Genomic DNA, 57,671 nt, shown 5'->3' on the forward strand with positions numbered 1-57,671 from the left:
TCGAATGCGTCAGCTGGAAACTGATGGGCGAGAACCATCTGCGTCTGCAACTGCGCGACCCGCGCAGCGGGTCCGTGCATGAGGCAGTGATGTTCAACGCCTACCGTGGCGAGGCACCGCCCGCCCGCATGCATGCGGCCTACGAACTGACGATCAACGACTGGCAGGGGCGCGAGAGCGTGCGCCTGCTGCTGCGTCACATGGAACCTGCATCCGGTTGAATGGAGCGCTTGTAGCTGCCGTGGCTGTGCGCCGGATTGCCGGCAAGCGATGCCGTTCCGCGGGTAGGCCATGGATGAGCTGTAGCGAACCTTCGATGAGAGTAGCCGCACAACCATGTCTCGGCGACATGGCCGCGCGCTATGCTCTGCATCAGTCAATCGATGTCGGGAGAACATCATGATCGAGCAGATCGAAGGATTGCCGGCCGGCACACTGGGTTTCCGTGCACGCGGCCAGGTCACATCACAGGACTATGAGCGCGTGATCGTGCCCGATGTCGAGGCCGCATTCGCGCTCAACCGCAAGCTGCGTCTGCTGTATCACGTAGGTGACGATTTCACCGGCTTCGACCCCGGGGCGATGTGGGATGACGCCAAGCTCGGGTTCCGGCATTTCACCGGCTGGGACCGGGTGGCGCTGGTCACCGACCTGCCGTGGCTGCGCATGACCGCCACTGCCATGGGTTTCGCCGTTCCCGCCGAGTTCCGCCTGTTCGGCAATGCCGAGCTGGATGCGGCGAAGCGCTGGATTGCCGAGCCGAGGCCGGTCGATGGCGATTAGAACCAAAAGCCACTTGCACTGCGGCGCCGGCTCTGCTTAAGTCGACCCCCATGAAGACCTTTTCCGCCATGACTGCACCTGCCAGCGCGCCTGCCGCGCGGTGCGTCATGACGGCTGCCAATAATAATCGTGCGAACAATAACGCCCATCGTTGGCGGGCCCGCGCGTAGCTGCAAGAAACACCACCAGACACGCGACCGAGGCCCGCCCAGTGCGGGCCTCGGTCGTTTTGCGTTCCTGATTCGCGCACCTGATCCGTCCGCGTCCGGTTGCGCCAAAGCAAACCCGGCCTCGATGGCCGCATACAACTCAATACCGATACAACCGAGGAGCCTTGCCCATGTGTTCGATTTTCGGAATGTTCGATCTGCAGCCGGGAGACGACCTGACTGCCCTGCGCCGACAGGCGCTGGAATTGTCGCAGCGTCAGCGTCACCGTGGTCCCGACTGGAGCGGCGTTTTCGTCGATGCCGGCGTGATCCTGGTGCACGAACGGCTGGCCATCGTCGATCCGGCCAGTGGTGCGCAGCCACTGCGTTCGCGCGACGGCGCACTGGCGCTGGCGGTGAACGGCGAGATCTACAACCACCGCGAACTGCGTGCGGCCAGCGACTACGACTTCACCACCGGCTCGGACTGCGAAGTGATCAATGCGCTGTATCGTGATCTCGGCGGCGATGCCTTTGTGAAAGAAGGCGTGGGCAAGCTCAACGGCATCTTCGCCTTTGCGCTGTGGGACGGCGCCAGCCAGCGCTACGTGATCGCCCGCGACCCGATCGGTGTCTGTCCGCTGTACTGGGGCCACGACGGGGAAGGGCGCCTGTGCGTGGCGTCGGAAATGAAGGCACTGGTCGGCGTGTGCAACGACGTCACCACTTTTCCGCCCGGCCATGTCTACGACAGTGCCACCGGCGAGCTGGCACGCTATTACAGCAAGGCATGGCGCGACTACGGCGCGACCGTGGGCAAGGGGCCGGAGGGGTTGCGCGAGGCGTTCGAGCAGGCAGTCCACCGGCAGCTGATGACCGACGTGCCTTATGGCGTACTGCTTTCCGGCGGACTGGATTCCTCGCTGGTCGCGGCATGCGCCGCACGCTTCGCGCGTGAACGGGTCGAGGACGATGACCGTTCGGAAGCCTGGTGGCCGCGTCTGCATTCGTTCGCGATCGGCCTGGAAGGCTCGCCCGATCTGGCCGCAGCGCAGGTCGCCGCCGACGCCCTGGGCACGGTGCACCATGGTTTCGTCTACACCTTCTGGGAAGGCCTGGACGCGGTGCCCGAGGTGATCCGCCACCTGGAAACCTATGACGTCACCACCATCCGTGCAGCTACGCCGATGTACCTGCTGGCGCGCCGGATCAAGGCGATGGGCGTGAAGATGGTGCTGTCCGGCGAGGGCTCGGACGAACTGTTCGGCGGCTACCTTTACTTCCACAAGGCGCCGTCGGCCGAAGCCTTCCACGAGGAGACCGTGCGCAAGCTAGACGCCCTGCACAGCTACGACTGCCTGCGCGCCAACAAGGCGATGATGGCCTGGGGGGTGGAGGCGCGCGTGCCGTTCCTGGACCTGGAATTCATCGACGTGGCGATGGGCCTCGACGCCGCGCACAAGATGGCGGGCGGCGGCAAGATCGAGAAGCACGTGCTGCGCGCAGCATTCGACGGCGCACTGCCTAAGGAGATCCTGTGGCGGCAGAAGGAACAGTTCTCCGATGGCGTCGGCTACGGCTGGATCGACGGCCTGAAGGCGCATGCCGAGCAGGAGGTCAGCGACCGCGAGTTCGCCGCGGCGGCCTCGCGTTTCCCGCTCAACACGCCGGCGACCAAGGAAGCCTACTTCTACCGCCGCATCTTCGAGCAGTTCTACCCCGGCGAGGCCTGTGCGGCGACCGTGCCGGGTGGCAAGTCGATCGCCTGTTCCTCGCCCGCCGCGCTGGCCTGGGACCCGGCGTTCGCGACGATGGCCGACCCGTCCGGCCGGGCGGTGCGTGGGGTGCATGCGCAGGCACTGGACTGACGCCATCGCGCCGTCGGCAGTGTGCCGTCGGCGCAGTGGCCCCGAGCCTGCCTTGGCGGGCGCTGGGCCATGCTAAGCTAACCGGCTGCAATCGCATTCAACCTGACGAAGCCATTCCATGATCGAGACCAATCCGATCCTTGCGCAGATCGCGGACCTTACGGACCGCGTCGAGTCGCTTAGGGGGTATCTTTGACTACGCCACCAAGCGTGAGCGTCTGGAAGAAGTAAGCCGCGAGCTGGAAAGCCCGACGGTTTGGGACGACCCTGCGCGTGCGCAGGAACTGGGCCGCGAGCGTGCGCGCCTGGACGTTGTCGTGACCGGTATCGACGAGCTCAGTGCGGGCCTGTCCGATGCCAGGGAGCTGCTGGAGATGGCTGCAGCCGACGGCGACGAGGAAACCGTGCAGTCGATCGTCGGTGACGTCGAGGGCCTCGAGGCGCGTGTCGGCAAGCTGGAATTCCAGCGCATGTTCTCGGGCCAGATGGACGCGTCCAACGCCTTCGTCGACATCCAGGCCGGCGCCGGCGGCACCGAGGCCCAGGACTGGGCGGAAATGCTGCTGCGCATGTACCTGCGCTGGGCCGAATCGCGTGGCTGGAAGACCGAGCTGCTGGAAGTTTCCGGTGGCGAAGTGGCGGGCATCAAGTCGGCCACCTTCCGGGTCGAGGGCGACTACGCCTACGGCTGGCTGAAGACCGAGATCGGCGTGCACCGGCTGGTGCGCAAGAGCCCGTTCGACTCGGACAACCGCCGCCACACCAGCTTCACGTCGGTATTCGTGTCGCCGGAAGTGGACGACGACATCGACATCGACATCAATCCGGCCGACCTGAAGACCGACGTGTATCGCTCGTCCGGTGCCGGTGGTCAGCACGTCAACAAGACCGAGTCCGCGGTGCGTATCACCCATGTGCCTTCGGGCGTGGTGGTGGCGTGCCAGACCGAGCGATCGCAGCATGCCAACCGCGATCGCGCGATGAAGATGCTGAAGGCCAAGCTGTACGAGATCGAGGTGCAGAAGCGCAACGCCGAGAAGGATGCGCTGGAAGCGACCAAGTCCGATATCGGCTGGGGCAGCCAGATCCGCAACTATGTGCTGGACCAGAGCCGCATCAAGGACCTGCGCACCGGCATCGAGCGTTCGGATACGCAGAAAGTGCTGGACGGCGACCTGGACGAGTTCGTCGAGGGAAGCCTGAAGGCGGGCCTGGATGCGGGTGCCAAGCGTGTCGACGCCTGAGCCGGGCTGGTGCGACTGGTGTCATGCCGGTCGTCCGTCGGCGGGTGGGATCCGCTTCAGCCACGATGCGTAAGATCATCGCTCGAGTCTCACCAACCGAGGAGATAATCGCCGTGAACGCGAACAAACTTTTCAGGATGCTGCTTGCCTGCACGTTGCTGGCGGCCTTCGGCGCAAGTGCGCAGACCGCGGGTCAGGACATCAAGGACGGCGCCAAGGACGTCGGTCATGGCGTCGCCGCCGGCGCGCGCGACGTGGGGCACGCCACGCGCAAGGTGGCCAAGCACATCGGCCACGGCGCCAAGGAGGCTGGCACCGGCATCGGTCACGGCGCGAAGAAGGCCGGCATCGCCATTGGCCATGATGCCAAGGATGCGGGCAAGGCCATCGGCCATGGCGCGAAGGAAGGCTGGGACGCCACCAAGAACGCCACCAAGAAGCTGTTCGGTCACTGACCGGACCTGAAAAGCCATGCCTACGTCGTGCCCGCAGGTGCGGGCACGATGGGTATGCAACGATTATTCGACAGCACCAACACCGGACACCCGTAAACCCATGAGCGAAGCCAACGATATCCAGCCCATCGACGAGAACAAGCTGATCGCCGAGCGTCGCGAGAAACTCAAATCGCTGCGCGGGCAGGGCATCGCCTATCCCAACGACTTCCGGGTCGACAGTTTTGCCGGTGATCTGCAGGCGGCCTATGCCGACAGGGACGCGCACACCGCCGAGGCCATCGAGAGCGCTCAGCAGCGCGTGAAGGTTGCCGGTCGCATCGTGCTCAAGCGGGTGCAGGGCAAGGTCAGCTTCGTGCAGATGCAGGACATGACCGGCCGCATCCAGCTGTTCATCCATGCCGGCACCGTGGGTGACGTGTACGAGGCCTTCAAGGGCTGGGACATGGGCGACATCATCGGTGCCGAAGGCGTGCTGATGCGCACCAAGACCGGCGAGCTGTCGGTGAAGGTGGACGCGCTGCGCCTGCTCACCAAGAGCTTGCGTCCGTTGCCGGACAAGCACCACGGCATGGCTGACGTCGAACAGCGCTATCGCCAGCGCTACGTCGACCTGATTGTCACCGAGGAAGCGCGCCGCACCTTCCAGCAGCGTTCGCGCATCATCGGCCACATCCGCCAGTGGCTGGAAGCCGAGCCGCGCCGTTTCATGGAAGTGGAAACGCCGATGATGCACATCATCCCCGGCGGTGCCACGGCGCGTCCGTTCATCACCCACCACAACGCGCTGGACATCGACCTGTTCCTGCGCGTGGCGCCGGAGCTGTACCTGAAGCGCCTGGTGGTCGGCGGCTTCGATCGCGTCTACGAGATCAACCGCAACTTCCGCAACGAGGGCGTGTCCACCCGGCACAACCCCGAGTTCACCATGCTCGAGCTGTACCAGGCCTACGCCACGTACAACGAGATCATGGACCTCACCGAGAACCTGATCCGCGACACCGCGGAGAAGGTGATCGGAAGTACCGCGCTCAACTGGGACGGCGCGAGCATCGATGTGGGCCCGGCGTTCCGCCGTTGGACCATGGAAGACGCCGTGCTGGAGCACAATCCGGAGATCCGGCGCGAGGAACTGCGCGACCGCGCGGCGATGGCCGCGCATGCCAGGCGCCTTGGCGTGCAGGTAAAGGACGGCTACGGCTGGGGCAAGCTGCTGCTGGAGATCTTCGAGAAGACGGTGGAACACACGCTGATCCAGCCGACCTTCATTACCCAGCACCCGGTTGAGGTGTCGCCGCTGGCGCGCGAGAACGATACCGACAAGGGCATCACCGACCGCTTCGAACTATTCGTCAACGGCAAGGAGATCGCCAACGGCTTCTCCGAGCTCAACGATCCGGAAGACCAGGCCGCGCGTTTCCAGGCCCAGGTCGACGCCAAGGATGCTGGCGACGACGAGGCGATGCACTTCGACGCCGACTACATCCGTGCGCTGGAAGTGGGCCTGCCGCCGACCGGCGGTCTGGGCATCGGCATCGACCGGCTGGTGATGCTGCTGACCGATGCCTCGTCGATCCGCGACGTGCTGCTGTTCCCGTACATGCGGCCCGAGGCCTGAACGACGCGGCGCTCGAAAGCCCGCCACGTCGCCCGGATATTTTTTACCGGCGCGGAGCCCGGTTCGGCAGGGTGCGATGCCGGTGCACGCGCCGTCTGAGCATGGCTGCCTGCAACACGCTGACCGCGCTGGAGCCGGCCCAGTACAGGCCGAGACCCGCCGACAGGTGCCATACCACCAGAAACGTGACCAGCACCGGCAGCCATTGCAGCAACACATGCACCTGCTCGGGCAAGCCCGGGTTGAGCATGATGGCGGCCCAGCTCAGCGCGGCGACCGCAAGCGTCAGCCAGAGATCGGGACGGGCCAGTCGCATCCATATGAAGTGGTCATTGCCCAGCGCGCTGCGGCGTATCGCTGCGTAGATGCCCGCGCCGAGCGGCGCCTGCACCAGCGCCACCAGCAAGCCCTTGCCGAAGCCGCCGGAAACGCCGTGCTCGCGGTAAACCCTGCGGGTCTCGGCAAGGTAGCGGGAAGGGTCGTTCGCGTGGCGTTGCTTCAATTCCTCCAGCACGGGCTGCAGCGTGCGCATGCGCTGCTGGCGTCGCCATTGGTGTTCGGCGACGTTCAGTGTCATCGGTAACAGCAGCAGTCGCACCGCGGCGGCCAGCACAATCACCGCCAGGCCGTAGCTGCCACCAAGGCCGTGCGCGATCTCCCCCAGCAACGTGGACAGGCTGCCCACGAAAGCATTCCATACGTACATGGCTTCCCCCGCATCGGATGTCGGCTGATACATGGGTATCTGCGACCGTTGTTCAAGGATGCAGGCAGGTGAGGTGCTGGGGGGCGGTTCGACCTGCGACGCCCCGGCCGATACGCACCATCCGCTAGAATGGCGCGTTCATAACCCCTGAAGGAACGCATGCCATGTGGTACGCCGTCATCGCCACTGATCATCCCGGCTCGCTGGAAAAGCGCCTGGCCGCCCGGCCGGAACACCTGGCGCGGCTGCAGGCCCTGCAGGATGCGGGCCGCATGCTGCTGGCCGGCCCGTTTCCCGCGATCGACTCGGAGAACCCGGGGCCGGCGGGTTTCAGCGGCAGCCTGATCGTGGCCGAGTTCGCCAGCCTGGTGGATGCCCAGGCCTGGGCCAAGGACGATCCCTATGTCGCGGCGGGTGTCTATGCCCATGTCGAGGTCAAGCCGTTCCGCAAGACGCTTCCATGAGCGCAGCGATGGTCGAGGAGATCCGCCGGCGCCTGGCCGCAGCGCTGGCGCCGCTGGAGCTGGAGGTGCTGGACGAGGGCCACAAGCACGCCGGCCATGCCAACGCGGGCAAGGGGCATTTCCACGTGCACATCGTCAGCGCGGCGTTCGCCGGGGTGCTGCCGATCAAGCGGCATCGCATGATCTACGCGGCCCTCGATGGCCTGATGGATCAGGGCATCCACGCCCTGTCGATAGACGCTAAGGCTCCTGGCCCTTGAATTCAATGGGTTGAACGTCTCCGTTCAACCGCTTTCGCTGATCCGAACGCATTGCGGCCACGCCCTGCGTTTGGCACAGTGACCCGTCGCCCCTTGCGGGCCCTCGTCCAGACGACTATCGACGCCACATGCGCCTGACCACCATCAAACTCGCCGGATTCAAGTCCTTCGTGGACGCGACCACGCTGCACCTGCCGTCCAACATGATTGGCGTGGTGGGGCCGAACGGTTGCGGCAAGTCGAACATCATCGACGCGATCCGCTGGGTGATGGGCGAAAGCGCGGCCAGCCGCCTGCGCGGCGATTCGCTGACCGATGTGATCTTCTCCGGCTCGAACGCACGCAAGCCGGTGGGGCAGGCCACGGTCGAGCTGATCTTCGACAACGCCGACGGCGCGATCCAGGGCGAGTATGGCCAGTACGCCGAGATCTCGGTGAAGCGCCAGGTCACGCGCGACGGCCAGTCGTCGTATTACCTCAACGGTGCCCGCTGTCGCCGGCGCGACATCACCGACCTGTTCCTAGGCACCGGTCTGGGGCCGCGCAGCTACTCGATCATCGAGCAGGGCATGATCTCGCAGATCATCGAGGCCCACCCGGAAGAGCTGCGTACCCATCTGGAAGAAGCGGCCGGCATCTCCAAGTACAAGGAGCGCCGCAAGGAGACCGAGAGCCGCATCAAGGCCACCCGCGAGAACCTCGACCGCGTGAGGGACGTGCGCGACGAAGTCGACAAGCAGCTCGAACACCTCAATCGCCAGGCCCGTGCGGCCGAACGCTGGAAGGCGCTGAAGGAAGAGCAGACGCGCAAGGAGGCCGAACTCCGGGCACTGGAATACCGGGCGCTGAAAACCCAGCATGAAGGCGAGGGCGAGGGGCTTTCCGCCGCCGAAATCGAGATCGAGAAGCAGCTGGCCGGGCAGCGCCAGATCGAGGCCCAGCTGGAAAGCGTACGCGAACGCCACACCGGCGCCAGCGAGCACCTGAACGCCGTGCAGGCCGAGGTCTACAAGGTCGGCAGCGAGATCGCCCGCGTCGAGCAGCAGGTGCGCCACAACAAGGAAACCGCCGAGCGCCTGCAGCGCGCCCAGGGCGAGGTCGAGCGCGAGCACGAGGAACTGGCTGCGCACATCGGCACCGATCGCGAGCAGATCGAAACCCTGCGCATGGCGCTGGCCGAAGGCGAGCCCAGGCTCGAAGCCCTGCACCAGATGCAGGACGACACCGCCGAGGCACAGCGCAGCTCCGAGACGAAGCTGGCCGACTGGCAGCAGCGCTGGGACGCGCACACGCGCACGGCGGGCGAGTCCAACCGCGCGGCCGAAGTCGAACGCACCAAGCTCAACTACCTCGACCGCCAGGTGCTGGACCTGTCGCGGCGGCGCGAGGCGCTGGAAGCCGAGCAGAAGGCCACCGACGTCGAAGCACTCGACGCGGCCGCCGAACAGCTCGGCCAGGAACACGACACCCAGCGCGAACGGGTCGAGGCTCTGGGCAGCCTGCTCGACCAGCACAAGAGCGGTCACGAACGCGTGCTGGAGGAAGAGCGCCAGCTGCAGTCCGCGCTGAACGAGGCACGCCAGCAATTGCAGGCGGCGCGTGGCCGGCATGCCTCGCTGGAGGCGCTGCAGACTGCGGCGCTGGGTCAGGAGGAGAGTGCCGCCAGCAGCTGGCTGGCGGGCCTGGGCCTGGACAAGGCCCGTCGCCTGGGTGCTGCCCTGCAGGTGGATGCCGGCTGGGAAACCGCGGTGGAAACCGTGCTGGCCGGACTGCTCGATGGCGTGCTGGTGGACGATCCGGTGGCGCTGGCGACCGAGCTTGGCACGCTGGGCGACGCCGATATCGCCCTGCTGCATGGCGGTGCGGGCGAGCCCGGCGCGGAAGGCACCCTGGCCGCACGCGTGCGCGGTCCTGCCGCCGCGCTGCAATGGCTGGCGCAGGTGCATACCGCGGAAACGCTTGACGAGGCGCGCAACCGGGCCGCTGCGCTCGGACCGCAGGCGTCGATCATCACGCGCAATGGCGAGTGGCTGTCCCCGCACTGGGTACGCGTGCGCCGCGCGCAAGGCAACCAGGTGGGCGTGCTGGCGCGCGAACGCGAGCTGCGCACGCTGACCGACCAGATCGCCGCACTCGAAGCGCATCTGGAAGAAGCCGGCGAGCAACTGGAAGACCTGCGCACCCGCAAGTTCGAAACCGAGCGCGCGCGCGACGATGCGCAGCGCGAGCTTTACAACGCGCACCGCCGCCAGTCGGAGCTGGCCGGTCAGCTGCAGAGTCACCGCGGCAAGGTGGAAACCGCCCGCGCACGGGCCGAAAAGGTGGCCGGCGAGCTGTCGACCCTGATCGAGCAGGTCGACGAACTGCAGTCGCAGACGCGTGAGGCGCGGGCACGGCTGGACGAGTCGGTCAACCACATGGGTGACCTGGAAGACCTGCGCCGCGAGCTGGAAAACGAACGCCGCGCCTTGCTCGAAGCCCGCGAAGAGGCCCGCATGAACGCCCGCGAGGCTTCCGAGCAGGTCCATGCGCTGGCGTTGTCGATGGAGTCCAAGCGCTCCTCGCTGGCGTCGCTGGAACAGTCGCTGGCACGCATGGAAACCCAGCTGCGCCAGATCGAGTCGCGCCGTACCGAGATCGCCCAGCAGCTTGAAGCGGGCTCCGATCCGATTGCCGAGCTGGAAGCCGAGCGGCAGACCTACCTGGACCAGCGCCTGCTGGTGGACAAGCAGCTGGTCGAGGCACGGCGCGCGCTGGAAGACTGCGACATCGAGTTTCGCCGGCTGGAGCAGCAGCGCCATCTGGCCGAACAGGGTCTGGCCACCTTGCGCGAGAACCTCTCGCAGAAGCGGCTCGCTGCGCAGGCACTGCAATTACGGGCGGATCAGCTGGCCGAGGCGATCGTCGGCTCGGGCCTCGAGCTGGAACCGTTGCTGGCCGAATTGCCCGGCGAGGCCGATGCCGGGCAGTGGCGCCAGCAACTGGGCGAACTGGCGCAGAAGATCGTGCGACTGGAGCCGGTCAATCTCGCGGCGATCCAGGAGCATGCCGAGCAGAGCGAGCGCAAGACCTACCTAGACAACCAGCTGGCCGACCTGGTCAGCGCGATGGAAACGCTGGAGGGTGCGATCAAGAAGATCGACCGCGAAACGCGCCAGCGCTTCAAAGAAACCTTCGAGAAGGTCAACGCCGGCGTGCAGGAACTGTTCCCGCGCCTGTTCGGCGGCGGTCATGCCTATCTGGAACTGACCGGCGACGACCTGCTCAACACCGGCGTGTCGATCATGGCGCGCCCGCCGGGCAAGCGGCCTTCCAACATCTCGCTGCTTTCCGGCGGCGAGAAGGCGCTGACCGCGGTGGCGCTGGTATTCGCCATCTTCAGTCTCAACCCCGCGCCGTTCTGCCTGCTCGACGAGGTGGACGCACCGCTGGACGAAGCCAACGTGGGGCGCTTCTCAAACATGGTGAAGGAGATGAGCGAGAAGGTGCAGTTCATTTTCATCAGCCACAACAAGGCGACCATGGAAGCGGCCAGCCAGCTCTGCGGCGTGACCATGCGCGAACCGGGCGTGTCGCGCCTGGTGCAGGTCGACCTGGCCGAAGCGGCTAAACTGGCCGGGGCCGCCTGAGCCCGTGAAGAAGTCCTGAGGAACCCGTGATGATGTTGCCCATCGTGCCCGCGCTTGCATGGAACCCTTCCGTCGGCATTCCGCTGCTGGTCGTCGGCCTGATCGCGTTCGCGCTGATCTGGCTGTTCGGCAAGCCGAAGCAGGAGCAGGGCCGCAGGCGTCAGGCGCCGGCTGAAACAACCGGCGGCGAACGGCGCGAACCGACCCTGGGCGGCGAGTCCAGTCTGGCGGACGACCCGGTGTTCGACGACATGGGACCGGCCAGGGGCCGTGCACCGGCCGTCGAACCGGAGCAGGGCGAGCTCGACATGGGCCTGCGCGAGGAGCTGGAGCGCCTCGGTGCGGCGCTGGCAGGCGAGCAGCGGAATCACGCGCCGTCGGCGCGTGCGCCGTTGAGCGGTACCGCGGCGTCCATCGTGGATGCCTTGCGCAGTCCCGGCGACGGCCATGCCGCCGCATCGCCGGCACCCGCGCCCTCGAAGCCGGCGTCCGTCGAACCGGTATGCCCGGCGCCGGTACCTGCACCCGCACCGGCGCCCGCTGCGGCACCACCGCGTTCGGACCTCGGGCGGCGTCCGGCGCAGATGCCGGTGGAGCGCATCGTCAGCCTGTTCGTGGTGGCGCGCGAGGGCGAGCGCTTCCATGGCCCCGATCTCGTGGTGGCGGCCGAAAAAGCCGGCCTGGAGTTCGGCGACATGGGCATCTATCACCGGCTGGTGGACGGCAAGCGCGAGCTGGGTCCGATCTTCAGCGTGGCCAACATGCTCAAGCCCGGCAGTTTCGACCTGGCGCGGCTCGATGCGCTGCACACGCCCGGGGTGAGCTTCTTCATGACGCTGCCGGCGCCGGTGCCGGCGCTGGATGCGTGGGACACCATGCTGCCGACCGCGCAGCGGCTGGCCGAACTGCTGGAGGGTCAGGTGCTGGACGAGGAACGCAACGCACTGGGTCGCCAGCGCATCGCGTATATCCGCGACGAGCTGCGCGGCTGGGACCGCAACCACGAAGGCGACGAGATCCAGTTCGGCCGCTGACCGGCATGGCCGGGCCGACCTGCGGGTCGTGCCGTGGCGATCGAGCCGCTGACGGGTTGCGTTGCCGCGCCGGACACCGCATGTTGTCGGTTGGCGCGCTCCCGCTGCTCCTTCCCCGGCTTCAATCATGATCTTCCGCTGGTTCGAATCCCTTATCGACGCGTTCAAGGAGCCGGTCGACGGCATGCCGCCGAAGTCGGTCTGGCGCTTCTACGTGTTCTACCTGCGCCAGGTCTGGCCGGTCTTTGCGGCGGTGATCGTGGTCGGCTTCGTCGTGGCGCTGATCGAGGTGTCGCTGTTCGGCTTCATCGGTCGCATCGTTGACCTGGCACGCGGCGTGCCGATGACCGATTTCTTCCGTCTGCACGGGCACGAGCTGATCTGGATGGCGTTGGTGGCGCTGGTGGCGCGGCCGGTGTTCAACAGCCTGCACGATCTGCTGGTGAACCAGGCGATCGTGCCCAGCCTGACCAACCGTATCCGCTGGCAGAACCACCGCTATGTGATCCGCCAGAGTCTGGGTTTTTTCCAGAACGACTATGCCGGTCGCATTGCCAACCGGATCATGCAGACCGGCGGCTCGCTGCGCGAGTCGACGGTGCAGATCGTCGATGCGATCTGGTACGTACTGGTCTACACCGGTACGGCCGCAGCGCTGTTCGCCCATGCCGACATGTGGCTGGCCGCACCGTTGCTGGCCTGGGTCTTCGCCTATGTCGGGCTGCTGGCGTTCTTCATACCGCGCATCAAGCAGCGTTCGTGGAAAGCGTCCGAGGCGCGCTCGAAGCTGATGGGGCGCATCGTCGACGGCTACACCAACGTGCTGACCCTGAAGCTGTTCGCACATACCCGGCGCGAGGAAGCCTATGTGGCCGACGCGATGGCCGAGCAGACCGACAAGCTGCGCCGCATGACCCGGCTGACCACGGCGATGGACGCCAGCATCACCATCCTCAACGGCTTCCTGATCGTCGGCACATCGGGTCTGGCGCTGTGGCTGTGGAGCCGGGGCCATGTGACGGTGGGCGCCATCGCGCTTTCCACCGGGCTGGTGATCCGCATCAACAACATGTCCGGCTGGATCATGTGGGTGGTCAACGGCATTTTCGAGAACGTAGGCACCGTGCAGGACGGCATCACGACCATCGCGCAGCCGCGCGCGGTGCAGGACCACGAGGGTGCAATGCCGCTGGAGGTGACTACCGGCGCGGTGCGCTTCCACGACATCCATTTCCATTACGGCAAGCAGGGCGGCGTCATCGCCGGGCTGGACCTGGCGGTGCGGGCCGGCGAGAAGATCGGCGTGGTCGGCCCGTCGGGTGCGGGCAAGTCCACCCTGGTCAACGTGCTGCTGCGGCTGTACGACCTGGAAAACGGCCATATCAGCATCGACGGGCAGGACATCGCCGGGGTGACCCAGGAAAGCCTGCGCTCGCAGATTGGCGTGGTGACCCAGGACACCTCGCTGCTGCATCGCTCGATCCGCGACAACATCCTTTACGGCCGGCCCGATGCCAGCGAGGCGCAGGTGCTGGATGCGGTGCGCAAGGCGCGTGCGGACGAGTTCATTCCCACGCTGACGGATGGTGAAGGCCGCACCGGTTTCGACGCTCTGGTCGGCGAACGCGGCGTGAAGCTTTCCGGCGGCCAGCGCCAGCGCATCGCGATTGCCCGCGTGCTGTTGAAGGACGCGCCGATCCTGGTGCTGGACGAGGCCACCAGTGCGCTGGATTCCGAGGCGGAAGCGGCGATCCAGGACAGCCTGGACCTGCTGATGCAGGGCAAGACGGTGATCGCGATCGCGCATCGCCTGTCCACGATCGCCCGGATGGACCGGCTGGTGGTCATGGACAAGGGGCGCATCGTGGAAACTGGCAACCATGCCGAACTGGTTGCCCGCGACGGTCTCTACGCGCGCCTGTGGAAACGACAGACCGGCGGTTTCGTGGCGGCGGAAGATACGCTGGCGTGAAGCGACCGCGGCCACGCGGCCGCCGTCGCCGGCGCGGTCAGGCGAGGTCTGCGGCCTTTGTCGTGCGCGGCGGGCAGGCCTGTTCCAGCCAGCGCACCGAGGCCTCGGCCGCTGCGGCGCCGCCCAGCGAAACCGGTGCGTGCATGCCACGGTTGTGCGGTCCGTAGGGCTGGTACTTTTCCAGGTTGTGCTGGATGAACAGCCCCAACGTGGGCGTTTCCGAGGCACAGGCTAGGTGCATCACGCCGCAGTCGCCGCTGATGAAGCCGTCCATGGCCGCGAACACCGCCGCCATCCGGCGCAGGTTGCGCGAATAGAAGGTGGCATGGGTGCCGGGCAACTGCGAACGACCATGGTCGGCCAGCACGTTGACGATGCGGATGTCCGGTCGCAGCGTCTGCAGCGTCGTGACGAAGTCCGACCACCAGGTTTCCGGGTAACGCTTGGCACCGGTCGCGTTGGGAAACAGTCCGATCACCGGGCCGTCGCCGTCGTGGCCCGCAATGGCGGCCAGCGCTCGCCGGCCACGGACCAGTTCCTCGGTATCGAGCTCGATGCCCAGGGTCGGCCAGTCGGCGGACTGGTTGTCGCCGATGGCGGCCCGCAGCAGGTGCACGCTGCGGGTGGCCATGTGGGTGGGGCAGGCGTCCAGATAGCCCTGCAGCGGTCCCGGGGTCTCGTCCAGCGGAAAGCCCAGCTTGTAGGTGGCATGGCTGAGACCCAACGCCATGCGGCCGGAATAGGAGTCAGCGCAGGCGTCGATCGCCAGGTCGTAGCGGTTCCGCCGCATCGCGCGGATCTGCGCGAACAAGGTCCACAGGTGACGGGCGGCTTTGCTGGGCAGGGCGAAGATCGAGCCGAGCATCGGGTGCTCGCCGAACACCATGTCGGCGGCGTGCCCCGAGCACATGATGTCGATTTCGGCGCCGGGATAACGGGCTTCGATCTCGCGCAGCAGTGGGCTGAGCAGCAGCGTGTTGCCCAGCCGGTGATTCAGCCGGCACACCAGGATGCGGTGCATGCCCTGGCCGGGCAGGCCGCCGGGCGGGCACAGGCCGCTGTCGACCGAGCGCAGCAGCATCGAGCTGAACATACCGACGAGGCGGCGGCGCAGCCGCATGACGCGAGCGCGGCGGGTGTCGGCAGTCGGAGCGTGAGGTGGTGTCGTGGACATGCGTTCGATCAATGAATTTCGACTCGTGGACCGGCAATGGTGCCAGACATGGGGCGTCAGAAGCGGTAAGCCAACCCGATCTGGAAACCGCCCGGCAGCCAGCCCAGTATGACCGGACTGTGCGTATGCGTCGCCCACAGACCGAAACCGGTACCCAGCGCGGCGCCGGCCAGCACGTCGCTCTGCCAGTGGCCGCGCACCTTCATGCGGGCGATGGCGTCGTAGACCGGCAGCAGTTCCAGTGCATAGACGGCCGGGTGCTCGCGGCCATAGGTCGCCACGAAGGGCGTCACGGCTGCCGAGATCATGGTCACTTCGCCGCTGGGGAAGCTGTTGTTGTGGATGCCCTGGAAGAAGCGATTCGGGTTGCTGGTGTCGCGCGGACGTTCACGCTGGAAGCTGACTTTCAGGGCCGCCGATGCCACGCTGGAAAAGGCCACCGCATCGACCGAGCGCCAGAACGTGTCGCCCAGCTGGTTGTGGTCACCCAGCAGCAGCGCGCCGCCGGCGACGGTCAGTGCGGTGCCGTATTCAAGATCGATCTGGGTACTGCGCTTCCAGATGCCGTGATCGTCGTAGTGCAGACGGTGGTCGATGCCCAGCAGGCCGCCGGCATGGGCGCAGGGGCTGCCCAGCACGGCCAGGCAGCACACCATGAAAATGGCGACGCGACGCATGATGTTTCCCCTCCGGCAGTCCCCGTGGCTGCGCTCGGTCCAGCGGCAGCATGGTCGCGCACAGCGCTTTGCCCTTACTTAGGGTTGCCCTGACGGGCCCCGGCGCAACCATGGCCAAGTCCGGATAAGGATGGTACTGCCGGTCCGTTTGTTCTGGCGACACCGCCGACCATGGGTTGACTCTTGACCTTGATCCATGGTCTAGACTTTTCGCATGACCATGCAAAATGCCTCCCTGACCATCGGTGCCGTCGCCAAGCGCGTCGGTGTTGCCATCGACACCATCCGCTACTACGAGCGCGAAGGCCTGCTGCCGGAACCGCAGCGGCGCGCGTCGGGCTATCGCAGCTATGACGAAGGCGCGATCACGCAGCTTCGCTTCATCCGGCGGGCCAAGGACCTGGGCTTCACCCTCGAGGAGATCCGCGAGCTGCTGGCGCTGTCGGCCGATCGCCAGCGCGGCGTGAAGGCGGTGAAGCAGCGTGCCGAGCAGCGGCTGGCGGCCATTGAGCAACGTATCGCCGAACTGCAGCGCGTGCGCGACGGCTTGTCGAAGCTGGTGGCGTCCTGCCCGGGGCATGGCCGGCCGGAGGAATGTCCGATCCTGCGCGCGCTTGCCGATGACGGAGAACTGTCATGAGCGAGAAGGGAAGCTGCTGCCATGCGGGCGCCCCCGTGACGAAGCCGGCCGCGAAAGCCATCGACCCGGTCTGCGGCATGACCGTGGATACTGACGCGTCGGCCCATTCGACAACGCACGACGGGCAGCTTTTCCACTTCTGCTGCGCCGGCTGCAAGACGGCATTCGAGGCCGAGCCCGCACGCTACCCGCACAAACCCGCAGCGATGCCGCTGGCTTCGTCCTGCTGTGCGGCGAAGGCGGCGGCCGAACATCAGGTGGCGCATGCCGACACGGCCAGCCACACCATGGCGAAGGACCCGGTCTGCGGCATGACCGTCGATCCGCAGACCGCGAAACACCACGCGGAGCATGCGGGGACCACCTACTTCTTCTGCGCGGCACGTTGCCGCGAGAAATTCATGGCCGATCCGGAGGCCTATCTGGGCGGTCGCAAACCGGCGGTCGCGGCACCTGCTGGCGCCATCTATACCTGCCCGATGCACCCGGATGTGCAGCAGGTTGGTCCGGGCGACTGTCCCAAGTGCGGCATGGCGCTGGAGCCGATGATGCCGAGCCTGGACGAGGACGGGAGTGACGAGCTGCGCTCCATGGCGCGGCGTTTCGCGACCCTGCTCGCGCTGACCCTGCCGGTGTTCGTGCTGGCGATGGCGTCGCATCTGGGCGGCTGGCACATGCCGGTGCGATGGGCGGTCGCAGCCGGCTGGGTCGAGGCGCTGCTGGCGACGGTCGTGGTGCTGTGGGGCGGCGCGCCGTTCTTCGTGCGTGGCTGGCGTTCACTGCGGCCGTGGTCGCCGAACATGTACACGCTGATCGCCCTGGGCACCGGCGTGGCCTGGCTCTACAGCATCGTGGCGTTCCTGTTGCCGGCGGTGTTCCCGGCGGGTTTTCGCGATGCGCAGGGCCGTGTCGCGGTGTATTTCGAATCAGCCGCGGTGATTGTCACCCTGGTGACCCTGGGCGACTTCCTCGAGCTGCGTGCGCGACGCCGTACCGGTTCGGCCCTCAAGGCCCTGCTGGGGCTGGCGCCGAAGACGGCGCTGCGGATCGCCGCCGATGGCAGCGAAGCCGAGGTGCCGCTCGATCAGGTGCATGTCGACGATGTGCTACGTGTGCGTCCCGGCGAGAAGGTGCCGGTCGACGGCGAGGTGCTGTCGGGCGACAGCCATGTCGATGAGTCCATGCTCACCGGCGAACCGATGCCGGTGGCCAAGGCTGCCGGGGATGCGCTGGCCGGCGGCACCGTGAACGGCAATGGCGTGCTGACCCTGCGTGCGCGCAAGGTCGGCAATGACACCTTGCTGGCGCAGATCGTGGCGCAGGTGGCGCAGGCGCAGCGCAGCAAGGCCCCGCTGCAGCGCACGGCCGACCGCGTGGCGGCGTGGTTCGTGCCGGCGGTGGTGGCGGTGGCATGCATGGCGTTTGCGGCCTGGGCGCTGCTGGGGCCGGAACCGCGCCTGGCGCATGCGCTGATCGCTGGTGTGTCGGTGCTGATCGTGGCGTGTCCATGCGCGCTGGGGCTGGCGACACCGATCTCGATCATGGTGGCCAGCGGTCGCGGCGCGCAGCATGGCGTGTTGTTCAAGGACGCCGGGGCGATCGAGAGCTTGCGCGACATCGACACGCTGGTGCTGGACAAGACCGGCACGCTGACCGATGGTCGCCCGGTGTTACGCGACGTGGAGCCCCTGGCCGGGCTGCCGAAGACGCGCCTGCTGGCGCTGGCGGCGGCGCTGGAGCGCTCCAGCGAACATCCGCTGGCCCGGGCTGTCGTGGCCGGTGCGGACGCCGGGGATGTGCCAGCGCTGGTGTCGGCTGATGTCCGCGCGGAGCCGGGGCGCGGCGTCGGCGGCGTGGTGGATGGCTGCAAGGTGGTGCTGGGTAATGCGCCGTGGTTGCAGGATCTCGGGATCGCCATTGACCAGGATGCGCTGTCCCGTGCCGAGGCAATGCGCAAGGAAGGCGCGACGGCGGTGTTTCTGGCCGTGGACAACGCGCTGGTCGGCCTGCTTGCGGTCGCCGATCGGATCAAGCCGGGTACCCCGGCCGCACTCGACGCACTGCGCGAGGCCGGCCTGCGCATCGTCATGCTCACCGGCGACAACGCCACCACTGCGCAGGCGGTGGCGACGGCGCTCCACATCGACGAGGTCCATGCGGATGCCACGCCCACCGGCAAGGCCGACGTGGTGAATGCCCTGCGTCGGCAGGGACAGCGCGTGGCGATGGCCGGCGACGGCATCAACGATGCCCCGGCGCTGGCTGCCGCCGACATCGGCATTGCCATGGGCAATGGCACCGACGTGGCGATGGAAAGCGCGCAGGTGACCCTGGTGAAAGGCGAGCTGGGCGCGATCCTGCGTGCACGACAGCTGTCGCAGGCCACCGTGCGCAACATCCGCCAGAACCTGTTCTTTGCCTTCGTCTACAACGGCATCGGCGTGCCGCTGGCGGCTGGTGTGCTGTATCCGTGGTTCGGCATCGTGCTGTCGCCGATGATCGCCGCGCTGGCGATGAGCCTGAGTTCGGTGTCGGTGGTCAGCAACGCACTGCGGCTGCGTCACGCTTCGGCGTGACGACGGTGTCGCCGGGTTCCGCCGCCGGGGCATGCCGTGCCCGCGTCCCGGCGATGCCTTAAGCTGCGCGCCTGCCTGTCCCGCACGGTTTCCGCATGACCCGAACACTTTCCGAATGGCTGGCGTATCAGGAACACGTCAACCCGCGCAGTATCGAGCTCGGGCTCGAGCGGGTGCGTGCCGTCTGGCAGCGCATGGGGCATGCGGCACCGGCGCGGCGGGTCGTCACCGTCGGCGGCACCAACGGCAAGGGTTCCACGGTGGCGCTGCTGGAAGCCATGCTGCGCGCGGCCGGCCTGAGTGTGGGCTGCTACACGTCGCCGCACCTGCTGAACTACAACGAGCGTGTGCGCATCGACGGGCGGGATGCCGACGACGCGGCCCTGGTCGACAGCTTCGAGCGCATCGAAGCGGCACGGGGCGATACGCCGCTGACCTATTTCGAGTTCGGCACGCTGGCGGCACTGGACCTGTTCGCGCGGGCGGCACTCGATGTCGCGGTGCTCGAGGTCGGTCTGGGGGGGCGGCTCGATGCGGTCAACATCGTCGATGCCGACGTGGCGGTGGTGACCACGGTGGATCTCGACCACATGGACTGGCTGGGCCCGGACCGCGACAGCATCGGGCACGAAAAGGCGGGTATCGCACGGCAAGGGCGCCCCGTCGTGGTAGGTGAAACCGAGCCGCCCGCCGGGCTGCTCGACGCGCTTGCCACTGCCGGTGCGGTTGTCGAGCGTGCGGGACGCGATTTTTTCGCGGAGCGTGGCACAACGGACTGGCGTTGGCGTCATCGCGACGGCACCGTGCTGACACTGCCGAATCTCGCACTGGCCGCGCCGGTGCAGTTCGCGAATGCCGCCACGGCGGTCGCGGTCCTGCATGTCACGCTGGCGGATGGCCAGCGGCTGCTTGCGCCGGCGAAGCTGGCCGATGCGGCACCAGCCGGCCTGCGCGAGGTGAAGGTAGCGGCACGCCTGCAGGCGCTGGGCGGCGACCCGGCCGTGTTTGTCGATGTAGCCCACAACCCGCAGGCGGCGCGGGCGCTGGCGGCATGGCTGGACACCCAGCCGGCGATGCCCACGCATGCCGTGTACGGCGCGCTTGCCGACAAGGATGTGGCTGGCGTGATCGCTGCACTGGGCGACCGTATCGCGCACTGGCACCTGGCCGGTCTTGAGCGTGACACGCCACGCGGATTGCCGGTCGCGGCGCTGGTCGAGCGCCTGCAGACGATCTTGCCGGACGCACCGTACGACGCTTGCGACGACGTGGCTGCCGCACTGACGGCGGCCCGCGCAAAGGCTTGTCCGGGGGCGCGCATCCTGGTGTTCGGCTCCTTTTTCTTGGCGACGGCGGTGCTCGGGCACGTCGCCGCCTGAATCAACAGGCCGCCGATGCCGTTAAGGCGGGTGCGGGCGGGTATAATCACGCTGCTGCATGCCGTCCCCGTCGCTTCTGGAGTCAACCTTGAACACACGTCTGCTGGGAGCCGCCGTTCTGATTGCACTGGCGGTGCTGGTCGTGCCGATGCTTTTTTCCAGCAAGCCGTCGACGGGAAGCAGCGACCAGCCGGTAAGCCTGGCGATACCGCCGGCGCCGGACAGCAACCTGCAGACCAAAACGCTGAGCCTGGTGCCCGGTGGCGTGGCGCCGGCCTCGTCGGTCGGCACGGCGCAGCACCCGGTCATTCCGATGAACACCACTACCGTGACGCCCGGCGCGGGTGACCGCCTGGCGACGGTGAACATTGGTTCCAGCCGGCCCCGTGACGTGGGTCCGGGTGCCGCGGCGCCGACCAACACCACGCCTGCGGCAGCGCCGGTACAGACGCCGACCGCTACCGCTCCCGCACCGGTGCCCGCACCCGTGCAGAAAGCCGTATCCAGGCCGGTCGCGGCGGCGCCGAAAGCCGTCGTCCCGCAGCAGCAGGCGCCGAAACCCGCGCCAGCGTTGCCGCCGGCCACCGCCGCACGCGGCCATTACACGCTCAACCTCAGCGCCTACAGCGCCAGTGGCGCGCAACGCCTGATCGGACGCGTGCGCGCGCTGGGTTATCCGGCCCATGGCCAGGTCATCCAGCGGGCGGGCAAGTCGCTGACGCTGGTCAGCGCGGGGCCGTTCAATACGCGCGCAGCGGCGGAAGCGGCACGGTTGAAGATAGTGCAGTCGATTCCCGGCGCGCCGGCGCATCTGGAAAGCGGTGCGGGCACGCCGGGCGGGGACATGCCGGCGGCGGCCACGACGCGTGTCGGTGGCTGGGCCGTGCAGGTGGCCGCGATGGGTGGCCAGGCGGACGCCAACGCCTTGCGCGACAAGCTGCGTGCGGCCGGTTTCGACGGTTTCGTGGATTCGGTCAGCGTGAACGGCAAGCGCCTGTGGCGGGTGCGCGCGGGTCCGCAGACCCAGCGCGACGACGCCATGCGCGTGCGTGACCAGATCAAGGCACGACTGGGGCTGGCCGGCAATGTGGTCAGCGTCCCCTGAGTACGGCTTTTGACGGTTCGGGAGTGCAGTCCAGGTGAGTTGGGTCGACTACATCATCCTCGTTGTGCTGGGCATGTCCGTGCTGGTCGGGCTACTGCGTGGCCTGGTTTCTGAGGTGCTGGCGCTGGCCACCTGGATCGCCGCGTTCTGGGTGGCCTGGACGTTCGGTCCGGACGTTTCGGCGCGCCTCGAACACCACATCGATGAGCCGTCGATCCGGCTGGTGGCCGGATATGCGCTGTGTTTCGTGTCCGTGTTGGTATTGGGTGCGCTGGTCCGTTTCGTGATCCACCGGCTGGTGGAAGGGACCGGGCTGAGCGGTACCGACCGCCTGCTGGGCATGCTGTTCGGTTTCGCCCGCGGCGTGCTGCTGGTGAGCCTGATGGTGTTCCTGATGGGGTTCACCAACGCCACCAACGATACGTGGTGGACACATTCGGCGCTGCTGCCGCAGTTCCAGGGTGTTGCCACCTGGCTGGGCGGGCAGTTGCCCGCAAACGTGCGCCAGCATCTGCATCCGGTGCGCATCCCCAGCCATTTACCGACGTTGCCTTCGACCCTGCCGGCCGGCTTGCAGCCTGCCCATGGAGAATCGGCTGCGTCGCCCCCACTTTCCATGCCTGTCGCGGCGACGCGACCGGCAGCAACGGCCAACAGCAGCAGGTAGCAGTTCCATGTGCGGAATCATCGGTATTGTCGGTACCACCGAGGTGGCGTCGGCGCTTTATGACGGCTTGACGGTGCTTCAGCATCGCGGCCAGGACGCGGCAGGCATCGCCACCGTGGATGGTGCGCGACTGCGCCTGCACAAGGGCAACGGCCTGGTGCGCGACGTGTTCACTCAGCGTGCCATGAGCGGCCTGCGCGGGCGTGTCGGCATCGGTCACTGCCGTTACCCGACGGCCGGTTCGGAGGGCGCCGAGGAGGCCCAGCCGTTCTACGTGAACTCGCCGTACGGCATCGCCTTCGCGCACAACGGCAACCTGGTGAACACCGAATCGCTGCGCAAGGAGATGTTCGAGGACGACCGGCGTCACATCAACACCGACTCGGACTCGGAGATCCTGCTCAACGTGCTGGCGCACGAGCTGCAGATCCAGGACCGCATGGCGCTGACGCCCGATCACATCTTCAAGGCGGTGGCCGGCGTGCACGCGCGGGCGCGCGGCGGTTATGCCTGCATCGCGCTGCTGCTGGGCTATGGTCTGCTGGCGTTCCGCGATCCGCATGGCATCCGGCCGCTGGTGCTGGGCGAGCGGGTGACTTCGGAGGGGCGCGAATACGCGGTCGCGTCGGAGTCGGTGGCGCTTGACGTGCTGGGCTTCAAGCGCCTGCGCGACGTGGCCCCGGGCGAGGCGGTGTTCATCACCAACGATGGCCAGTTGTTCTCCCGGCATTGCGCCGACGGCGCGGTCCATTCGCCGTGCATTTTCGAGTATGTCTACCTGGCCCGGCCTGACTCGATGATCGAGAACGTGTCGGTGTACAAGGCGCGCCTGCGCATGGGCCAGAAGCTGGCCGAGAAGATCATGCGTGAGCGGCCCGACCATGGCATCGATGCCGTCATCCCGATTCCCGACACCGCGCGCACGGCGGCCAGTGCGCTGGCCGAGGCGCTGGGCGTGCCGTTCCGCGAGGGCTTCGTGAAGAACCGCTACGTGGGGCGCACCTTCATCATGCCGGGGCAGGGCGACCGGGTGAAATCGGTACGCCGCAAGCTCAACCCGGTCGAGCTGGAATTCCGCAAGAAGACCGTGTTGCTGGTGGACGACTCGATCGTGCGCGGCACCACGTCGCGGCAGATCATCCAGATGGCGCGCGACGCGGGGGCCAGGCAGGTGTATTTCGCGTCTGCCGCGCCGCCGGTGCGCTACCCCAACGTGTACGGCATCGACATGCCTTCGGCCACGGAACTGGTGGCTGCCGGCAAGACCGAGCAGGAAGTGCAGGGCATGCTCGGCGCCGACTGGCTGATCTACCAGGATCTGAGCGATCTGGTGTGGGCAGTTCAGGACGGCAACGAGTCGTTGCAGGATTTCGATGCCTCGTGCTTCAACGGCGAGTACATCACCGGGCTCGACGACAACTACCTGCGCCAGATCGAGATGCTGCGCTCGGACGACGCCAAGGCCGCGCGCCGCAGCGCGTGAGCAGGCGCTGTCCGCTCCGCGCCGGAAGACAGGTCCGTACCGGGCGGAGCATCTCGCATGCGTCCGGCTGAGACTGCTGTGGCGCTGACCGGAGCGGCAGACCTGCATGCCGCCGCCAAGGCTTGCCTGGACGCCACCGATCCCGCCGAGAAACTGTGCCTGACACGCGCGGTGTGGGCGGCGGTGGCATCCGGCGAACTGCGGCCGGACCCCTCTGCGGACCCACCCGAGCCGATCGGCGCTGCCGGTCGGCCGGCGCGGCCGCAGCTGGTCAGCGCGCGTCAGGTGCCGCAGCGTGGCCTTGGTACGGCGGAGGGGCGTGCCGCGCTGGTGCATGCGGTGGCGCATATCGAGTTCAACGCGATAAACCTGGCCTGGGATGCGGTCTACCGCTTCCGCGGCATGCCCGGCGATTACTACCGGGACTGGGTCAGTTGCGCCCACGACGAGGCGCGGCACTTCGCCCTGCTGTCCGCGCGGCTGGCCGAGCTGGGGCATGCCTACGGTGACTTCGACGCGCACAACGGCTTGTGGGACATGGCCGAGAAGACCGCGCACCACGACACCGCGCGCATGGCCCTGGTGCCGCGCGTGCTGGAGGCGCGCGGACTGGACGTGACGCCGGGCATGATCGAGCGTCTGCACCACGCCGGCGACGAACGCACCATCGCCGTGCTGGAGGTGATCCTGCGCGAGGAAGTGGCCCACGTGGCTGCTGGCACGCGCTGGTATCGCTGGTGCTGCGAACGAGACGGTAGCGACCCGTTCGAAACCTTCTTCGCGTTGTTGCGCGAGTACATGGGCGTCAGCCTGCGTGGCCCCTTCAACCGCCCGGCACGACTGGAGGCAGGCTTCATCGAGGCCGAGCTGGACAGGCTGGCGGCATTGGCTGCGGCTGGCTGAAGGAGCCCGGCGGAAAGCGGCTTGGTCGCTGTCGCAAGGTCAAGGTTCGATGCCGAGGAAACGGATCGTCAGGCCCCGCTGGCAAGCGGCTGAGCCGGCGCTGCACTGCAGCTTTTTCCCCACCGACGGGGCGAGTATGTTCGGGCGGTCGCCACTCGGACCGCCGGGGCGCGATCCTGCTTCGACGGCCGATCCCTCGATGGAGAGCTGTCATGCCGAAATTCCTGATCGAACGCGAAATCCCGGGCGCCGGTGCACTTACATCGGAGCAGCTCAAGAGCATCTCGCAGACTTCCTGCGGTGTACTGCAGTCGATGGGGCCCCGCATCCAGTGGGTGCAAAGCTACGTCACCGACGACAAGGTCTACTGCGTCTACATCGCGCCGGACGAGGCGACCGTGCGCGAGCATGCCAGCCAGGGAGGCTTTCCGGCCAACAAGGTAACCCCGATCCATGCCGTCATCGACCCGACCACGGCCGAATGACGGGCAACGAAAAGCCGGCGCAAGGCCGGCTTTTCGTTGAAACATTGGTCGGGGAGACAGGATTTGAACCTGCGACTTCTACGTCCCGAACGTAGCGCTCTACCAGGCTGAGCTACACCCCGTGGGAGCCGCGTATCTTAGTGTCAGTGTCGCCACTTGGCAACAGGTCGATGCGGATTCGCGATCTGCGGCGCCGGTCGGCGGGCGGCAGCCTTCTGCTACCCTATAAGGCTGCCGTCGTACGGCTTACCGTCAACGTTGAATCGAGGAATTCCATGGCGCTTACACCGGCCCGCACCATGCCTGGCGTGCTCGAATTGCTGCCGCTCGACCAGATCGCGTTCCAGCGCATGCTCGACACGATCCGCCGCAACTACGAGCGCTTCGGTTTCCTGCCGATCGAAACGCCGGCCATCGAATTTTCCGACGTGCTGCTGACCAAGACCGGCGGCGAAACCGAGCGGCAGGTGTATTTCGTGCAGTCGACCGGTGCGCTGGCCAAGGAGGGTACGCCGGAGCTGGCGTTGCGCTTCGACCTCACCGTGCCGCTGGCGCGCTACGTGGCCGAGCACGAGCACGACCTGAGCTTTCCGTTCCGCCGCTACCAGATGCAGCGCGTGTACCGCGGTGAGCGCGCGCAGCGCGGTCGCTTCCGCGAGTTCTACCAGTGCGACATCGACGTGATCGGCAAGGACAGCCTGTCGATCCGCTATGACGCCGAGATTCCGGCGGTGATCTACAGCGTGTTCCGTGAGCTGGATATCGGCGCCTTCACCATCCAGCTCAACAACCGCAAGCTGATGCGCGGCTACTTCGAGAGTCTGGGCATCGCCGATGGCGAGCAGCAGATGCTGGTGCTGCGCGAAGTGGACAAGCTGGACAAGCGCGGTGCCGACTACGTACGCGACACGCTTACCAGCGAGGCCTTCGGCCTGTCGGTCGAGGTGGCCGACAAGATCCTCGCCTTCGTTCAGGTGCGTTCGAGCTCGCTGCAGGACGCCTTCGACAAGCTCGATGCGCTGGGCGCCGGTCCCGCGTCGATGGAGCAGGGCCGCGCCGAACTGAAGGAAGTGCTGGGCCTGATCCGCGACTTCGGCGTGCCGGAAACGCACTTCGCGCTGAACCTGTCGATCGCGCGCGGACTCGACTATTACACCGGCATGGTCTACGAGACCACGCTGAACGAGCACCCGCAGATCGGCTCGATCTGTTCCGGCGGGCGTTACGAGAATCTGGCCAGCCAGTACACCAAGTCGAAGCTGCCCGGCGTGGGCATTTCCATCGGCCTGACGCGCCTGTACTGGCAGCTGCGCGATGCAGGGCTGATCGACACTGCGCGCAGCACCGTCGAGGTGCTGGTGACGCAGATGGACGAATCGCAGCTGCCAGCCTACCTGGCTTTGGCCAGTGAGCTGCGCGGTGCCGGCATCGCCACCGAAGTGGTACTGGAAGGCGGCAAGCTGGGCAAGCAGTTCAAGTACGCCGACCGCGCGGGCATCCGTTTCGTGATCGTGCTGGGCGAGGACGAGATCGCCAAGAACGTGGTCACCGTGAAGGACCTGCGTCGGGAAGACCAGTTCGAGGTGTCGCGCGACGACCTCATCAAGACCCTGCGGGTGGAGCTGGAGCAGGCTGCCGCGATGGGTTGAGCCCGGCCCTGTCTGCCGGCTTGACGTAATCCAGTGCCGCACCTGTCGGAGCAGGTGCGGCGATCGACACATGCATGCGTTGGAGCGTTTTCGTGAGCGAAACCATTCGTCTTGATGGCCGCAGTCTCAGTCGTGCCCAGCTGGTCGCCGTGGCCAGGCACGGTGCGAAGGTGGAACTTGATCCCGGGCAGCTGCAACACGTGCAGCGGGCCGCGGACTTCCTGGCCGAGAAGGTGAGCTGCGGCGAGCCGACCTATGGTGTCACCACCGGCTTCGGCAGCAATGCCGACAAGCTGCTGGGCGCGCATCGCGTGCGCGACGAACTGCCCGGCGGCAATCCGCATCAGCCGCAGGGCACGCTGATGGAGGAACTGCAGCACAACCTGATCACCACCCATGCCGTCTGCGTGGGCAAGCCGTTCGCGGCCGACGTGGTGCGCGCGATGCTGGCGATCCGGGTCAATACGCTGATGCGCGGCCATTCCGGCATCCGGGTGGAGACGCTGCAGGCGCTGGCGGCCATGCTCAATGCGGGCGTGGTGCCGGTAGTGCCGGAAAAGGGCTCGGTCGGCGCAAGTGGCGACCTGGCACCGCTGTCGCACCTGGCGATCGTGCTGCTGGGTGGCGGCGAGGCGTTCTACCGGGACGAGCGCATGCCCGGCGGCGAGGCACTCAAGCGTGCCGGGCTCGAGCCGGTGCGGCTGTCGTTCAAGGAAGGCCTGGCGCTGAACAACGGCACCGCGCAGATGCTGGCGACCGCGACCCTGGCGCTGGACGACCTGGACTATCTGCTGGGCCTGGCCGATCTGGCTGCAGCGATGACGCTGGACGCCTTCGCCGGGCGCAGCGGCGCGCTGCGTCCGGAGGTGCATGCCCTGCGTCCGCATCCGGGGCAGGTCGACACCGCGGCGCACGTGCGCGGGCTGCTGCAGGGCTCGACCCTGCTCGACATTCCGTATCACCTGGTGCCGCGCTTCAAGTCATGGAGTGCCGAGGCATGGACCACGCCGGAAGACCAGGCACTCAGCTTCGACATCGGCTGGGACTGGGTGCCGGCCAATCAGCGGCATGGCCGCGAGGCGTTCTATGCGCGCTTCCTGCCGTTCAAGGGCGGCAAGAAGCATCAGCCGCAGGACGCCTACTGCCTGCGCTGCATGCCGCAGGTGCATGGCGCGGTGCGCGATGCCTGGGCGCAGGCCTGCCGGGTGATCGATATCGAACTGAATGCGGTCACCGACAATCCGCTGATCTTCCCCGAAGCCGAGAATCCCCAGTTCATCGAGGACCAGGTGATCTCGGCCGGCCACTTCCACGGCATGCCGCTGGCACTGGCGATGAGCTACGTGAAGGCGGCGATTCCCGTGCTGGCTTCGATCTCCGAGCGACGCCTCAACAAGCTGGTCGACCCGGCCACCAACGATGGTCTGCCGGCGTTTCTGACCGGCAACGAGGACGGTACCGATTCCGGTTTCATGATCGTGCAGTACACCGCGGCGGCCCTGGTCAACGACCTGGCCACACGTGCGCACCCGGCCAGTGTGTATTCGGTGCCGACCAGCGCCAATGCCGAGGACCACGTGTCGATGGGCGCCAACGAGGCGCGTCACGTGCTGGGGATGATGGACGACCTTGGCCACGTGGTTGCGCTGGAGCTCTACACCGCCGCCCAGGCATTGGATTTCCGCCAGGAAATGCTCAATGCGGCGCGTCGGCTGGCCGCGCGTGGTGACTGGCAGGCGCTGGCCGAGAAGGTGGCCAATGCGCCGCGCGAAGGCCATTCGCACCATGCCGCTTTCGTCGACGAGGTGAAGACGCTGACTGCCGCACTGGCACAGGTGGGCGACTTCCATGCCGGTACGTCCGTGCGTGCCGCGCATGAGACGCTGCGTCGGCACATCGGCTTCATGCATCGCGACCGGGCGATGGACGGTGACGTGCGCACGGTCTGCGAACTGGTGCGGCAACGGGTGTTCTGAGCGCGTTATGCGCGCAGTTCACGAGTAAGCGGAGAGGGCGGCCATGGGCCGCCCTTTTTCATACATGCTTCCCGGATGAATGTGGCGGGTGGGCATCGCTTGCCGGTGTCATGGGATTAGCGTATCCTTGATCCACTGTATTAACGCATTAGCACATTATGAAGCGTCGTTCGCTCGATCCAGAGACACCGGCGGAGTCCGTCGAGGCAAGCCTGTACAAGGCTTTGCTCTCGCTGAAGACACCGGCCGAGATGTCCGCCTTCCTGCACGATCTGTGCACACCGGCGGAACTGGAGGTGCTGGTGGACCGCTGGCGCGTGGTGCCGTTGCTGCTGGATGGCATGCCGTATCGGCAGATCCACGAACGCACCGCCGTCAGCATCACCACGATCGGGCGCGTGGCGCGTTTCCTCAACCAGGGCAACGGCGGTTATCTCGCTGCCGCGGCACGCGCCACGCGCGGCCAGTCCGTCGCCAAGAAGAAGGCCAGCACATGAAACAGCGCGACCGTCTGCGCATCGCCATGCAGAAATCCGGCCGGCTCACCGAGCCGGCACTCGACCTGCTGAAGCGGTGTGGGCTTACTTTCCGTCAGAGCCGCGACAAGCTGTTCTGCTTCGGCGAGGGCGAGCCGGTGGACCTGCTGCTGGTCCGTGACGACGACATCCCCGGCCTGATCGCCCAGGGTGTCTGCGATCTGGGCATCGTCGGCCGCAATGTGCTGGACGAGTTCCGCCTCACCGACGGTCGCGAAGCCGCTCCGCTGGCGGAGCTGCGTCCGCTGGGTTTCGGTCGTTGTCGCCTGTCCATCGCGGTGCCGCAGGAGATGGAATACAGCGAACCGGGCCAACTGTCCGGCATGCGCATCGCCACCTCGTATCCGGGGCTGCTCGGCGAATGGCTGCGTAACCATGGCGTGGACGCCGGTGTGGTGACCCTGGCCGGCTCGGTCGAAATCGCGCCGCGGCTGGGCACGGCCGAACTGATCTGCGATCTGGTGCAGAGCGGTGGCACCCTGGTCGCCAACCAGTTGCGCGAGGCCGACGTGCTGCTGGAAAGCGAGGCCGTGCTGGCCGGTCCGCAGGCGCTGCCCAGCGACGAGCGCGGCGACATGCTGGAGCTGCTGCTGAAGCGGCTCGACGGCGTGATTCAGGTCAGTGAGTCGCGGTTGCTGCTGCTGCAGACCTCGCGCGGTGCGCTGGATGCGATCACCCGGCTGTTGCCCGGTGGCCCGCAGCCGACCCTGCTGCCGGTGGCCGGCCAGCCGGACCAGCTGATGGTGCAGGCGCTGTGTGCCGGCGAAGTGAGCTGGCGGCAGCTCGAGGAAATCAAACGAGCCGGTGCGCGCGAGATGTTCGTGCTGCCGGTGGAGAAGATGCTGGCATGAACCCGGTGGGTACGAACTTGATCGAGATGAAGCGTCTGGACTGGTCGCAGCTGGACGAGGCTGCCCGTGGCGAGGCACTGGCACGTCCGGTGCAGTCGCGCGGCGAGGAATTACGCGCCGGTGTGGAAGGCATCATCGCGGCCGTGCGCGCACGCGGCGACGACGCATTGCGCGAGCTCAGCGCCAAGTACGACCGCTGCACGCTCGATGCGATCGAAGTCGGCGAAGCCGAGTTCGCGGCTGCCGAGTCCGCACTGGACCCGGCCCTGAAGCAGGCGATCCACGAGGCGGCGGAAAGGATCGAGGCCTTCCATCGTGCCGCCGCGCCGCAATCGGTGTCGCTGGACACCGCGCCGGGTGTGCGGGTGGAGCGCATGCTGCGCCCGGTGGCGCGGGTGGGCCTGTATGTGCCGGCCGGCAGCGCGCCGCTGCCGTCCACCGCGCTGATGCTTGGCGTGCCGGCCCGCATTGCGGGTTGCCGCGAGGTGGTGTTGTGTTCGCCGGCGCGCGCCGATGGGTCGTGCGACGAGGCGGTACTGTACGCGGCCCGCGTCACCGGCGTGCACAAGGTGTTCAAGCTGGGCGGCGCGCAGGCGATCGCGGCGATGGCCTACGGCACCCGCAGTGTGCCCGCGTGCGACAAGCTGTTCGGTCCGGGCAACGCCTGGGTGACCGAGGCGAAACTGCAGGTTTCGGGCGATCCGGAAGGCGCCGCCATCGACATGCCGGCCGGGCCGTCCGAGGTGCTGGTGATCGCCGATGCCCACGCCAATCCGGTGTTCGTCGCGGCCGACCTGCTCTCGCAGGCCGAGCATGGCCCGGATTCGCAGGTCATCCTGCTGAGCGATTCCGACCAGCTGCTCGATCGTGTCGAGGTCGAGGTGCGCGCGCAGTGCGCTGCCTTGCCGCGCGCGGAGATCGCGGTGCAGGCGCTTTCGCGCAGCCGCCTGATCCGGGTGGCGTCGCTGGCACAGGCGGTCGAGGTCAGCAACCGCTATGCACCGGAGCACCTGATCCTGCAGGTGGCCGAGCCGCGCGACCTGCTTGCGGGTATCGAGAGTGCGGGGTCGGTATTCCTGGGCGCGTGGACGCCGGAGTCGGTGGGCGATTACTGCAGCGGCAGCAATCACGTGCTGCCGACCTACGGCTATGCGCGCAGCTACAGCGGCGTGTCGGTGGCCAGCTTCCAGAAGCAGATCACCGTGCAGCAGCTTTCGGCCGACGGGCTGCGCGCCATCGGTCCGTGCACGGCGACATTGGCGGCGGCCGAGCAACTGGAGGCCCATCGTCGTGCGGTGACCCTGCGCCTGGCGGCGCTGGACGGCGTCGCGCCGGCAACATTTTCGACGGAGAAGGCGGTATGAACGTGCTTGACCTCGCGCGGCCGGAAATCCGCGCACTGCAACCTTATTCTTCGGCCCGCATGGAGGCCGACGGCGGTCAGCTGATGCTGAACGCGAACGAGTCGGCCTGGCCGCCGGTGGGCGACACCGGGCAGGGCTGCAACCGGTATCCGGAACCGCAGCCGTCGGCCCTGCTCGATGCGCTGGCGCTGCTGTATGGCGTGCGTCGCGAGCAGTTGCTGGTGGGGCGTGGCAGTGACGAGGCCATCGACCTGCTGGTGCGCGCGTTCTGCCGGGCCGGCCAGGATGCGATCCTGATCCAGCCGCCGACCTTCGGCATGTATGCGGTCTGTGCGCGTGTCCAGGGTGCGGCCGTGATCGAAGCGCCGCTGGACAAGGATTTCAGGCTCGACGTGGACGCGTTGCTGGCCGCGGTGACGCCGGCGGTGAAGCTGGTGTTCGTCTGCCGGCCGAGCAACCCCACCGGGCAGGACGTGCCGCGTGCCGATATCGAGACCCTGGCCAGGGCACTGGCCGGTCGTGCCCTGCTGGTCGTGGACGAGGCTTATGTCGAGTTCGCCGACCAGCCCAGCGTGGCCGACCTGATCGACCGTTACGACAACGTGGCGGTGCTGCGCACCCTGTCCAAGGCCTGGGCACTGGCTGGCGCTCGCATCGGCAGCCTGCTGGCGAATGCCGACGTGATCGCCCTGCTGCGGCGGATCATGCCGCCTTATCCGCTGCCGCTGCCCTGCGTGGATGCCGCGCTGATCGCGCTGTCGGGCTGGGGGCAGGCGAATACGCGCCAGCGCATCGGTACGGTATGCAAGCAGCGTGAGGCGATGCAGTCGGCGCTGGCGGCTCTGGCCGGCGTGAAGCAGGTGCTGCCGTCACAGGCCAATTTCCTCACGGTCCGTTTCCACGATGCCGGCGACGTGCTGCGCCGCCTGCTGGCCGAGGGCATCGTGGTGCGCGACGTGCGCCGCTATCCGGGCCTGTCGGATGCGCTGCGCATCACCATCGGCACGCCCGAGGAAAATGCCCAGGTGATCAAGGTCCTGAAGCAGTCCGCGGTCGCGCAGCCGGTTGCCGTGGCGGGACAGGGCACATGAGTCGGAAGTTGCTCTTCGTGGACCGCGATGGCTGCCTGATCGAGGAGCCGGCGGACGAACAGATCGACAGCTACGAAAAACTTGCCCTGTTGCCTGGCGTGATCGCCGCATTGCAGCGCTTCGTGGCGGCTGGCTACGAACTGGTGATGGTGACCAACCAGGACGGGCTGGGCACGGCGAGCTTTCCCGAGGCCGATTTCGCCGGGCCGCACGCCTTGCTGCTGCGTATCCTCGCATCGCAGGGAGTCGGTTTCCGCGAAGTGCTGGTGGATCGCAGTTTTCCGCATGAGGGCAAGGACACCCGCAAACCCGGCGTGGGCCTGATGCGCAGTTATCTTGCGGACGATGGCTGGAGCCGCGCCGCGTCGCTGATGGTGGGCGACCGTGAGAGCGACCTGCTGTTCGCCGCGAACATGGGCGTGCGCGGCTTCCGGGTGGGGCCTGACGGCATCGACTGGGCCGATGTCGCGCACCAGGTGCTGGACGCGCCGCGTGTCGCCACGGTCACGCGCAACACCAAGGAAACCCGCATCCAGGTGAGCGTCAATCTGGACAAGGTGGCCGAGCCGCAGGTCCACACCGGCCTTGGCTTCTTCGACCACATGCTGGAACAGATCGGCAAGCATGGCGGTTTCGCCCTGACGCTGCACTGCGACGGCGACATCCATATCGACGATCACCACACCATCGAGGACTGCGCGCTGGCTCTCGGGCAGGCCCTGCGGCAGGCCCTGGGCGACAAGCGCGGGATCGGCCGCTATGGCTTCTCGTTGCCGATGGACGAGAGTGCAGCGGATGCCCGGCTGGACCTTTCCGGTCGACCGTATTTCGTTTTCGAGGGCACGTTTCCGCGCGATCGCGTGGGCGAGGTCTCCACCGAACTGGTGCCGCACTTCTTCCGTTCGCTGTGCGAGACGCTGGGCGCCAACCTGCACCTGTCGGTGCGTGGCGAGAACGCGCACCACATGGTCGAAGCCTGTTTCAAGGTAGTGGCCCGCGCGCTGCGCCAGGCGATCCAGCGCGAGGGCAGCGAACTGCCCAGCACCAAGGGAGCGCTGTAATGAGCGTGGTACTGGTGGATGCCGGTGGCACCAACATCGGTTCGGTGCGCTACGCCCTGCAGCGGCTGGGCGTCGAAGCGGCGCTTACTGCCGATGCGGCAGCGATCCGCGCCGCCGACAAGGTGATCCTGCCGGGCGTGGGTGCGGCCGGGCCCGGCATGGCACGGTTGCGCGAGCTGGGCCTGGTCGAGCTGATGCGATCGCTGACCCAGCCGGTGCTGGGCGTGTGCCTGGGCATGCAGCTGCTGTGCGCGCATTCGGAGGAGGGCGATACCGAGTGCCTGGGCGTGATCGATGCTCCGGTGCGCCGCTTCCACGAGGTACCGGGGTTGCGCGTTCCGCACATGGGCTGGAACGCGCTTGAAGCCGTGCGCGAGCATCCGCTGCTGGACGGACTGGTAGCCGGCGAACAGGCTTATTTCGTACACAGCTACGCGGTGCCGGCCGGCGACTACACGCTGGCGACGACCGATTTTGGCGGTCCGTTTTCGGCGGTGATCGCCCGCGGCAATTTCCACGGCATGCAATTCCATCCCGAGCGGTCCGCCAGCGTGGGCTCCCGACTCCTGAAGAATTTCCTCTCGCTATGACGTTCAACGTGATTCCCGCGATCGACCTGCGCGGCGGCCAGGTGGTCCGCCTCAAACAGGGCGACTACGCACAGCAGACCGACTATCCGTTCGACCCGGTCCAACTGGCATCGCGCTACGCAGCAGCCGGCGCGGCGTGGCTGCACCTGGTGGACCTGGACGGTGCCCGCTCCGGCAGCCTGGACAACCTGAAGGTGATCGAGACGATCGCGGCGAACGGCATGCAGGTGCAGGCCGGCGGTGGCGTACGTGGCGAAGGCGACCTGCGCCGCTTGTTCGATGCCGGCGTGCAGCGGGTGGTCTTGGGCAGCGTGGCGATCCGCGATCCGGAGACCGTGGCCGGCTGGCTGGCCAGTCATGGGCCGGAGCGGCTCACGCTGGCCCTGGATACCCGTCGCATCGAGGGACGCTGGGCGCTGCCGAGCGCGGGCTGGACCGAGCTGGAAGCGCGCACCCTGGATGAATTGGCGCCGTGGTACGCGGTACGCGGTGCGCGCCACCTGCTGTGCACCGACATCGATCGCGACGGCATGCTGGCCGGCTTCAACCTCGATCTTTACCGGCATCTGGCCGATACCGTGCCGACGCTGGCAGTGCAGGCTTCCGGCGGCGTGCGTTCGCTGGATGATATCCGTGCCGCGCGTGAGGCCGGAGCGGGTGGCGTGATTCTTGGCCGTGCCCTGCTGGAGGGGCGTTTCACTGTGGAGGAGGCGCTGGCATGCTGAGTCGCCGCATCATCCCCTGCCTCGACGTGCGCGATGGTCAGGTGGTCAAGGGCGTGCGTTTCCGCGACCACGTGGTGATGGGCGACATCGTCGACCTGGCGCTGCGTTATCGCGACGAGGGCGCGGACGAACTGGTGTTCTACGACATCACTGCCAGCCCCGAAGGGCGCAGCGTCGATCGCGGCTGGGTCGAGAAAGTGGCGCGGGTGATCGACATACCGTTCTGCGTGGCCGGCGGCATCCGTTCCGTCGCCGAGGCGCGCGCTACGCTGCACGCCGGCGCGGACAAGGTGTCGGTGAATTCGCCGGCACTGGAGCGTCCCGAACTGATCGACGAGCTGGCCGATGCGTTCGGTGTGCAATGCGTGGTGGTGGGTGTGGATTCGCTGCGCGACGATGACGGCGAGTGGCGGGTACGCCAATACACCGGCGACCCGTCGAAGACCCGTGCGCTGGCGCGGCGTACCCTGGACTGGGTGACCGAGGTGCAGCAGCGTGGCGCGGGCGAGATCGTGCTCAACTGCATGGGCAGCGATGGCGTGCGGCAGGGTTACGACCTCGAGCAACTCAAGCTGGTCCGGTCACTTTGTCGCGTTCCGCTGGTCGCCTCGGGCGGCGCCGGTGCGCCAGTGCATTTCCGCGACGCTTTCGTCGATGCCGACGTGGATGCGGCGCTGGCCGCCAGCGTGTTCCATTCCGGTGCCATCGCCATTCCCGGACTCAAGCGCTACCTGCGGGAGCAGGGCGTGGCGATGCGCATCGACTAGACGATGGCTTTCCCTCCGGTCACGCCGGCTTGTACTGCGGTGACCGGAAACCGAATACTGACGTATGTCCCGGCGCATGCCGGCAACAGGTACCAAGATGACTGCTGCCAACCCGACCGATCTTTCCCGCCTCGACTGGTCCAAGGGCGGCGGCCTGCTGCCGGCCATCGTGCAGCACTGGCGCAGTGGTGAAGTGCTGATGCTGGGCTACATGAATGCCGAGGCGCTGGCCGAGACGCAACGCACCGGCCATGTCACGTTTTTCAGTCGAAGCAAGCAGCGCCTGTGGACCAAGGGTGAAAGCTCGGGCCACGTGCTCGACCTGAAGTCAGTACGCATCGACTGCGATGCCGATACCTTGCTGCTGCAGGCAGAACCCCGCGGTCCGACCTGCCATACCGGCAGCTTCAGCTGCTTCGGCGAACGTGACGAGGTGCGGCCGCCGCTGGGTTTCCTGGCCGAACTCGACGCGCTGGTCGAGTCACGCCATGCCGAGCGTCCGGAGGGCAGTTACACCACCAAACTGTTCGACAGCGGCATCCGTCGCATGGCGCAGAAGGTCGGCGAGGAGGGCGTGGAAAGCGCACTCGCGGCCGTAGCCCAGGGTGACGAGGAACTGCTCGGCGAATCCGCGGATCTGCTGTTCCATCTCACCGTGCTGTTGCGGGCTCGTGGTCTTGGCCTGGCCGATGTCGCGAACCTGCTCGCGCAGAGGCACTCCAGGCGTCGCCAGGACGGCGGGCACTAGAGCCGGGCATGACCACCATCGCCTAGGGTTGCCGTGCGGGCGCCTGCGGAGCGAACGGCACGGCCGGGCCGGGTTTGATGCCCTTGCGCCAACGGGCTAGCTCGGCGGCGATGTTTTTGCCGGCGTAGATCTGCGGGTCGGACGGCGTCAGCTTGTCCTGCGTTTCCCAGCGGGCGATCTGGCTGCGTGCCTGCTGGAAGGCGGTCACGAAGTTGTCGGTCCGGTTCATGGCATCGACCAGCCAGGCATGGCCGAAGTACGTGATGTCCGACTCGCTGCCGCAGCCGAACGAGCTGCGGTCGGCGCGCGCGGCGGTGAGCACCAGGGTGTCCGGGTTGCGCAGCGGCGGGATGAAACCGCCGGAATAGCAGGCATTCACCACCACCACTTTCCACTTGAACTTGTGCTCGGCAAGGATTCCAGGCAGGTCGGTGGCACTGATCTGGTCAAGCGGCAGCGGGTCCATGTCCACCAGCAGTTGGTGGTCCTCGCTGCCGTGGCTGGTGAAGTAGAGCATCAGGATGTCATCCGGCTTCATCACGCGGGCCAATCCGTCCAGTGCGTACTCGAGGTTGCTCCAGTCGGCCAGCGGATGAGTCTCGAGGGTGGCCGGATTGTTTTCGAGAACCAGCGCATGCGTGCTCGGGCCGAAGCGGCGGGTGAACAGCTGCGCGGCGTACTCGGCCTCGTTGCGAAAGACGCCTTCGCTGCCATCGCCGGCAAAGGCAATCAGGTACAGGTTGGGTGTGCCGGGTTTGCGCGGCCCCAGATCAGCCAGTGCACGTTGCATCAGGTCGGACTGGTCGTAGACCACCTGCTCAGGAGTCGGAGCCTTTGCCGGCCAGTCACGCCATCCATCGTCGCTACCCGTGGCGTCGCCTGTCGACATCGCGATACCCCCAGCGGGTTGCGGCAGCACCGTGCCGGCAGCTGCGGGAAGGCTGTCGATCGCAGTCGACCGCGTGGTACGGCCGGGAAGCAGCAACATGAGCAGCACACCGGCGGCGAAGGCCAGCAGGGCGGCGATGGTCGTGCGCATGGACGGTTCAGACCGTGATCGTGTCGAAGTCGGCAACGGCCGGGTGACGTGGTGCCTGGGGTATGGCCTGTGGCGGACGTACCAGCCAGGTCGTCTGGAAACCGGCGGCACGCGCCGCATCCAGTTCCTCGACGATATCGGAGAGGAACAGCAGGTGCCCGGGCTGCTCGTCGATTGCGCTGGCGATGCGATCGTAGGAACCGGTTTCGCGCTTCGGTCCGGTCACGGTGTCGAAGTAACCGGCAAACAGTGGCGTCAGGTCGCCGGCGGTGCTGTAGCGGAAGAACAGCTTCTGCGCAGCCACCGAACCAGACGAATAGACGTACAGGCGCAGCCCCTCTGCGCGCCAGGCGCGGAGCTTTGCCGGAACCTCCGGGTAGACATGGGCCTGGTAGTCGCCGGCCTCGTAGCCTTCCTGCCAGATCATGCCCTGCAGCGCCTTCAACGCTGTCGACTTGCGGTCCTCGTCGATCCAGCGCAGCAGCAGCTCGACCACTTCCTGTCGCGTGGCTTCGATGTAGCCGGCTTCCTTGGCGGCCTCGTGCAGCCAGTGCTGTATCTCGGGGCGGTCACCATGGGTTTCGATGAAGGCCGGAAGACGCTTGCGCGCGTAGGGAAACAGCACGTCCTTGACGAAGCTGATCGAGCTGGTGGTGCCTTCGATGTCGGTGACGATGGCGCGGATTTCAGACATGCGGAAACACCTTTCAGGAGCGGTGAGCAAGCTTAGCCGACGGACTGTGACGCGCGCGCAGTGACGGGCGTGGCTTCAGCGGGCCGATGCGTGCGGTGTCATGCGCGGAAAGCGCTGGGCGATATCGTCGCCGGTAAAGTTGGCCACCCAGCCATCCTTGTTGGTGAACAGCCGGATCGCCACGAAGTAGGGCGATTCGCTCATGTCGAACCAGTGGCGCGTGCCGTCGGGTACCCCGATCAGATCACCCTGTTCGCACAGAATGTCGTAGACCTTGCCGCCGAGGTGCAGGGTGAACTGGCCGGCCCCGGCGACGAAGAAGCGGACTTCGTCCTCGCTGTGCGTATGTTCGCTGAGGAACTTCTGGCGCAGTGCCGCCCGCTCGGGGTGGTCAGGCTTGAGGCTGATCACATCCACCGACTGGTAGCCTTCCTCACTCATCAGCCGGTCGATATCCGCCCGGTAGGCGGCGATCACCGTGTCCGGATCGGCACCCGGAGAGATCGGTTGATCAGCGACCCATTGCTCGAAGCGGACACCGACCCCGGCCAGTTCGCGCGCGATGTCGGCGTGGTCGCCGTATTCGGCCAGCGGCGATTGAGGGCGGTTTTCCTCGAAAATGCGCAGGCGGCTCATGTGGTCAGTTTCCTCAGGTCCAGTTCGCAGCCCAGCAGGAACTCCAAGGCTTCGATGTGACGACGGGCCTCGGCCATGTCGCGGCCCCATGTATAGATGCCATGGCCGTCGATCAGGTAGGCAGCCAGTGGCTTGCCGGCGTCCAGCCAGCCATCGATGCGCTGGACCAGTTCGGGCATGTGCTGGGTGTTGGGGAAGACCGGGATCTCCAGCACGCTCTCGTGCGTGGTGTATCCGGCAATGGCCTTCTGCAGTTCCCAGCCTTCCAGTCGGATGACGCCTTCACGCGCAAACAGCCGCGAGGCGACGCTCTGCGTGCGCGAATGGGTGTGGAGCACCGCCTGGGCCTCGGGCCAGCGGCGATAGATATGCGTATGCAGATCGGTCTCGGCGCTGGGGCGTGCATCGGTGCCCACGGCCTTGCCCTGCATGTCCACCAGCATGATGTCGTCGCGGCCAAGGCTTCCCTTGTCGCGACCGGAGATGGTGATGGCCGCGTGTCCGGCATCCACGCGCATGGAAAAGTTGCTGCTGGTGGCCGGGGTCCAGCCAAGCGCTGACAGGGCGCGCGCCGCTGCGGCGACGGCGTCGGCACGCTGGGCGAAAAGCTCGGCGGAAATGGTGTCGGGAAGGATCTGGCTCATGCAAATGGACGTCCAAACAGGGCCTGATGATACACCATGCACACGCTGGCCTGTCGGGAAATGCGAGCCATTCGCGCCACGATCGCGCGACGGGCGTAGCATGCTGGTCAGTACCGCCATGTGCGGTGGATGTTGTATCAACGCGGGAGGTTTCCAAATGTCGCAAGAAGAAAACAGCGAGTCACGCCGCCGTTTCCTGAAGATCGCCGCCGGCACTGCCGCGGTTGCGGTCGTAGGCGGTTTTCCCCGGTTCGCTCGGGCTGCCGATTTGCCGCACCTCACGGATGCCGACCCCACTGCCAAGGCGCTGGGTTACGTTGCGGATGCCAGTACCACCAAGAATCCGAAGCACACGCCGGGCGCTGACTGTGCGAACTGCCAGTTCTACACGGGTGGCCCGACCGGGTTCGGTCCTTGCCAGTTGTTCCCGGGCAAGGCGGTCAGTGCGAAAGGCTGGTGTGTTTCGCATACGGCGAAGAGCTGAGCAGTAGCTAGTTCAACGTATCCAAAAGGCCGGCCATGTGCCGGCCTTTTTCGTGTCCGCAGGTGCGCCGGAAGATTGACGAGGCGGAAGAAAATGCTGCCCGACGCATCAGGCTGAGGAGCTGACTCGCCTGACGCGCCGGGCGGCAATCCGGGGCCCACTGCCAAGTGATCAACCCGCGGACTGAGGATCATACTCCGGTTGGTCGGTGCGGGCTAACCTGGGGGTGTGTTCTGTGCTGCCTTTGGTCCCGCAATAAAATCAATGACTTAAAATAAGATCATCAGTTTCACCTAATTGGGTGAAACTGGTTTGATCAACGCATTTAAAGGCATTTGATTACTTTTTAAGGATTATTCGGCTTTTTCGGCGGCGTTCACTGTTAATGCGGCTGTTTGCCGGCGAAGGTGGCTGTGCCGATACCCGTAGCCGAAATAGATCGCCAGGCCGATGGCAGTCCATACGATCATCAGCGCCCAGTTGAACCACTCAAAGGTGAGCAACAGGGCCAGGCAGCTAAGCACGCCCGCGCTGCAGATGCCCCATGCCCACGGCACCCGGAACGTGCGCGGAAGTTCTGGCGACGTATAGCGCAGGATGAGTACGCCGGCGCATACGGCCACGAAGGCGATCAGGGTACCCATCGAGGTGAGGTTGGCCAGCAGGTCGAGCGGGAAGACGGCGGCCAGCGCCGCGATGCAGAAGCCGGTGATCAGGGTGTTGATGTGCGGTGTGCGATGGCGCGGATGAATGCGTGCCAGCACCGGCGGCAGCAGGCCGTCGCGCGCCATGATCATGAAGATGCGCGGCTGGGCGATGATCATCACCAGGATCACCGAGGCAAGTCCGATCAGGGCGCCGAATTCCACCACCCAGCGCAACCAGTCGAGCTGCGGATGCACCTTGACGGCGGTCACCACCGGCTCGACGGTGTCCAGCTGGGCATAGGGAATCAGTCCGGTCAGTACCGCGGCCATGGCCAGGTACAGGATGGTGCAGATCGCCAGCGAGACGAGCATGCCGAACGGCAGATCACGCTGCGGGTTCTTGCATTCCTGGGCGGCGGTTGAGGTGGCCTCGAAGCCGATATACGCGAAGAACACCATCGCCGCACCGCGGAAGATGCCGGACCAGCCGTACTTGTCCGGTCCCTGCGGGGCCGGAATGAACGGGTGCCAGTTCGCCGGGTTGATATAGCGGTAGCCGGCGACCACCACAATGATGATCAACCCCACCTTGAGCCCCACCATCAGCAGGTTGATCCCGGCCGACTCGCGGATGCCGACGTAGCAGACCCAGGTCAGCGCCAGCACGATGGCCACGGCAGGCAGGTTGATCAAGGCGCCGGTCGCGACCAGGTGGCCGTTGGTGAAGGCCAGCGGAGCCGATGTCAGCGTCACCGGCAGATGCAGGCCGATGTTGTCCATCAGGCTGGTGAAGTAGCCGGTCCAACTGGCGGCGACGGCGGATGCCGAGATGCCGTATTCCAGCACCATGTTCCAGCCGATGAACCAGGCCAGCAGCTCGCCGAGCGTGGCGTAGGCGTAGGAATAGGAACTGCCCGAGATCGGGATCAGGGTGGCGAACTCGGCGTAGCACAGAGCGGTGAAGCCGCTGCAGATCGCTGCAAGGATGAAGGAGATCAGTACTGCCGGCCCGGCATGTTCTGCCGCGGCCTGCCCGGTGACCACGAAGATGCCGGTGCCGATGACGGCGCCGATGCCCAGCGCGGTGATACCCCATGGTCCGAGCGTGCGGCGAAGGCCCTGATCGTGCAGGTCGTCGGCGTTACTGAAATCGGTCTTGCGGGCGAGCAGTTGCTTGAGCATCGGGATGAGTATCTTGCGGCGGGATGCGAACGAGGAGGGGCGAAAGCAGACGAGCCGATGCGTCTGGCATCGGCTCGTCGGGTTTTCAGGCCGTGGTCTTGCGAAGCTTGCTGTTGCGGTAGCCGTAGAAACCGTAGATCAGGAAGCCGATGGTGGTCCATCCCAGGATCAGCCACCAGCGCACCACGAATGCCTGCCAGAACAGGAACAGGCAGGCCGCGGCACCCAGCGGGCAAACGATCCACGGCAGCGGCACGCGGAACGAGCGTGGCAGATCCGGGCGGGTATAGCGCAGCACCAGCACGCCGATGCAGACGGTGGTGAAGGCCAGCAGGGTGCCCATCGAGACCAGGTCGCCCAGCACGTCGACCGGGAACAGGCTGGCCAGGACTGCAGCGATCACACCCACGATGATGGTGCCGACGTAGGGCGTGCGGTGCTTCGGATGTACGCGCCCCAGTGCCTTCGGCAGCAGGCCGTCGCCGGACATGGCGTAGAAGATACGCGGCTGGCCCATCAGCATCACCAACACCACCGAGCTGAGGCCGGCAAGCGCGGCGAATACCACCAGGATGCGCAGCACGCCCAATACATGGCTGGCGAAGCTGCCTGCCGCCACGGTGCCCAGCACGTAGTTCAGCGCGGTCGCCACCGGCTCGGGCGTGTTCAGGTCGCGGAATGGGGCCAGGCCGGTCAGCGCCGCCGACATGGCGATGTAGAGCAGGGTGCAGATGAACAGCGAGCCGAGGATGCCGATCGGCATGTCGCGTTGCGGGTTCTTCGCTTCGCCCGCCGCGGTCGATACCGCGTCGAAGCCGATGTAGGCGAAGAACACCAAGGTCGCGGCGCGGATCACGCCACTCCAGCCGTATTTGAAGCCGCCCTCGTTGGCCGGAATGAAGGGATGCCACAGCGACGGGTTGAGGAAGTGGAAGGTCACGATCAGGAACAGCATGATCACGATGACCTTGATCGCCACGATGATCGCATTGACCGTGGCCGACTGCGTGATGCCGCGGTAGCACAGCCAGCTGATGGCACCCACGATCAGCAGTGCCGGCAGGTTGATGATGGCGCCGGTGGTGACCAGGTGGTTGGCCGCATTGAAGGTGAAGGGCGCCGAGGACAGTGCCGGCGGCAGGGTCAGCGTGAGCCCGGTCCAGCTGCTGAGCATGTGCAGCAGTTCGTTGAAGTAGCCGGACCAGCCCACCGCCACGGTGGAGGCGGCGAACAGGTATTCCAGGACCAGGTTCCAGCCGACGAACCAGGCGATGACTTCGCCCAGCGTGGCGTAGGAATACGAGTAGGCACTGCCGGACACCGGCAGCATCGCGGAAAATTCGGCGTAGCACAGGCCGGCGAGGGCGCAGGCGAAACCGGCCATCATGAAGCTGATCACCAGTGCCGGTCCGGCGAACTGCGCGGCTGCGGTACCGGTCAACACGAAGATGCCCGCACCGATCACCGCGCCGACGCCCAGCATGACCAGATGTTTCGCGGTCAGCGCCCGCTTCAGTGTGGCGTCGCCATGCACGCCGTGCGCATCGCCGATGACGACTTCGCCGGCTTCGACTTCCGGCATGGCATCGATCGGGTGGGTGGCGAACAGGTTCTTGAGCATCGAATTCCCCTCAACTCTGCGATGACGCCCGTGGCTGTAACCGTCACGGTACGTGGCTGCTGCGCGCATGGCGCATCAGCGGGCCACCATAGCCCAGCGCAGGTCGCAGGTACAAGCCGGGCAGCGGCGTTGTCTAGGCTATCCTGTGCGCTGTTTTGCAACGCGAAATCGCCGCATATGACGCTGCCAAGCCAATCGTTGCAGGTTGCCCTGCGCCACTACCATGACCTATGGCAGGGGGAGGCGGAGCAGGCTGCCGAATTCATCGCGTTCGCGCATTCGCACCCCGATGTTTTTCATCGCCATCACCGAACCGGGCATTTCACCGGGTCGGCCTGGCTGGTCAGCGCCGACGGCGAGCGCGTACTGCTGATGCATCACCGCAAGCTCGGCCGCTGGCTGCAGCCCGGAGGGCATGCCGACGGCGAAGCGGATCTGGCGGGCGTGGCCCTGCGCGAAGCTCAGGAAGAAACCGGTGTGGCCGGGCTGCAGGTCCTGGGGGGAATCTTCGACATCGATCGCCACCGGATTCCGGCCCGTGGCGATGAGCCGGAGCATTGGCACTACGACGTGCGCTACGTCGTTTGTGCCGGTGATGACGAGCGCTTCCATATCAACCACGAGGCCCATGCGCTGGCCTGGCGCCCAGTGGCCGAAGTGGCGAACGATCCCGCACTGGATGCATCGTTGCGCCGCATGGCCGACAAGTGGTTGCGGCGTCGGGCCGGCTAGGGCAGTCGTGCGAGGGGTTCAGTCGGCCGCGTACTTGGCCGGCGCCGGGTTCAGGTGCCCGCAGGCATCGCAGGTACGGGCCTGGCGCGAACCGTAGAAGCGCTCGAACACCGGCGGGAAGTCGTGCTCGATGCTCTGCAGCGTGAAATATTCTTCGTACAGCTTGTGGTTGCAGCGCTCGCAGAACCACAGCAGGCCGTCTTGTTCGTGCGGCCGCCGCCTGCGCTCGATCACCAGTCCGATCGAGTCCGGCATGCGCTGTGGCGAGTGGGGTACGCGCGGCGGCAGGTAGAACATCTCGCCGGCACGGATCGGCAGGTCACGCGCGGCGCCGTCGTCCTGCACCTTCAACATCATCTCGCCTTCGAGCTGGTAGAAGAATTCGGGACCTTCGTCGTAGTGGTAGTCGGTGCGTGCGTTGGGGCCGCCCACGATCATCACGATGAAGTCGCCGTCGACGATGCACTTGTTGCCGACGGGCGGTTTCAGCAGGTGGCGATGTTCATCGATCCAGCGTTGCAGGTCGAACGGGGGTACCAGGGCCATGGGCGGCATTCGATGCGGGACGGGCCATTACCTTAGCGCCGTTGTCGGCGCGAGATAAATGTTTGCGCGGATGTGCCTGCTCAGTCGGGCCAGCGGCCGCTGGCGACGACCTCGTCAAGCCGGCGCTGCCAGCTCGCCACGTCCAGTCCGGTTGCCGCGATCCAGGCCTCGTCGTAGTAGGTGCCGCGGTAGCGCTCGCCGCCGTCGCAGATCATGGTCACCACCGGTCCGGGCGTACCGTTCGCATGCAGCTCGCACATCAATTGCAGTGCGCCGACGAAATTGGTGCCGGTGGAGCCGCCGCAGCGCCGGCCGAGCAGGCGTTCGAGCACGCGCAGGGCGGCGAACGTGGCGGCGTCCGGCACCTGGATCATGCGGTCGATCACGCCGCGTACGAACGAGGGCTCGACCCGGGGACGCCCGATGCCTTCGATGCGCGAGCCCCGGCTAAGGGTCAGCGTGGTATCGCCGCTGACGAAGTAGTCGTGGAACACCGAGCGCTCCGGATCGACCACGGCCAGGCGTGTCGTGACCTGCGTACCCGGGCGGTAACGGATATAACGCCCGATGGTCGCCGAGGTGCCACCGGTGCCGGCCGAAACCACGATCCAGTGCGGTTCGGGATCGGCCTTGTGCGCCATCTGGCGGAAGATAGATTCGGCGATGTTGCTGTTGCCGCGCCAGTCGGTGGCGCGTTCGGCATAGGTGAACTGGTCCATGTAATGACCGTCCAGTTCGTCCGCCAGCCGCTGCGCGGTGCCGTAGACGTCGGTGTCGTCGATGAAGTGGCAGCGCCCGCCGAAATGCTCGATCAGGGCGACCTTGTCCGGCGAGGTGCTGCGTGGCATCACGGCGACGAAAGGCAGGCCGAGCAGGCGCGCGAAGTAGGCTTCCGAGATCGCCGTGCTGCCGCTGGAGGCCTCGATCACCGGGCGTCCCTCGCGCAGCCAGCCGTTGCAGATCGCGTAGATGAACAGCGAGCGTGCCAGGCGGTGCTTCAGGCTGCCGGTGGGGTGGACGGATTCGTCCTTGAGGTACAACGGAATGCCGGGGAAGGACGGCAGGTCCAGGCGCAGCAGGTGCGTATCGGCGGAGCGATGCGTTTCGGCTTCGAGCGCTTCGATGGCGCGGCGTGTCCAGTCGCGTTGTGGCATGGCGGCAGCATCACCGGGTTGTTGGCGTGCCGTCTTGATCATGGTCAAGACGGCACGAATGGGTCAGACATCCAGCGTCGCGAGGTCGCCCTTTTCCTCCAGCCAGGCCTTGCGGTCGCCGGCGCGTTTCTTGGCCAGCAGCATGTCCATCAGCTTTGCGGTGCCGTCGTCATCGTCGACGGTGAGCTGGACCAGACGACGGGTGTCGGGATCGATCGTGGATTCGCGCAATTGTCCCGGGTTCATCTCGCCCAGGCCCTTGAAGCGGGTGACGCTGACCGCACCGCGCATTTTTTCGCGCTCGATACGGTCCAGCATGGCTTGCTTCTCGCCCTCGTCCAGACAGTAGAAGACCTGTTTGCCCACGTCGACGCGGAACAGCGGCGGCATCGCCACGAACACGTGGCCCTCGCTGACCAGCTTCGGGAAGTGACGCAGGAACAGCGCTGACAGCAGGGTGGCGATGTGCAGGCCGTCGGAGTCGGCGTCGGCGAGGATCACGACCTTGCCGTAGCGCAGTCCGGAAAGATCGTCCTTGCCGGGGTCGCAGCCGATCGCCACGGCAAGGTTGTGCACTTCCTCGGAGCCCAGCACGGTGGTCGATTCCACCTCCCAGGTGTTGAGGATCTTGCCGCGTAGCGGAAGGATCGCCTGGAACTCCTTGTCGCGTGCCTGCTTGGCGCTGCCGCCGGCCGAGTCGCCCTCGACCAGGAAAAGTTCGGTGCGCGACAGGTCGGTGGCGGTGCAGTCGGCCAGCTTGCCCGGAAGTGCAGGGCCCTGGACGACTTTCTTGCGCACGACCTGCTTGGCCGCCTTGAGCCGGGCACTGGCGTGCTCGATGGCGAGCTGGGCGATGCGCTCGCCGCTTTCCACGTTCTGGTTCAGCCACAGGCTGAAGGCGTCGTGCACCACGTTTTCCACCAGCGCAGCGGCGTTGCGCGATGACAGCCGCTCCTTGGTCTGGCCGGCGAACTGCGGGTCGAGCAGCTTGGCGCTGAGCACGAAGGCCAGCCGTTCCCAGACGTCCTCGGGCGCCAGCTTCACACCACGTGGCAGCAGGTTGCGGATGTCGCAGAACTCGCGGATGGCGTTGGTGAGGCCGGTGCGCAGGCCGTTCACGTGGGTGCCGCCCTGGGCGGTGGGAATCAGGTTGACGTAGCTTTCCTGCACCAGCTCGCCCTCGGGCAGCCAGGTGAGGGCAACGTCCATGCCTTCGGTATCGCGCGCCACATGATGCACGAACAGCTCGGCCGGGATTGCTTCGGCCTGGCCGAGTTCTCCACGCAGGTAGTCGCGCAGGCCATCCTCGTAATGCCATGCGCTGACTTCGCCACTGGCCTCGTCGGTCAGCTTCACGTTGAGACCCGCGCACAGCACGGCCTTGGCACGCAGCAGATGCTTGAGGCGAGCCATCGCGATCTTCGGCGAGTCGAAGTATTTCGGGTCGGCCCAGAAGCGCACCGTGGTACCGGTGCGCTTCTTCGGTACGCTGCCGATGATCTCCAGTTCGCTGACGCGATCGCCGTGTTCGAAGGCCATCTGGTATTCGTTGCCGTCGCGGCGGATGGTGACCTCGACCCGGCTGGACAGCGCATTGACCACTGACACGCCCACGCCGTGCAGGCCGCCGGAGAAGTTGTAGTTCTTGCCGCTGAACTTGCCGCCCGCATGCAGCCGGGTGAGGATCAGTTCGACACCTGGCACCCCTTCCTCGGGGTGAATGTCCACCGGCATGCCGCGGCCGTCATCGCTGACCTCGACGGACCCGTCAGTGTGGACGATCACGTCGATGTTCTCGGCGTGGCCGGCCAGGGCCTCGTCCACCGAGTTGTCGATCACTTCCTGCGCCAGATGGTTGGGCCGGGTCGTGTCGGTGTACATGCCCGGCCGGCGCTTGACCGGGTCAAGGCCGGAGAGGACTTCGATGTCGGCGGCGTTGTAGCGACTGCTCATGCGTTGAAATCGAGTGTGGTTAAACGCAGCAGGATGGCGGCCGCCGCCGGGCGGGTCAAGCCGGCGTGGCGTTGATGGCCGTACCGGCTGGCCGCACCAGCAGCCACCACGCCGCGCCGGCGATGGCGACGGTCAGCACGCACGCCGTCGGCGGCCACCACCAGCCGAGCGCGCGCAGCAGCAGCAGGCTGGATGCCAACGGCAGCAACATGCCGACCAGTAGCACCGACCACAGGCGGCGAAAGCCGGGAAGCCCGTACAGCAGGCAGGGCACCGACAGGACGATGGCACCGACGACCAGTTGCAGGGTGAATCCCAGCGGGGTCAGCAGAAGCCCGCGTTGCAGCGATTCCAGGATGTTCGCCTGGTACTCGACACCCGGCATCAGGCCGTCCGGTGTGCGAACGATGTCGCGCATGCCCTCGGCGGTGGCACCGATCAGCACGGTTTTACCTTTCAGTAGCGAGGGCGGTACCTTCTTGTCGAGCACGTCGGCATAGGAAACGCGACCGAACGTGCCTGATGGGCCGGCGTAATGCAGTAGTGCGTAGTAATCGCGGATCCACAGGTATGGCGATTCGCCAGTCGGCATTGGATTGCGCAGGCCTGGCAGTTGTGCGCTCGGGTGCCTGGGGTGGTCCTGGCGGTAGAGCGCCAGGCCCAGCGATGGCCAGTAGGCCTGTCCCAGTCCTGCCATCAGGTAGACGCCACGCGAGATGCCGTCGGTGCTCTCGTCGACATCCACCTGGCCGAATGCCGCGGCTTCCCTGGCCAGGCCGGGGACTGGAAGCATTTCTTCCAGCGTGCCGCCCAGGTCGGTGGGTTCGGCGAAGACCGGCATCACTACATGGCCGTTGCGTCGAAGTGCACTGGCCAGTGCCTTGTCATAGGCTGGATGGGCAGCATCGGGCGTGGTCATGGTGATGTCGAGACCGATGGCACGTACGCCGTCGTCGGTGAGCCGGTTGATCAAGCGTGCGTGCAGCAGGCGGGGGAACGGCCAGCGTCCAAGTTTGGTAAGGCTGCTGGGATCGATCGCGACGATGACCACGTCGTTGCCAGGCGTATAGGTCCAGTGACGCATGTTGATGTCATACAGGGCACTGTCCACATGTCCCGTTGCATCAAAGGTGAGCAACAGGGCCAGCAGGCCGGTGGCAACCAGCCAGACCGCACCCCGCACCAGCCAGGCGAAACCGCGCGGCAACATGTCAGGCATCCGTTGCCGGCGGTGTATCGGGCATCAGAGCAGTAACCAGAGAACGGTGGCGCCGCCTCCGATGGCGGCGATGCGGCAGGGTATGCAGGGCAGCCGGAACTTCTGGACCGGGCCCCAGGCGCCAGCATAGCCGTCGGTGTCGATGGTGCGTACCCGCACGTACCAGGTGCCCGAATGCGGTTTGCGCATCTGCAGCGATGGGGTGTCCAGCATCCGGTCGACCAGTGGATGGGTGAACTGGGCGTCGCGGGCGAGCTGGATGCGGTAGTGCTGTCCGGGTTTACCGGCGGACCAGCCGAGCGTCAACTCATGCTTTGAGCTTTTGGGCGCCCCCACGCTCGGGGCCGGCGGCGGCGCGACACGTTCAAATGGCAGGGCGTCGGTATATGGGCCGAGGTTGCCTTGGGCGTCGCGACTCGCAATACGCCAGTAATAGCGTCCCAGCGGAAGTACGGCAGGGGCGCGCACGTGATCGTTATCGATCTGCGGGCGTTCGGCCAGAACGTGGGCAAATTGGGCATCGCTCGCCAGCTGCCAGTCGTAGGATTTGGCCTCGGAGCTTTCGGTCCAGCGGAATTGCGGGCGTGGGTCGCGCACTTTGCTGCCCGCCTGCGGCTGTTGCACCAGCGGTGGCTGCGGATGCATGGCGGTACGCAGGGTGCAGGTGGCATCCAGTCCTTCCAGACCGGCGCTGTCGATGCCGTGGATGCGGATCGCATGTTCGCCGTTCGGCAGATCCGGCACGCTGACGTGGGGCAGGGCACCGGTCACACTGTCGAGCAGAAGGGTTTCAAAGCGTGCATCCGGCGCGATCTCGACGCGGTAGTGAACAGCACCATGCATGGCCGTCCAGCTCAGTGTATCGCCGATGTGGGTGACCGGCTGACTCGGGCAATCGAGCACGGGCGCAGGCAACAGTTTGCGCACCTGGCCGGGGCGATGGCCGTCGGTGACGGATACGCCGGAACCACGGTTGACCTGCACGTGGCGCCGGTGGCCGGCGACATCGACACGGCCCTTCAGTACCTCGGTTTGCGAATGGTCGTCACCGGCGGCTACGCGGAAATGGGTGCCGCGCACACTGGAAATGGCACCGGGTGTCTGCACCACGAAGTGTGCCGTGTTGCCCGGCATCGGCGTCACGGCATTGCTGATGCGGCCATGTTGCAGGCGCAGTTTGGTGTCGGCCATACCGGTGTTGCCGTAGGCACTCATGCGGTCCAGCGTCAGTTCGCTGCCGGATTGCATGAGCACATGCGAGTCATCAGCAAACTTCAGTGTCAGGCTGGCATGGGGTCCGGTCTCGATACGAACGCCATAGCCGAGCTTCATGCCCGGGGTGATGACGACTCCAGCGGTCTGACCTGCGATGTAAGCATGTGCCATGCCGGCGACGGCGATCACCGTGGCCTTGGCTGGCTGAACACGCAGCCATTCCACCGGTATGCGTAGACGCGAGCCCGGTACCAGGTGATACGGATCGGCGACCTTGTTGTAGGTCTGGAGTTTCTGCCAGCCAACGCCAGGCTTGAGAAAGCGACTGTTCAGTGTCCAGATATTGTCGTGCGGCCTTACGCGGTAATACCAGTCGCCCGCATGAGCAGCCGGCACAGCGAGGAAAACCAGCGCAGCGATTCCCAGGCGACCAAAGCAAGAGCGTAACCAATGGCGGATGGATTGCATCTTCAACCCCTGTATGCCGTCCGTGATTTCACATCGGACCGGTGAGCGCCCCCTCGCTCCTGACTGGCCACGACGGACGGCCTGTATCCTCAGCCCGGAAACGTCTGAACAGCGTGTTTGAGCGCGGATTCTGATGGAGAGATGCCGAAAATGCCAACTGCGTCACGTTTTGATGTCGTGTCCGGGGTGGGGTCAAGCACCGTCCGGCAGTTGCATCACTTGTTCGCGAAGGCGGGCAAGGCTGGTGGGGAAATCGTCCAGTGCGGCGGGCGATGCGCCTTCTTCCAGCGCATCCAGTAACTGTCGTGCCTTTCCGATATCCGGGCCGCCGATGAATATCTGCAATGCGCCCAGCAGGCGGTGCAGTCTGCGCGCAACGGTGGCTGCATCCCCGTTCGCCATGGCCAGCTCGATCGCGTCAAGGTCGGCCATACTGGTCTCGCGCAATAGCCTGAGCATGTCGGCTTGAGTCGCTGGCGCGGTCGCGACTGATGGGGACGGCGATATGGTTTGTCCTTCAGGTCGGAGCCACGTCTGCAGTTTTTCCTGCAGTACCTTCAGCTGGACCGGCTTGCTCAGATAGTCGTCCATGCCGGCATCACGGCAGCGGACGATCTCGTCGCCCAGAGTGTGCGCCGTCATCGCGATGATCGGCAGGCGTGTCGTTCGTTGCTCGTCCGCCTCCAGTTGCCGCCACGCAGCAGCCAGTTCGTAGCCATCCATCTCGGGCATCTGGCAATCGGTCATCAACAGGGCGTAGTCGTTGTGTCGAAGCGCCTCGAGGGCGGCACGTCCGTTGTCCACGATATCGCATGCCCACCCCAGCAACGCCAGCTGCCGTCTTGCCAATGCCTGATTCACCGGATGGTCTTCGGCAATCAATATCCGGCCTGCGGAAGTGGGTGAAGGAGACGGCGGCGCTGTTATGGCAGTACTGGTCGAGGGATGCCCCCCTGCCGGCAACGAGGTGGCTGTCGATGGTCGCTGGGGTTCCAGTGTCATGGCGCATGCGCGGACCATTGACTGCCATTTGAGCGGGTTGCAGCCAAGCACGATGCGCTCTCCGTCGCGATAGGGGCGCGTTTGTGTTTCAGGCGAGTCGGTGAGGGCGATGACATGCGCGGCAATCCTTGACGAGCTTTCTTCGTCATCGATGTCGACGAACAGGATATTGGCCGCAATGCCTGGTCGCATGGACTGCGACGGCGGAACAGTCTCTACACTGAGTCCAAGTGCGGCAAGGTGCGCACGCACGATGGCGGTCAGTTCGTGGTTGTCGAGACGGACCACAGCATGCTGGCCTGCCAGGTCCACCGGGTTAGCAATTTCGCGTTGGACGACCGGTAGACGGACCTCCACGGTGATGGTCGTGCCCAGTTCGACCTCGCTCGATAGCGCGATCTTGCCGTCCATCAGTTCAACCAAGTGATGGCAGATGGCAAGGCCGAGTCCGGTGCCGCCATGGCGACGCGCTGTCCACGATTCGGCCTGCGAGAACGGCATGAACAGGTTTTCCTGTTTGTCTGCCGGAATGCCGATGCCGGTATCGGCGATACTGAATTGCAGGCGTTGGTACTCGCCATCGTCACCCAGTACGCGAAGACTGACCGTGATGCTTCCGTGTTCAGTGAACTTGCCTGCATTGTTGAGAAGATTGAGCAGGATCTGGCGCAGCCTGACATCGTCCCCGAGCAGGCGGCCGGCGATCAGCGTGTCCATGCCGACCCTGACATCCAGGCCTTTCTGGTGCAGTGGGCCGGCGACCAGGCCCACTGCACTGTCGACAAGTGCACGCAAGTCGAACGGGACCGGATCCAGTCTGAGGTTGCCGGCCTCGAGCTTGGAGAAATCCAGTACATCGTTGAGGATCTGCATCAGCACGCTGGCAGAATCGCCGACGGCCTGCAGCAGCTCGATTTGGTCCGGATTCAGAGACGTATGTTCCAGCAACTCGAGCATGCCGATCACGCCATTCATCGGCGTGCGGATCTCGTGGCTCATGGTGGCCAGGAAGTCCGCCTTGGCGCGGGAAGCTCGCTCGGCGGCGTCGCGTGCTGCGCGCAAGGCCTCGTTGTGGGCGTTGAGATTGGTGGTGTCGATCAGGTAGCCGACCCAGCGCGTGTTGCCCTTGCCCTGAGGGTATGCAGCCATGACCAGATGGAACCAACGAAGTCCATCCTCGGCATAGGCACGGAAATCGACAGAGGTAGCGCGGGCGTGCCGCAGGCTGTGGCGCAGCTGGAGGCGCAGGCTGTCGACATCATCAGGATAGATTCGGTCTCCGAATGGCCAGTCTCGTAGCAGGTCGGTGGCTTCGAGTGCCTCGTTGGGATCGACCCCGAACAGTGCCTGTAGGTCGCCCGTTAGCGACTCGAGTCTGTGATGGCGGTTGCGGTCACGATGCATGGTGAACACCACGACCGGCATGCGGGCACTGATCTCGCGGAGGCTGCGCTCGTTTGCATGAAGCTGTTGTTCATGCCTGCGAAGCGACTCTATCTCGTCCGCCAACCGGTTCTGTTGTGATCGGGCCTGCTTCAGCCGCAGCTGTTGCTTCCAGATCATCCTCAGCAACAGCAGGCACAGCATGCCGGATGCCATCAACAGACCGGCAAGCACCTCGATGCTTGCCGTGGCAGGAATAGCCCCGGGGTTGAACATGGCGACTGCGATGTCTGGACGCGGCCGCATATGCAGAAACGGCAGCGCGTTCATCGCGTGGTCATCACATTTGGGTTGCTTATCATGACCGTCAATCTTCTTTACACGTCGCGCTCGATCTTGTAGGAGGATGCCATTCTGTTGACGATGCTACTTCAAGTAACCGTACAAGGATTTCATCGAACATGACGATGTCGTGGAACAACGCTCCCGTACGATTGGTTATCGCTGATGATCACCCTGTGGTGTTACTTGGCATCAGGGCACTGTTGCAAGAGTTCAGGGCGGAACTGGAGGTGGTTGGTGAGGCCAGCGGCGCACGTGAGTTGCAGGCTCTACTTTCTACCTGTGAATGTGAGCTTCTGATCACGGACTACTCGATGCCGGATGATGTCGGTAGCGAGGATGGCCTGGCCTGGCTCAAACGGCTTCGTCGTGATCGGCCGGCACTTCCCGTCATCGTGCTTACCATGATTCATAACCCTGCACTGGTCCGGGGAATGCTGGATGCAGGGGTGAATGGCGTCGTTGCAAAAGCGGCGATGACGCGCGAACTGGTGCTGGCCGTTCGAACGGTTCTGGGCGGACGCACTTATGTGAGCGAAGACCTGCGGGATGTTGTTGTCGATATCCCGACTGCGCAGCGTGCAGGTTCCGGCGATGACGGTGCGGGTGGTGAAGTGTCCATCCTGTCCCGGCGTGAGGCCGAAGTGGTACGACTCTATGCATCGGGTCTGTCGATCACACAGATTGCCGAACGGGTGCATCGTAGCGTCAAGACGATCAGCCAGCAAAAGAACAATGCCATGCGGAAGCTGGGGTTGACCAGCAACAGCCAACTCTATGAGTACGCCCGGGTAAAAGGACTGACGACCTGATACCGGAGCGTGAACACTGGTGCGAGGTGAGTGGGTCGAGTAATTAGGAATTATCCGATCTCAATATGCTGGCGGTGCAGTCAAGATGCGATCTTTAGCGGGCTGCTGTTGCCCTTAATGAATGCGTTTTGCAGTTAGGGGGACGAGGGCGACCCAGATCTCTCTTGGCTGTATGCCAACGAATTCGTTGACGATACTGACCATGAATTGATGGGCCGGAGCGTTGCTGGTCAGCTCGTCGTTACGCCGAAACTCGATGCGTTGACGTGGGCCCGTTCAGCGCTATCGATACGAGTTTACGGCTAAAGATCCGGAACCTTTGACTGACATGAAATCAGCGCCATTCGTGGTGTCTGGGTTAGGGCTTATTGCTTTCGGAATCATCCGATATCTTCAGTGTCGGCTTTTTCTGTAGCTTTGATCGAAATAGATGTTGTTACGTACCTAGATATTACGCAGCGCATGTGTGTATTTTGATCGCATCTTTGCGTCTGTTGTTCATGGCACTCCGAGAGCTATTGCTCTATGCCACTGCTTGGTACGTAGGGCGTTGTGTATCCATGAAGCGTTCGGTTAAAGCGAAGTTCTATGCACGATGAAGCGCACCCGCTAAGAGTCGTCATTTCAGACGATCATCCCGTTGTCCTCATGGGGTTGAGATCCCTTATGAGGAACTTTCAAAACGATTTTTGTATCGTTGGCGAGGCGTCACAAGGCAAGGAGCTTCTTGCATTGCTGACCAAGCAGCCATGTGATCTCCTTATTACCGATTTTTCGATGCCTGCAGGCGAGGACTCGGAAGATGGGCTGCAACTGCTGCGACGATTGCGCCGTCGGTACCCTGAGCTCCGAATCATCGTGCTGACCATGATTCACAACCTCGCCTTGGTACGCGGCATGCTTGCAGCGGGGGCTAATGGTGTGGTGGCCAAGACGGCCATGACCAGAGAGTTGCTTCAGGCCATGCAAGTGGTCTCAAGTGGCCAGGCTTTTCTTGGTGAGGGTATGCAAGGGGCGCTGAGCCATGCGGCGAAAGCCGACGCGGCAGGTTCGGGGCCTGATGAGACAGACTCTGCGGCGGCAAACATGGAAATGCTCTCGCCGCGTGAGGCTGAAGTGGTTCGCATGTATGCAAATGGACTTACCGTAACGCAGATTGCCGAACGCCTGCGGCGAAGTGTGAAAACAATCAGTCAGCAGAAGAGCGACGCGATGCGCAAGCTTGGCCTTACAAGTAATACACAACTGTACGAATTTGCCAGGGGCTCTGGCTTACTGACGTGATACGGATTAGCTATATCAAAATTAGGATATGTCTGATTCTATTTGTAATTTCTAGGAGCCATTATCTAGGCCGTGTTTGGAGTGAACTGATCATCTGTGGTCACAAGCTCTTTCTAGTGTTTCCCTATTGCCATGGATAGGCATGGGCTGGCGAGATTACGCCAGCGATAGGTTGCGACCGCCCCCTGTGTCGTTAGTCTATTGGGGACTTTATTTGCAAACAAAAGACGCCGAGTCATTTTATGGCTCGGCGTCTTTTGTTTGAGTCTGGCAAATGGTGGTCAGGCTGTCGGTGGTCTGGCGTCTATAGATGGCGCCGGTTGAATGGCTTAGTAAAAGCAGTTGCGCCTCAGTTGCCAAGTGGAGCGCAGTGCCGCGTCAGCCATGCGAGATCAGCGCCATCGAGCAGTGGGGCGATCGCGGCACGGACGGTGGCGTGGTAGTCGTCCAGCCAGGCACGTTCGTCATGGCTCAGCAGTGCGATGTCCAACACCTGTCGGTCGAACGGACAAAGCGTAAGCGTTTCGAAGGCCAGGAAGTCGCCGAACTCTGTCTGGTCAGCCTCGACCACGACCGCAAGGTTTTCATGGCGGATGCCATGCCGGTCGGGTTTGTAGAGGCCTGGCTCGATGGAGCTGATCATGCCGGGCTCAAGTGCTACGAGCGCACCGCCGCTGACCGGCGGACGGATTGACTGAGGTCCCTCGTGAACGTTGAGGAAGTAGCCGACGCCATGCCCGGTGCCGTGTCCGTAATCGCAACCGGCAGCCCACAGCGGCGCACGCGCCAGTGCGTCGAGTTGCGGGCCACTGGCTCCCTTGGGGAAGCGGGCACGGCTCAGAGCGATCATGCCTTTGAGTACTAGCGTGGCATCCCGGCGCTGCTCAGCAGTGACCGGGCCCAGTGCAAGCATTCGAGTGATGTCGGTGGTGCCGCCCAGATACTGTCCGCCGGAGTCGATTAGCAGCAGCCCCTCGGCCTTCAGTGGGCTGTGGGATTCGGGGGTTGCGCGGTAGTGGGGCATCGCGCCGTTGGCCTGGTAGCCGGCGATCGTGTCGAAACTCTCGCCCACGAAGCCGGGCTGAGCGGCACGCGCCGCGTGCACCAGTCGATGCACGTCGAGCTCCGTCAATGGCTTGCCCTCGTCGAGCTGCTGCCCGATTTCACGGAAGGCGCGGGCAAGCGCGGCACCATCGCGGCGCATCACTTCACGGATGTGATCGAGTTCGGCGGGGCCCTTGACGGCCTTGAGCGCGGTTGAGGGATTGGCCGCTTCGACGCGCCGTACGCTCGCGGGAATCGCGTCGGCAATGGTGCAGACCACGCGGCTGGGGTCCAGCAGCAGGGCGCTCTCTGCAGGAAGGCCGGTCAGGACGTCGGTGACCGTGGCGTAGTCGGCAACCGTGATGCCATCACTGGCAAGCCTGGCGATCAGCTCGTCGTTCAGTTTGTCGCGGCCGGTGAACAGGGTAGTGCCGGCATCGGCACTGATCAGCAGATGGGCCAGGAATACCGGATTGCACGGAACGTCGCTGCCGCGCAGATTGGTGATCCACGCGATGTCGTCAAGGCTGGACAGAAGATGATGCGTGGCGCCGAGTTTGTGCATGCGTTTGCGTACACGGGCCAGCTTGTCGGAGCGTGGCGTGCATGCGTAATCCAGTGCATGTTCCGTTATCGGCGAACGCGGTAGCGCGGGGCGCTCGGTCCATATTTCGCCGGGCAGGTCCAGGTCGGTGCGTAGCCGGGCGCCATGTTCGGCAAGCAGGGTTTCCATCTGACGTCGGGATGAAATGGGCAGGCTATCGCCGGCCACGGCGACGACGTCGCCCCGGTGCAGCTCACTGGCCAGCCATTGCAGATGTTCCGGTGTATGCGGTACGCGCAGCTTCATCAGCGTGAAACCGGTGCCTTCGAGTTGGCGCTCGGCCTGGGCGAAGTAGCGGGAATCGGTCCAGAGTCCGGCATGTTTTGCGGTGACGATC

The 57,671-nt window shown here is 65.5% G+C and carries 50 protein-coding genes and 1 tRNA gene (2 of these 51 only partly in view); 34 read left to right on the forward strand and 17 right to left on the reverse strand.

Annotated elements, in window-relative coordinates; translation table 11 throughout:
- The 6 genes from recJ to lysS form a co-directional block, all read left to right on the forward strand.
- Positions 1-221, forward strand: the 3' end of a protein-coding gene (gene recJ, locus RA164_RS06190) for a single-stranded-DNA-specific exonuclease RecJ (protein WP_329743089.1). It extends 1,552 nt beyond the left edge of the window; the window shows 221 of its 1,773 coding nt (coding positions 1,553-1,773); its start codon lies beyond the left edge, outside the window; its stop codon occupies positions 219-221.
- Positions 222-399: 178 nt separating this feature from the next.
- Positions 400-783, forward strand: coding sequence for a SpoIIAA family protein (locus RA164_RS06195; protein WP_329743090.1), 384 nt, complete (start codon positions 400-402; stop codon positions 781-783).
- A 340-nt stretch (positions 784-1,123) separates the two neighbouring features.
- Complete coding sequence (gene asnB, locus RA164_RS06200; protein WP_329743091.1) at positions 1,124-2,800, forward strand: asparagine synthase B; 1,677 nt, start codon at positions 1,124-1,126, stop codon at positions 2,798-2,800.
- Between the two features lie 118 nt (positions 2,801-2,918).
- A protein-coding gene (gene prfB, locus RA164_RS06205; RefSeq protein WP_329743092.1) for a peptide chain release factor 2 occupies positions 2,919-4,044 on the forward strand; the annotation gives its coding sequence in 2 pieces (ribosomal slippage) (positions 2,919-2,993 and positions 2,995-4,044; 1,125 coding nt in all).
- Positions 4,045-4,157: 113 nt separating this feature from the next.
- Positions 4,158-4,499: a hypothetical protein gene (locus RA164_RS06210; RefSeq protein ID WP_329743093.1), complete on the forward strand. Its 342-nt coding sequence runs from the start codon at positions 4,158-4,160 to the stop codon at positions 4,497-4,499.
- 100 nt (positions 4,500-4,599) lie between these two features.
- Complete coding sequence (lysS, locus tag RA164_RS06215; protein WP_329743094.1) at positions 4,600-6,117, forward strand: lysine--tRNA ligase; 1,518 nt, start codon at positions 4,600-4,602, stop codon at positions 6,115-6,117.
- Positions 6,118-6,160: 43 nt separating this feature from the next.
- Here the strand turns inward: lysS and RA164_RS06220 are convergent, their stop codons facing one another.
- Positions 6,161-6,856, reverse strand: a complete 696-nt coding sequence (locus RA164_RS06220) for a YidC/Oxa1 family membrane protein insertase (RefSeq protein WP_329743095.1) — start codon at positions 6,854-6,856, stop codon at positions 6,161-6,163.
- Positions 6,857-6,987: 131 nt separating this feature from the next.
- On the opposite strand from RA164_RS06220, the gene RA164_RS06225 reads away from it, so the two are divergent.
- From RA164_RS06225 to RA164_RS06245, 5 genes are all read left to right on the forward strand, one after another.
- On the forward strand, positions 6,988-7,287 hold the full coding sequence (locus tag RA164_RS06225; RefSeq protein ID WP_329743096.1) for a YciI family protein: 300 nt from the start codon (positions 6,988-6,990) through the stop codon (positions 7,285-7,287).
- Positions 7,284-7,547 carry a BolA family protein gene (locus RA164_RS06230; RefSeq protein WP_329743097.1) on the forward strand — a complete coding sequence of 88 codons (264 nt, stop codon included), beginning with the start codon at positions 7,284-7,286 and terminating at the stop codon, positions 7,545-7,547. The genes RA164_RS06225 and RA164_RS06230 overlap by 4 nt, the downstream gene beginning before the upstream one ends.
- Positions 7,548-7,675: 128 nt before the next feature.
- Positions 7,676-11,176, forward strand: coding sequence for a chromosome segregation protein SMC (gene smc / locus RA164_RS06235; protein ID WP_329743098.1), 3,501 nt, complete (start codon positions 7,676-7,678; stop codon positions 11,174-11,176).
- 29 nt (positions 11,177-11,205) lie between these two features.
- Positions 11,206-12,210 (forward strand): cell division protein ZipA, encoded by a 1,005-nt coding sequence (gene zipA, locus RA164_RS06240; RefSeq protein ID WP_412731070.1) that lies wholly within the window; start codon positions 11,206-11,208, stop codon positions 12,208-12,210.
- 130 nt (positions 12,211-12,340) lie between these two features.
- The gene (locus tag RA164_RS06245) at positions 12,341-14,182 is read left to right on the forward strand and encodes an ABC transporter ATP-binding protein (RefSeq protein ID WP_329743492.1); all 1,842 of its coding nucleotides are present in this window, start codon (positions 12,341-12,343) and stop codon (positions 14,180-14,182) included.
- Between the two features lie 37 nt (positions 14,183-14,219).
- Here the strand turns inward: RA164_RS06245 and RA164_RS06250 are convergent, their stop codons facing one another.
- Positions 14,220-15,302: a glycosyltransferase family 9 protein gene (locus RA164_RS06250; protein ID WP_329743099.1), complete on the reverse strand. Its 1,083-nt coding sequence runs from the start codon at positions 15,300-15,302 to the stop codon at positions 14,220-14,222.
- Between the two features lie 110 nt (positions 15,303-15,412).
- On the reverse strand, positions 15,413-16,033 hold the full coding sequence (locus RA164_RS06255; protein WP_329743100.1) for a phosphatase PAP2 family protein: 621 nt from the start codon (positions 16,031-16,033) through the stop codon (positions 15,413-15,415).
- Between the two features lie 214 nt (positions 16,034-16,247).
- On the opposite strand from RA164_RS06255, the gene RA164_RS06260 reads away from it, so the two are divergent.
- The 8 genes from RA164_RS06260 to RA164_RS06295 all read left to right on the forward strand — a co-directional run bounded on the left by RA164_RS06260 (position 16,248) and on the right by RA164_RS06295 (position 25,271).
- A complete protein-coding gene (locus tag RA164_RS06260; protein WP_329743101.1) occupies positions 16,248-16,673 on the forward strand; it encodes a MerR family transcriptional regulator in 426 nt (141 codons plus the stop codon).
- The gene (locus tag RA164_RS06265; RefSeq protein ID WP_329743102.1) at positions 16,670-19,249 is read left to right on the forward strand and encodes a heavy metal translocating P-type ATPase; all 2,580 of its coding nucleotides are present in this window, start codon (positions 16,670-16,672) and stop codon (positions 19,247-19,249) included. Before RA164_RS06260 ends, RA164_RS06265 begins: the two co-directional genes overlap by 4 nt.
- 95 nt (positions 19,250-19,344) lie before the next feature.
- Positions 19,345-20,628 (forward strand): bifunctional tetrahydrofolate synthase/dihydrofolate synthase, encoded by a 1,284-nt coding sequence (gene folC / locus RA164_RS06270; RefSeq protein WP_329743103.1) that lies wholly within the window; start codon positions 19,345-19,347, stop codon positions 20,626-20,628.
- Positions 20,629-20,716: 88 nt separating this feature from the next.
- A complete protein-coding gene (locus RA164_RS06275) occupies positions 20,717-21,733 on the forward strand; it encodes an SPOR domain-containing protein (RefSeq protein WP_329743104.1) in 1,017 nt (338 codons plus the stop codon).
- Between the two features lie 34 nt (positions 21,734-21,767).
- Positions 21,768-22,400 (forward strand): CvpA family protein, encoded by a 633-nt coding sequence (locus tag RA164_RS06280; protein WP_329743105.1) that lies wholly within the window; start codon positions 21,768-21,770, stop codon positions 22,398-22,400.
- A gap of 7 nt (positions 22,401-22,407) precedes the next feature.
- Complete coding sequence (purF, locus tag RA164_RS06285) at positions 22,408-23,883, forward strand: amidophosphoribosyltransferase (protein ID WP_329743106.1); 1,476 nt, start codon at positions 22,408-22,410, stop codon at positions 23,881-23,883.
- A gap of 57 nt (positions 23,884-23,940) precedes the next feature.
- Positions 23,941-24,786, forward strand: coding sequence for a ferritin-like domain-containing protein (locus RA164_RS06290; protein ID WP_329743107.1), 846 nt, complete (start codon positions 23,941-23,943; stop codon positions 24,784-24,786).
- A gap of 212 nt (positions 24,787-24,998) precedes the next feature.
- Positions 24,999-25,271, forward strand: coding sequence for a DUF4242 domain-containing protein (locus RA164_RS06295; RefSeq protein WP_329743108.1), 273 nt, complete (start codon positions 24,999-25,001; stop codon positions 25,269-25,271).
- 45 nt (positions 25,272-25,316) lie between these two features.
- On the opposite strand, the gene RA164_RS06300 is transcribed toward RA164_RS06295, so the two are convergent.
- Positions 25,317-25,393 (reverse strand) — tRNA-Pro (locus RA164_RS06300).
- A 153-nt stretch (positions 25,394-25,546) separates the two neighbouring features.
- Between RA164_RS06300 and hisS the strand changes: the two genes are divergently transcribed.
- From hisS to hisIE, 11 genes are all read left to right on the forward strand, one after another.
- Positions 25,547-26,920, forward strand: coding sequence for a histidine--tRNA ligase (gene hisS / locus RA164_RS06305; protein WP_329743109.1), 1,374 nt, complete (start codon positions 25,547-25,549; stop codon positions 26,918-26,920).
- Between the two features lie 92 nt (positions 26,921-27,012).
- Positions 27,013-28,896, forward strand: a complete 1,884-nt coding sequence (locus RA164_RS06310) for an HAL/PAL/TAL family ammonia-lyase (protein ID WP_412731071.1) — start codon at positions 27,013-27,015, stop codon at positions 28,894-28,896.
- 158 nt (positions 28,897-29,054) lie between these two features.
- A complete protein-coding gene (locus RA164_RS06315) occupies positions 29,055-29,393 on the forward strand; it encodes a YerC/YecD family TrpR-related protein (RefSeq protein WP_329743111.1) in 339 nt (112 codons plus the stop codon).
- Positions 29,390-30,283, forward strand: coding sequence for an ATP phosphoribosyltransferase (gene hisG / locus RA164_RS06320; RefSeq protein WP_329743112.1), 894 nt, complete (start codon positions 29,390-29,392; stop codon positions 30,281-30,283). The genes RA164_RS06315 and hisG overlap by 4 nt, the downstream gene beginning before the upstream one ends.
- Before the next feature lie 26 nt (positions 30,284-30,309).
- On the forward strand, positions 30,310-31,647 hold the full coding sequence (gene hisD, locus RA164_RS06325) for a histidinol dehydrogenase (protein ID WP_329743493.1): 1,338 nt from the start codon (positions 30,310-30,312) through the stop codon (positions 31,645-31,647).
- Entirely contained in the window at positions 31,644-32,738 is a 1,095-nt protein-coding gene (gene hisC, locus RA164_RS06330) for a histidinol-phosphate transaminase (protein WP_329743113.1), read from the forward strand. The genes hisD and hisC overlap by 4 nt, the downstream gene beginning before the upstream one ends.
- Positions 32,735-33,799, forward strand: a complete 1,065-nt coding sequence (gene hisB / locus RA164_RS06335; protein WP_329743114.1) for a bifunctional histidinol-phosphatase/imidazoleglycerol-phosphate dehydratase HisB — start codon at positions 32,735-32,737, stop codon at positions 33,797-33,799. The genes hisC and hisB overlap by 4 nt, the downstream gene beginning before the upstream one ends.
- Positions 33,799-34,389 (forward strand): imidazole glycerol phosphate synthase subunit HisH, encoded by a 591-nt coding sequence (hisH, locus tag RA164_RS06340; RefSeq protein WP_329743115.1) that lies wholly within the window; start codon positions 33,799-33,801, stop codon positions 34,387-34,389. Before hisB ends, hisH begins: the two co-directional genes overlap by 1 nt.
- Entirely contained in the window at positions 34,386-35,114 is a 729-nt protein-coding gene (locus RA164_RS06345; protein ID WP_329743116.1) for a 1-(5-phosphoribosyl)-5-[(5-phosphoribosylamino)methylideneamino]imidazole-4-carboxamide isomerase, read from the forward strand. The genes hisH and RA164_RS06345 overlap by 4 nt, the downstream gene beginning before the upstream one ends.
- Positions 35,108-35,881 (forward strand): imidazole glycerol phosphate synthase subunit HisF, encoded by a 774-nt coding sequence (gene hisF, locus RA164_RS06350; RefSeq protein ID WP_329743117.1) that lies wholly within the window; start codon positions 35,108-35,110, stop codon positions 35,879-35,881. Before RA164_RS06345 ends, hisF begins: the two co-directional genes overlap by 7 nt.
- A 97-nt stretch (positions 35,882-35,978) precedes the next feature.
- Entirely contained in the window at positions 35,979-36,629 is a 651-nt protein-coding gene (hisIE, locus tag RA164_RS06355) for a bifunctional phosphoribosyl-AMP cyclohydrolase/phosphoribosyl-ATP diphosphatase HisIE (protein WP_329743118.1), read from the forward strand.
- A 22-nt stretch (positions 36,630-36,651) separates the two neighbouring features.
- Here the strand turns inward: hisIE and RA164_RS06360 are convergent, their stop codons facing one another.
- The 4 genes from RA164_RS06360 to RA164_RS06375 form a co-directional block, all read right to left on the reverse strand.
- A complete protein-coding gene (locus tag RA164_RS06360; protein ID WP_329743119.1) occupies positions 36,652-37,668 on the reverse strand; it encodes a C13 family peptidase in 1,017 nt (338 codons plus the stop codon).
- Positions 37,669-37,675: 7 nt separating this feature from the next.
- Positions 37,676-38,362, reverse strand: a complete 687-nt coding sequence (mtnC, locus tag RA164_RS06365; RefSeq protein WP_329743120.1) for an acireductone synthase — start codon at positions 38,360-38,362, stop codon at positions 37,676-37,678.
- Positions 38,363-38,437: 75 nt separating this feature from the next.
- Entirely contained in the window at positions 38,438-38,998 is a 561-nt protein-coding gene (locus tag RA164_RS06370) for a 1,2-dihydroxy-3-keto-5-methylthiopentene dioxygenase (protein ID WP_329743121.1), read from the reverse strand.
- Complete coding sequence (locus tag RA164_RS06375) at positions 38,995-39,642, reverse strand: methylthioribulose 1-phosphate dehydratase (RefSeq protein WP_329743122.1); 648 nt, start codon at positions 39,640-39,642, stop codon at positions 38,995-38,997. The genes RA164_RS06370 and RA164_RS06375 overlap by 4 nt, the downstream gene beginning before the upstream one ends.
- 157 nt (positions 39,643-39,799) lie before the next feature.
- On the opposite strand from RA164_RS06375, the gene RA164_RS06380 reads away from it, so the two are divergent.
- Positions 39,800-40,126 (forward strand): high-potential iron-sulfur protein, encoded by a 327-nt coding sequence (locus RA164_RS06380; RefSeq protein ID WP_329743494.1) that lies wholly within the window; start codon positions 39,800-39,802, stop codon positions 40,124-40,126.
- A 353-nt stretch (positions 40,127-40,479) separates the two neighbouring features.
- Here the strand turns inward: RA164_RS06380 and RA164_RS06385 are convergent, their stop codons facing one another.
- Together RA164_RS06385 and RA164_RS06390 are read right to left on the reverse strand one after the other, a co-directional pair.
- Entirely contained in the window at positions 40,480-41,955 is a 1,476-nt protein-coding gene (locus tag RA164_RS06385) for an amino acid permease (protein WP_329743123.1), read from the reverse strand.
- 85 nt (positions 41,956-42,040) lie between these two features.
- Positions 42,041-43,576, reverse strand: a complete 1,536-nt coding sequence (locus tag RA164_RS06390) for an amino acid permease (protein WP_329743124.1) — start codon at positions 43,574-43,576, stop codon at positions 42,041-42,043.
- Positions 43,577-43,753: 177 nt separating this feature from the next.
- Here RA164_RS06390 and RA164_RS06395 point away from each other — a divergent pair, with 177 nt between their 5' ends.
- Complete coding sequence (locus tag RA164_RS06395) at positions 43,754-44,308, forward strand: NUDIX hydrolase (RefSeq protein ID WP_329743495.1); 555 nt, start codon at positions 43,754-43,756, stop codon at positions 44,306-44,308.
- An 18-nt stretch (positions 44,309-44,326) separates the two neighbouring features.
- On the opposite strand, the gene RA164_RS06400 is transcribed toward RA164_RS06395, so the two are convergent.
- From RA164_RS06400 to RA164_RS06425, 6 genes are all read right to left on the reverse strand, one after another.
- Positions 44,327-44,854, reverse strand: coding sequence for a 3-hydroxyanthranilate 3,4-dioxygenase (locus RA164_RS06400; protein ID WP_329743125.1), 528 nt, complete (start codon positions 44,852-44,854; stop codon positions 44,327-44,329).
- An 80-nt stretch (positions 44,855-44,934) separates the two neighbouring features.
- Positions 44,935-46,008, reverse strand: coding sequence for a PLP-dependent cysteine synthase family protein (locus tag RA164_RS06405; RefSeq protein WP_329743126.1), 1,074 nt, complete (start codon positions 46,006-46,008; stop codon positions 44,935-44,937).
- A gap of 63 nt (positions 46,009-46,071) precedes the next feature.
- Complete coding sequence (gene parE / locus RA164_RS06410) at positions 46,072-47,961, reverse strand: DNA topoisomerase IV subunit B (protein WP_329743127.1); 1,890 nt, start codon at positions 47,959-47,961, stop codon at positions 46,072-46,074.
- Between the two features lie 55 nt (positions 47,962-48,016).
- A complete protein-coding gene (locus RA164_RS06415) occupies positions 48,017-49,171 on the reverse strand; it encodes a CHASE2 domain-containing protein (RefSeq protein ID WP_329743128.1) in 1,155 nt (384 codons plus the stop codon).
- 33 nt (positions 49,172-49,204) lie between these two features.
- Positions 49,205-50,791 (reverse strand): FecR family protein, encoded by a 1,587-nt coding sequence (locus RA164_RS06420; RefSeq protein WP_329743129.1) that lies wholly within the window; start codon positions 50,789-50,791, stop codon positions 49,205-49,207.
- Positions 50,792-51,055: 264 nt separating this feature from the next.
- Complete coding sequence (locus RA164_RS06425) at positions 51,056-53,578, reverse strand: ATP-binding protein (protein ID WP_329743130.1); 2,523 nt, start codon at positions 53,576-53,578, stop codon at positions 51,056-51,058.
- Positions 53,579-53,709: 131 nt separating this feature from the next.
- Here RA164_RS06425 and RA164_RS06430 point away from each other — a divergent pair, with 131 nt between their 5' ends.
- Together RA164_RS06430 and RA164_RS06435 are read left to right on the forward strand one after the other, a co-directional pair.
- The gene (locus tag RA164_RS06430; RefSeq protein WP_329743131.1) at positions 53,710-54,402 is read left to right on the forward strand and encodes a response regulator transcription factor; all 693 of its coding nucleotides are present in this window, start codon (positions 53,710-53,712) and stop codon (positions 54,400-54,402) included.
- A 588-nt stretch (positions 54,403-54,990) separates the two neighbouring features.
- A complete protein-coding gene (locus RA164_RS06435) occupies positions 54,991-55,686 on the forward strand; it encodes a response regulator transcription factor (RefSeq protein WP_329743132.1) in 696 nt (231 codons plus the stop codon).
- Between the two features lie 349 nt (positions 55,687-56,035).
- Here the strand turns inward: RA164_RS06435 and RA164_RS06440 are convergent, their stop codons facing one another.
- Positions 56,036-57,671: the 3' portion of an aminopeptidase P family protein gene (locus RA164_RS06440; RefSeq protein ID WP_329743133.1), read on the reverse strand. Its footprint extends 170 nt past the window's final position; the window shows 1,636 of its 1,806 coding nt (coding positions 171-1,806); its start codon lies beyond the right edge, outside the window; its stop codon occupies positions 56,036-56,038.

Source organism: Dyella sp. A6, from assembly GCF_036320485.1.
GTDB classification, from domain to species: Bacteria; Pseudomonadota; Gammaproteobacteria; order Xanthomonadales; family Rhodanobacteraceae; genus Rhodanobacter_A; species Rhodanobacter_A aluminiiresistens.

What these genes read in the sequence shown, in the direction of transcription:
- purF (WP_329743106.1), top strand. Translation starts at nt 22,408, where the DNA reads ATGTGCGGAATCATCGGTATTGTCGGTACCACCGAGGTGGCGTCGGCG.
- RA164_RS06395 (WP_329743495.1), top strand. Translation starts at nt 43,754, where the DNA reads ATGACGCTGCCAAGCCAATCGTTGCAGGTTGCCCTGCGCCACTACCAT.
- hisIE (WP_329743118.1), top strand. Translation starts at nt 35,979, where the DNA reads ATGACTGCTGCCAACCCGACCGATCTTTCCCGCCTCGACTGGTCCAAG.
- hisS (WP_329743109.1), top strand. Translation starts at nt 25,547, where the DNA reads ATGGCGCTTACACCGGCCCGCACCATGCCTGGCGTGCTCGAATTGCTG.
- hisD (WP_329743493.1), top strand. Translation starts at nt 30,310, where the DNA reads ATGAAGCGTCTGGACTGGTCGCAGCTGGACGAGGCTGCCCGTGGCGAG.
- hisH (WP_329743115.1), top strand. Translation starts at nt 33,799, where the DNA reads ATGAGCGTGGTACTGGTGGATGCCGGTGGCACCAACATCGGTTCGGTG.
- RA164_RS06250 (WP_329743099.1), bottom strand. Translation starts at nt 15,302, where the DNA reads ATGCGGCTGCGCCGCCGCCTCGTCGGTATGTTCAGCTCGATGCTGCTG.
- hisC (WP_329743113.1), top strand. Translation starts at nt 31,644, where the DNA reads ATGAACGTGCTTGACCTCGCGCGGCCGGAAATCCGCGCACTGCAACCT.
- RA164_RS06295 (WP_329743108.1), top strand. Translation starts at nt 24,999, where the DNA reads ATGCCGAAATTCCTGATCGAACGCGAAATCCCGGGCGCCGGTGCACTT.
- mtnC (WP_329743120.1), bottom strand. Translation starts at nt 38,362, where the DNA reads ATGTCTGAAATCCGCGCCATCGTCACCGACATCGAAGGCACCACCAGC.
- asnB (WP_329743091.1), top strand. Translation starts at nt 1,124, where the DNA reads ATGTGTTCGATTTTCGGAATGTTCGATCTGCAGCCGGGAGACGACCTG.
- RA164_RS06260 (WP_329743101.1), top strand. Translation starts at nt 16,248, where the DNA reads ATGACCATGCAAAATGCCTCCCTGACCATCGGTGCCGTCGCCAAGCGC.
- RA164_RS06255 (WP_329743100.1), bottom strand. Translation starts at nt 16,033, where the DNA reads ATGCGTCGCGTCGCCATTTTCATGGTGTGCTGCCTGGCCGTGCTGGGC.
- RA164_RS06385 (WP_329743123.1), bottom strand. Translation starts at nt 41,955, where the DNA reads ATGCTCAAGCAACTGCTCGCCCGCAAGACCGATTTCAGTAACGCCGAC.
- RA164_RS06375 (WP_329743122.1), bottom strand. Translation starts at nt 39,642, where the DNA reads ATGAGCCAGATCCTTCCCGACACCATTTCCGCCGAGCTTTTCGCCCAG.
- hisB (WP_329743114.1), top strand. Translation starts at nt 32,735, where the DNA reads ATGAGTCGGAAGTTGCTCTTCGTGGACCGCGATGGCTGCCTGATCGAG.
- smc (WP_329743098.1), top strand. Translation starts at nt 7,676, where the DNA reads ATGCGCCTGACCACCATCAAACTCGCCGGATTCAAGTCCTTCGTGGAC.
- hisF (WP_329743117.1), top strand. Translation starts at nt 35,108, where the DNA reads ATGCTGAGTCGCCGCATCATCCCCTGCCTCGACGTGCGCGATGGTCAG.
- RA164_RS06230 (WP_329743097.1), top strand. Translation starts at nt 7,284, where the DNA reads ATGAGCGCAGCGATGGTCGAGGAGATCCGCCGGCGCCTGGCCGCAGCG.
- parE (WP_329743127.1), bottom strand. Translation starts at nt 47,961, where the DNA reads ATGAGCAGTCGCTACAACGCCGCCGACATCGAAGTCCTCTCCGGCCTT.
- lysS (WP_329743094.1), top strand. Translation starts at nt 4,600, where the DNA reads ATGAGCGAAGCCAACGATATCCAGCCCATCGACGAGAACAAGCTGATC.
- RA164_RS06195 (WP_329743090.1), top strand. Translation starts at nt 400, where the DNA reads ATGATCGAGCAGATCGAAGGATTGCCGGCCGGCACACTGGGTTTCCGT.
- RA164_RS06380 (WP_329743494.1), top strand. Translation starts at nt 39,800, where the DNA reads ATGTCGCAAGAAGAAAACAGCGAGTCACGCCGCCGTTTCCTGAAGATC.
- RA164_RS06370 (WP_329743121.1), bottom strand. Translation starts at nt 38,998, where the DNA reads ATGAGCCGCCTGCGCATTTTCGAGGAAAACCGCCCTCAATCGCCGCTG.
- RA164_RS06360 (WP_329743119.1), bottom strand. Translation starts at nt 37,668, where the DNA reads ATGCGCACGACCATCGCCGCCCTGCTGGCCTTCGCCGCCGGTGTGCTG.
- RA164_RS06390 (WP_329743124.1), bottom strand. Translation starts at nt 43,576, where the DNA reads ATGCTCAAGAACCTGTTCGCCACCCACCCGATCGATGCCATGCCGGAA.
- RA164_RS06225 (WP_329743096.1), top strand. Translation starts at nt 6,988, where the DNA reads ATGTGGTACGCCGTCATCGCCACTGATCATCCCGGCTCGCTGGAAAAG.
- folC (WP_329743103.1), top strand. Translation starts at nt 19,345, where the DNA reads ATGACCCGAACACTTTCCGAATGGCTGGCGTATCAGGAACACGTCAAC.
- zipA (WP_412731070.1), top strand. Translation starts at nt 11,206, where the DNA reads ATGATGTTGCCCATCGTGCCCGCGCTTGCATGGAACCCTTCCGTCGGC.
- RA164_RS06220 (WP_329743095.1), bottom strand. Translation starts at nt 6,856, where the DNA reads ATGTATCAGCCGACATCCGATGCGGGGGAAGCCATGTACGTATGGAAT.
- RA164_RS06435 (WP_329743132.1), top strand. Translation starts at nt 54,991, where the DNA reads ATGCACGATGAAGCGCACCCGCTAAGAGTCGTCATTTCAGACGATCAT.
- RA164_RS06345 (WP_329743116.1), top strand. Translation starts at nt 34,386, where the DNA reads ATGACGTTCAACGTGATTCCCGCGATCGACCTGCGCGGCGGCCAGGTG.
- RA164_RS06415 (WP_329743128.1), bottom strand. Translation starts at nt 49,171, where the DNA reads ATGTTGCCGCGCGGTTTCGCCTGGCTGGTGCGGGGTGCGGTCTGGCTG.
- RA164_RS06265 (WP_329743102.1), top strand. Translation starts at nt 16,670, where the DNA reads ATGAGCGAGAAGGGAAGCTGCTGCCATGCGGGCGCCCCCGTGACGAAG.
- RA164_RS06405 (WP_329743126.1), bottom strand. Translation starts at nt 46,008, where the DNA reads ATGCCACAACGCGACTGGACACGCCGCGCCATCGAAGCGCTCGAAGCC.
- RA164_RS06425 (WP_329743130.1), bottom strand. Translation starts at nt 53,578, where the DNA reads ATGAACGCGCTGCCGTTTCTGCATATGCGGCCGCGTCCAGACATCGCA.
- RA164_RS06290 (WP_329743107.1), top strand. Translation starts at nt 23,941, where the DNA reads ATGCGTCCGGCTGAGACTGCTGTGGCGCTGACCGGAGCGGCAGACCTG.
- RA164_RS06430 (WP_329743131.1), top strand. Translation starts at nt 53,710, where the DNA reads ATGACGATGTCGTGGAACAACGCTCCCGTACGATTGGTTATCGCTGAT.
- RA164_RS06315 (WP_329743111.1), top strand. Translation starts at nt 29,055, where the DNA reads ATGAAGCGTCGTTCGCTCGATCCAGAGACACCGGCGGAGTCCGTCGAG.
- hisG (WP_329743112.1), top strand. Translation starts at nt 29,390, where the DNA reads ATGAAACAGCGCGACCGTCTGCGCATCGCCATGCAGAAATCCGGCCGG.
- RA164_RS06400 (WP_329743125.1), bottom strand. Translation starts at nt 44,854, where the DNA reads ATGGCCCTGGTACCCCCGTTCGACCTGCAACGCTGGATCGATGAACAT.